This window comes from Streptococcus sp. SI1, assembly GCF_030439945.1.
Lineage (GTDB): Bacteria > Bacillota > Bacilli > Lactobacillales > Streptococcaceae > Streptococcus > Streptococcus intermedius.
In genome coordinates this window covers 1-57,671 of record NZ_JAQFJE010000002.1, presented here as the reverse complement: position 1 = coordinate 57,671, position 57,671 = coordinate 1, and the positions used below count along the sequence as shown (strand labels likewise).

At 37.6% G+C, this 57,671-nt stretch carries 55 protein-coding genes, 1 tRNA gene, 5 pseudogenes and 1 riboswitch (1 of these 62 running past the window's edge); of the genes and pseudogenes, 7 read left to right on the top strand and 54 right to left on the bottom strand.

Going from position 1 to position 57,671, the window contains the following annotated elements; genetic code table 11:
- The 3 genes in view from pulA to ligA are tightly spaced (at most 13 nt apart) and all read right to left on the bottom strand, a layout consistent with a single transcriptional unit that may run on beyond the window.
- Window positions 1-760 carry the start of a type I pullulanase gene (pulA, locus tag PCY10_RS02500; protein WP_021002696.1) on the bottom strand. Its footprint begins 1,541 nt before the window's first position, so only the first 760 of its 2,301 coding nucleotides appear in the window; it begins with the start codon at window positions 758-760; its stop codon lies off the left edge, out of view.
- A 13-nt stretch (window positions 761-773) separates the two neighbouring features.
- Complete coding sequence (locus PCY10_RS02495; RefSeq protein ID WP_003076850.1) at window positions 774-1,733, bottom strand: diacylglycerol kinase family lipid kinase; 960 nt, start codon at window positions 1,731-1,733, stop codon at window positions 774-776.
- An 8-nt stretch (window positions 1,734-1,741) separates the two neighbouring features.
- Complete coding sequence (ligA, locus tag PCY10_RS02490; protein WP_021002695.1) at window positions 1,742-3,700, bottom strand: NAD-dependent DNA ligase LigA; 1,959 nt, start codon at window positions 3,698-3,700, stop codon at window positions 1,742-1,744.
- A 304-nt stretch (window positions 3,701-4,004) separates the two neighbouring features.
- Here ligA and PCY10_RS02485 point away from each other — a divergent pair, with 304 nt between their 5' ends.
- Together PCY10_RS02485 and PCY10_RS02480 are read left to right on the top strand one after the other, a co-directional pair.
- Window positions 4,005-4,952 (top strand): 2-dehydropantoate 2-reductase, encoded by a 948-nt coding sequence (locus tag PCY10_RS02485; RefSeq protein WP_021002694.1) that lies wholly within the window; start codon window positions 4,005-4,007, stop codon window positions 4,950-4,952.
- Between the two features lie 24 nt (window positions 4,953-4,976).
- Window positions 4,977-6,026 carry a PTS sugar transporter subunit IIC gene (locus PCY10_RS02480; RefSeq protein ID WP_003072620.1) on the top strand — a complete coding sequence of 350 codons (1,050 nt, stop codon included), beginning with the start codon at window positions 4,977-4,979 and terminating at the stop codon, window positions 6,024-6,026.
- Window positions 6,027-6,082: 56 nt separating this feature from the next.
- Here PCY10_RS02480 and PCY10_RS02475 read toward each other — a convergent pair whose 3' ends face one another.
- Window positions 6,083-6,592 carry a QueT transporter family protein gene (locus PCY10_RS02475; RefSeq protein WP_003072618.1) on the bottom strand — a complete coding sequence of 170 codons (510 nt, stop codon included), beginning with the start codon at window positions 6,590-6,592 and terminating at the stop codon, window positions 6,083-6,085.
- Window positions 6,590-6,699, bottom strand: a riboswitch (PreQ1 riboswitch). It overlaps the preceding gene by 3 nt.
- Window positions 6,700-6,727: 28 nt before the next feature.
- On the opposite strand from PCY10_RS02475, the gene PCY10_RS02470 reads away from it, so the two are divergent.
- Complete coding sequence (locus tag PCY10_RS02470; RefSeq protein ID WP_021002693.1) at window positions 6,728-7,171, top strand: GtrA family protein; 444 nt, start codon at window positions 6,728-6,730, stop codon at window positions 7,169-7,171.
- A 730-nt stretch (window positions 7,172-7,901) separates the two neighbouring features.
- Here PCY10_RS02470 and PCY10_RS02465 read toward each other — a convergent pair.
- From PCY10_RS02465 to PCY10_RS02300, 34 genes and pseudogenes are all read right to left on the bottom strand, one after another.
- A protein-coding gene (locus PCY10_RS02465) for an IS3 family transposase (protein WP_164503716.1) occupies window positions 7,902-9,247 on the bottom strand; the annotation gives its coding sequence in 2 pieces (ribosomal slippage) (window positions 7,902-8,809 and window positions 8,809-9,247; 1,347 coding nt in all).
- A 99-nt stretch (window positions 9,248-9,346) separates the two neighbouring features.
- Window positions 9,347-10,054 (bottom strand): B3/4 domain-containing protein, encoded by a 708-nt coding sequence (locus PCY10_RS02460; RefSeq protein ID WP_021002690.1) that lies wholly within the window; start codon window positions 10,052-10,054, stop codon window positions 9,347-9,349.
- Window positions 10,055-10,064: 10 nt separating this feature from the next.
- Window positions 10,065-10,514 carry a MarR family winged helix-turn-helix transcriptional regulator gene (locus PCY10_RS02455; RefSeq protein ID WP_009568668.1) on the bottom strand — a complete coding sequence of 150 codons (450 nt, stop codon included), beginning with the start codon at window positions 10,512-10,514 and terminating at the stop codon, window positions 10,065-10,067.
- A 69-nt stretch (window positions 10,515-10,583) separates the two neighbouring features.
- The gene (locus PCY10_RS02450; protein WP_125455272.1) at window positions 10,584-11,492 is read right to left on the bottom strand and encodes a YihY/virulence factor BrkB family protein; all 909 of its coding nucleotides are present in this window, start codon (window positions 11,490-11,492) and stop codon (window positions 10,584-10,586) included.
- A gap of 50 nt (window positions 11,493-11,542) precedes the next feature.
- The gene (locus PCY10_RS02445) at window positions 11,543-12,400 is read right to left on the bottom strand and encodes a methionyl aminopeptidase (RefSeq protein ID WP_003072610.1); all 858 of its coding nucleotides are present in this window, start codon (window positions 12,398-12,400) and stop codon (window positions 11,543-11,545) included.
- A 24-nt stretch (window positions 12,401-12,424) separates the two neighbouring features.
- A complete protein-coding gene (gene spxR, locus PCY10_RS02440) occupies window positions 12,425-13,702 on the bottom strand; it encodes a CBS-HotDog domain-containing transcription factor SpxR (RefSeq protein ID WP_009568672.1) in 1,278 nt (425 codons plus the stop codon).
- Window positions 13,695-14,246, bottom strand: coding sequence for a GNAT family N-acetyltransferase (locus PCY10_RS02435; RefSeq protein ID WP_003072608.1), 552 nt, complete (start codon window positions 14,244-14,246; stop codon window positions 13,695-13,697). Before PCY10_RS02435 ends, spxR begins: the two co-directional genes overlap by 8 nt.
- 78 nt (window positions 14,247-14,324) lie before the next feature.
- Window positions 14,325-15,584 carry a UDP-N-acetylglucosamine 1-carboxyvinyltransferase gene (locus tag PCY10_RS02430; protein WP_021002688.1) on the bottom strand — a complete coding sequence of 420 codons (1,260 nt, stop codon included), beginning with the start codon at window positions 15,582-15,584 and terminating at the stop codon, window positions 14,325-14,327.
- Between the two features lie 335 nt (window positions 15,585-15,919).
- A complete protein-coding gene (gene metK / locus PCY10_RS02425; protein WP_021002687.1) occupies window positions 15,920-17,110 on the bottom strand; it encodes a methionine adenosyltransferase in 1,191 nt (396 codons plus the stop codon).
- A 265-nt stretch (window positions 17,111-17,375) separates the two neighbouring features.
- Window positions 17,376-18,650 carry a dihydroorotase gene (locus tag PCY10_RS02420; protein ID WP_021002686.1) on the bottom strand — a complete coding sequence of 425 codons (1,275 nt, stop codon included), beginning with the start codon at window positions 18,648-18,650 and terminating at the stop codon, window positions 17,376-17,378.
- 11 nt (window positions 18,651-18,661) lie between these two features.
- On the bottom strand, window positions 18,662-19,132 hold the full coding sequence (locus PCY10_RS02415; RefSeq protein ID WP_021002685.1) for an 8-oxo-dGTP diphosphatase: 471 nt from the start codon (window positions 19,130-19,132) through the stop codon (window positions 18,662-18,664).
- A gap of 26 nt (window positions 19,133-19,158) precedes the next feature.
- On the bottom strand, window positions 19,159-19,812 hold the full coding sequence (locus PCY10_RS02410) for a uracil-DNA glycosylase (RefSeq protein ID WP_021002684.1): 654 nt from the start codon (window positions 19,810-19,812) through the stop codon (window positions 19,159-19,161).
- A gap of 24 nt (window positions 19,813-19,836) precedes the next feature.
- Window positions 19,837-20,823 (bottom strand): Gfo/Idh/MocA family protein, encoded by a 987-nt coding sequence (locus tag PCY10_RS02405; protein WP_021002683.1) that lies wholly within the window; start codon window positions 20,821-20,823, stop codon window positions 19,837-19,839.
- Between the two features lie 439 nt (window positions 20,824-21,262).
- Window positions 21,263-21,976 (bottom strand): DUF805 domain-containing protein, encoded by a 714-nt coding sequence (locus PCY10_RS02400; RefSeq protein WP_003072599.1) that lies wholly within the window; start codon window positions 21,974-21,976, stop codon window positions 21,263-21,265.
- A gap of 77 nt (window positions 21,977-22,053) precedes the next feature.
- Window positions 22,054-24,288, bottom strand: a complete 2,235-nt coding sequence (locus PCY10_RS02395; protein WP_021002682.1) for a DNA internalization-related competence protein ComEC/Rec2 — start codon at window positions 24,286-24,288, stop codon at window positions 22,054-22,056.
- On the bottom strand, window positions 24,272-24,976 hold the full coding sequence (locus PCY10_RS02390; protein ID WP_021002681.1) for a helix-hairpin-helix domain-containing protein: 705 nt from the start codon (window positions 24,974-24,976) through the stop codon (window positions 24,272-24,274). The genes PCY10_RS02395 and PCY10_RS02390 overlap by 17 nt, the downstream gene beginning before the upstream one ends.
- 167 nt (window positions 24,977-25,143) lie before the next feature.
- Window positions 25,144-25,611 carry an SsrA-binding protein SmpB gene (smpB, locus tag PCY10_RS02385; protein ID WP_021002680.1) on the bottom strand — a complete coding sequence of 156 codons (468 nt, stop codon included), beginning with the start codon at window positions 25,609-25,611 and terminating at the stop codon, window positions 25,144-25,146.
- On the bottom strand, window positions 25,574-27,913 hold the full coding sequence (gene rnr, locus PCY10_RS02380; protein WP_112384704.1) for a ribonuclease R: 2,340 nt from the start codon (window positions 27,911-27,913) through the stop codon (window positions 25,574-25,576). The genes smpB and rnr overlap by 38 nt, the downstream gene beginning before the upstream one ends.
- Window positions 27,914-28,003: 90 nt before the next feature.
- On the bottom strand, window positions 28,004-28,237 hold the full coding sequence (gene secG, locus PCY10_RS02375; RefSeq protein ID WP_003024744.1) for a preprotein translocase subunit SecG: 234 nt from the start codon (window positions 28,235-28,237) through the stop codon (window positions 28,004-28,006).
- Between the two features lie 39 nt (window positions 28,238-28,276).
- Window positions 28,277-28,426: a 50S ribosomal protein L33 gene (gene rpmG / locus PCY10_RS02370; protein WP_003034401.1), complete on the bottom strand. Its 150-nt coding sequence runs from the start codon at window positions 28,424-28,426 to the stop codon at window positions 28,277-28,279.
- A complete protein-coding gene (locus PCY10_RS02365; RefSeq protein WP_277592649.1) occupies window positions 28,410-29,627 on the bottom strand; it encodes a multidrug efflux MFS transporter in 1,218 nt (405 codons plus the stop codon). The genes rpmG and PCY10_RS02365 overlap by 17 nt, the downstream gene beginning before the upstream one ends.
- Before the next feature lie 4 nt (window positions 29,628-29,631).
- Window positions 29,632-30,225: a dephospho-CoA kinase gene (coaE, locus tag PCY10_RS02360; protein WP_021002677.1), complete on the bottom strand. Its 594-nt coding sequence runs from the start codon at window positions 30,223-30,225 to the stop codon at window positions 29,632-29,634.
- Between the two features lie 3 nt (window positions 30,226-30,228).
- Window positions 30,229-31,053 (bottom strand): DNA-formamidopyrimidine glycosylase, encoded by an 825-nt coding sequence (mutM, locus tag PCY10_RS02355; RefSeq protein ID WP_021002676.1) that lies wholly within the window; start codon window positions 31,051-31,053, stop codon window positions 30,229-30,231.
- Between the two features lie 136 nt (window positions 31,054-31,189).
- Window positions 31,190-31,630, bottom strand: coding sequence for a hypothetical protein (locus tag PCY10_RS02350; RefSeq protein WP_041787420.1), 441 nt, complete (start codon window positions 31,628-31,630; stop codon window positions 31,190-31,192).
- Between the two features lie 43 nt (window positions 31,631-31,673).
- On the bottom strand, window positions 31,674-32,150 hold the full coding sequence (locus tag PCY10_RS02345) for an NUDIX hydrolase (protein ID WP_021002675.1): 477 nt from the start codon (window positions 32,148-32,150) through the stop codon (window positions 31,674-31,676).
- 60 nt (window positions 32,151-32,210) lie between these two features.
- The gene (locus PCY10_RS02340) at window positions 32,211-32,585 is read right to left on the bottom strand and encodes a ComEC/Rec2 family competence protein (RefSeq protein ID WP_041787418.1); all 375 of its coding nucleotides are present in this window, start codon (window positions 32,583-32,585) and stop codon (window positions 32,211-32,213) included.
- A gap of 48 nt (window positions 32,586-32,633) precedes the next feature.
- A complete protein-coding gene (era, locus tag PCY10_RS02335; RefSeq protein WP_021002674.1) occupies window positions 32,634-33,533 on the bottom strand; it encodes a GTPase Era in 900 nt (299 codons plus the stop codon).
- A 59-nt stretch (window positions 33,534-33,592) separates the two neighbouring features.
- A complete protein-coding gene (locus PCY10_RS02330) occupies window positions 33,593-33,997 on the bottom strand; it encodes a diacylglycerol kinase family protein (protein ID WP_003072570.1) in 405 nt (134 codons plus the stop codon).
- Window positions 33,978-34,475, bottom strand: a complete 498-nt coding sequence (gene ybeY / locus PCY10_RS02325) for an rRNA maturation RNase YbeY (protein ID WP_021002673.1) — start codon at window positions 34,473-34,475, stop codon at window positions 33,978-33,980. The genes PCY10_RS02330 and ybeY overlap by 20 nt, the downstream gene beginning before the upstream one ends.
- Window positions 34,476-34,593: 118 nt before the next feature.
- Complete coding sequence (locus tag PCY10_RS02320; RefSeq protein ID WP_021002672.1) at window positions 34,594-36,330, bottom strand: ABC transporter ATP-binding protein; 1,737 nt, start codon at window positions 36,328-36,330, stop codon at window positions 34,594-34,596.
- Window positions 36,327-38,057: an ABC transporter ATP-binding protein gene (locus tag PCY10_RS02315; RefSeq protein ID WP_021002671.1), complete on the bottom strand. Its 1,731-nt coding sequence runs from the start codon at window positions 38,055-38,057 to the stop codon at window positions 36,327-36,329. Before PCY10_RS02315 ends, PCY10_RS02320 begins: the two co-directional genes overlap by 4 nt.
- A gap of 285 nt (window positions 38,058-38,342) precedes the next feature.
- Window positions 38,343-39,067, bottom strand: a pseudogene (locus tag PCY10_RS02310) (FAD-binding protein); the annotation flags it as partial.
- Between the two features lie 32 nt (window positions 39,068-39,099).
- Window positions 39,100-39,172 (bottom strand) — tRNA-Thr (locus PCY10_RS02305).
- Window positions 39,173-39,308: 136 nt separating this feature from the next.
- Window positions 39,309-39,874: pseudogene (locus tag PCY10_RS02300) on the bottom strand (GNAT family N-acetyltransferase).
- A 130-nt stretch (window positions 39,875-40,004) separates the two neighbouring features.
- On the opposite strand from PCY10_RS02300, the gene ald reads away from it, so the two are divergent.
- Complete coding sequence (gene ald, locus PCY10_RS02295; RefSeq protein ID WP_020999336.1) at window positions 40,005-41,117, top strand: alanine dehydrogenase; 1,113 nt, start codon at window positions 40,005-40,007, stop codon at window positions 41,115-41,117.
- A 216-nt stretch (window positions 41,118-41,333) separates the two neighbouring features.
- On the opposite strand, the gene PCY10_RS02290 is transcribed toward ald, so the two are convergent.
- The 10 genes and pseudogenes from PCY10_RS02290 to PCY10_RS02245 all read right to left on the bottom strand — a co-directional run bounded on the left by PCY10_RS02290 (window position 41,334) and on the right by PCY10_RS02245 (window position 48,167).
- The gene (locus PCY10_RS02290) at window positions 41,334-41,654 is read right to left on the bottom strand and encodes a TfoX/Sxy family protein (protein WP_020997753.1); all 321 of its coding nucleotides are present in this window, start codon (window positions 41,652-41,654) and stop codon (window positions 41,334-41,336) included.
- A gap of 2 nt (window positions 41,655-41,656) precedes the next feature.
- Entirely contained in the window at window positions 41,657-42,157 is a 501-nt protein-coding gene (locus PCY10_RS02285) for a GNAT family N-acetyltransferase (RefSeq protein WP_021002670.1), read from the bottom strand.
- A gap of 12 nt (window positions 42,158-42,169) precedes the next feature.
- Entirely contained in the window at window positions 42,170-42,409 is a 240-nt protein-coding gene (locus PCY10_RS02280) for a DUF3781 domain-containing protein (RefSeq protein WP_021002669.1), read from the bottom strand.
- Entirely contained in the window at window positions 42,387-43,457 is a 1,071-nt protein-coding gene (locus tag PCY10_RS02275) for a PhoH family protein (RefSeq protein ID WP_021002668.1), read from the bottom strand. Before PCY10_RS02275 ends, PCY10_RS02280 begins: the two co-directional genes overlap by 23 nt.
- A gap of 75 nt (window positions 43,458-43,532) precedes the next feature.
- Window positions 43,533-43,748: a YozE family protein gene (locus PCY10_RS02270; RefSeq protein WP_003072551.1), complete on the bottom strand. Its 216-nt coding sequence runs from the start codon at window positions 43,746-43,748 to the stop codon at window positions 43,533-43,535.
- A gap of 780 nt (window positions 43,749-44,528) precedes the next feature.
- Entirely contained in the window at window positions 44,529-45,158 is a 630-nt protein-coding gene (gene pyrE / locus PCY10_RS02265) for an orotate phosphoribosyltransferase (protein WP_021002667.1), read from the bottom strand.
- Window positions 45,159-45,207: 49 nt separating this feature from the next.
- Window positions 45,208-45,354, bottom strand: a pseudogene (locus PCY10_RS02260) (inorganic pyrophosphatase); the annotation flags it as partial.
- Window positions 45,347-46,042, bottom strand: coding sequence for an orotidine-5'-phosphate decarboxylase (gene pyrF, locus PCY10_RS02255; RefSeq protein WP_021002666.1), 696 nt, complete (start codon window positions 46,040-46,042; stop codon window positions 45,347-45,349). The gene pyrF and the pseudogene PCY10_RS02260, both read right to left, overlap by 8 nt.
- Window positions 46,043-46,412: 370 nt before the next feature.
- Window positions 46,413-47,351, bottom strand: a complete 939-nt coding sequence (locus PCY10_RS02250; RefSeq protein WP_021002665.1) for a dihydroorotate dehydrogenase — start codon at window positions 47,349-47,351, stop codon at window positions 46,413-46,415.
- A gap of 9 nt (window positions 47,352-47,360) precedes the next feature.
- A complete protein-coding gene (locus PCY10_RS02245; protein ID WP_021002664.1) occupies window positions 47,361-48,167 on the bottom strand; it encodes a dihydroorotate dehydrogenase electron transfer subunit in 807 nt (268 codons plus the stop codon).
- 190 nt (window positions 48,168-48,357) lie between these two features.
- Between PCY10_RS02245 and PCY10_RS02240 the strand changes: the two genes are divergently transcribed.
- The gene (locus tag PCY10_RS02240; protein ID WP_021002663.1) at window positions 48,358-49,266 is read left to right on the top strand and encodes a LysR family transcriptional regulator; all 909 of its coding nucleotides are present in this window, start codon (window positions 48,358-48,360) and stop codon (window positions 49,264-49,266) included.
- Window positions 49,267-49,558: 292 nt separating this feature from the next.
- Here PCY10_RS02240 and PCY10_RS02235 read toward each other — a convergent pair whose 3' ends face one another.
- Entirely contained in the window at window positions 49,559-50,797 is a 1,239-nt protein-coding gene (locus tag PCY10_RS02235) for an MFS transporter (protein ID WP_021002662.1), read from the bottom strand.
- Between the two features lie 422 nt (window positions 50,798-51,219).
- Here PCY10_RS02235 and PCY10_RS02230 point away from each other — a divergent pair, with 422 nt between their 5' ends.
- The gene (locus PCY10_RS02230) at window positions 51,220-51,792 is read left to right on the top strand and encodes a LysR family transcriptional regulator (RefSeq protein ID WP_021002661.1); all 573 of its coding nucleotides are present in this window, start codon (window positions 51,220-51,222) and stop codon (window positions 51,790-51,792) included.
- Window positions 51,793-52,054: 262 nt separating this feature from the next.
- A complete protein-coding gene (locus PCY10_RS02225) occupies window positions 52,055-52,549 on the top strand; it encodes a restriction endonuclease subunit S (RefSeq protein WP_301558779.1) in 495 nt (164 codons plus the stop codon).
- A 21-nt stretch (window positions 52,550-52,570) separates the two neighbouring features.
- Here PCY10_RS02225 and PCY10_RS02220 read toward each other — a convergent pair.
- The 5 genes and pseudogenes from PCY10_RS02220 to PCY10_RS02200 all read right to left on the bottom strand — a co-directional run bounded on the left by PCY10_RS02220 (window position 52,571) and on the right by PCY10_RS02200 (window position 57,530).
- Window positions 52,571-53,493 (bottom strand): annotated as a pseudogene (locus PCY10_RS02220) (site-specific integrase).
- A gap of 25 nt (window positions 53,494-53,518) precedes the next feature.
- Window positions 53,519-54,016: pseudogene (locus PCY10_RS02215) on the bottom strand (restriction endonuclease subunit S); the annotation flags it as partial.
- A gap of 43 nt (window positions 54,017-54,059) precedes the next feature.
- The gene (locus PCY10_RS02210; protein ID WP_021002657.1) at window positions 54,060-55,655 is read right to left on the bottom strand and encodes a type I restriction-modification system subunit M; all 1,596 of its coding nucleotides are present in this window, start codon (window positions 55,653-55,655) and stop codon (window positions 54,060-54,062) included.
- Between the two features lies 1 nt (window position 55,656).
- Window positions 55,657-56,262, bottom strand: a complete 606-nt coding sequence (gene fic / locus PCY10_RS02205) for a protein adenylyltransferase Fic (protein ID WP_003036683.1) — start codon at window positions 56,260-56,262, stop codon at window positions 55,657-55,659.
- 14 nt (window positions 56,263-56,276) lie between these two features.
- Complete coding sequence (locus tag PCY10_RS02200; RefSeq protein ID WP_301558778.1) at window positions 56,277-57,530, bottom strand: restriction endonuclease subunit S; 1,254 nt, start codon at window positions 57,528-57,530, stop codon at window positions 56,277-56,279.
- Window positions 57,531-57,671: the final 141 nt, after the last annotated feature.

Genomic DNA, 57,671 nt, shown 5'->3' with positions numbered 1-57,671 from the left:
GCTTTACTTGAAAATGTTTAGGGTTTCGCTCTGTAGGTGATAAAACGACAGAACGAAATCCATCCTCAGTCGTTGCTTCTGCGTATGGATCGCGCGTCAATGTTTTGTGAGACTCAAACTCTAACTGATATTGATAAGCTCTACCTGACAAATCATCCAAAATCACCCTAGACCAAATCCCAATTGTATTTTCAGAATGATCTTTTGAAAACCTCTTCCCTCTTTGCAACTCATAAATTTTCCAAATTTCCGAATTATTACTGCTATTCTTATATACCACTAACTGCACTTTTTTAGCGGTTGGTGCCCAAAGTTTAAATTCAGCTGTTTGACCATCAAAACGGCAACCTAGCCAACCTTGGTAACCCCAATGCTGATCAAAATGCTTGCTATCTAAAGCCATATCAAAAGCATGAGAATCTCGCTTTGCATAATACGGACTAGCTATAGCAGCTTGCCTAGAATAATAAACTTGCTTATCTCCTTCAATAATCCAGATTTCCGTCACCAGATGAGGAGGTAATAACTGAATGGAATAGTCAACCGACTGGTGAGACCAATCAATTGTTTTTACAATGACATGCGCATAATCTAAAGCATGATGGCTCTTATACGACAAATTCCCTTGAATACCAAAATCATCTCTTTGAAAAAAAGAAGCTTCTTCTCCCCATTTATTCATTTGCCATTTCCACATATTATAAGCTGTATAATTACCTAATTGATTGTGGTAATGGATTAAGACACGATAGTCTAACATCATATTCTCCTGATTATTCCCTATTTTCTAATGACAAAGCACTATCACTAATCTCATCAATATTTGCAAAAAACTCTAAATGGTTATGAAGAACTTCTAACTCAACAGGAGTGTCTCCACCATATTCACCATCCAAATTTAACATGAATGGTGCCTTTTTATCTAAAACTTCTAATTTTAATTTACTCGTTTTTAAATATTCTACATTTGCATCAGTCACATGCTGACCACCATTGATTGCTTGAATCATCAATGCTAACATGTCAAATAACCTTGCTGTTTTCACCAAAATCAAGGTGAAATTACCATCATCCAATACTGTATCTGGTGCCAATTTTTCAAAACCGCCAATTGAATTGGTCAAGGCAGCAAAGATTAAAGAAACTTTACCTTCAAACACACCATGGTCATGTTCAATATGCACCTTACGTAATTTAGATTTTGGCAGCATTTCTGCTCCTTTTGCAACATAGGCAAGATAACCCAGACGCGATTTAACTTCGCTTGGAACACTATATGTTAATTCTGTCAAAGTCCCTGCTGCAGCAATATTGATAAAATATTTTTTTCCATAAGCTTGACCGATATCCATTTTTATGGTTTGATCTTTTTCAATAATCCGAGCAGCTGCTACTGGATCTCCCATTGGAATCTTGAGAGCACGCGCATAGTCATTGGTTGTACCAGTAGGAATAAACGCCAACTTGGGACGGTTTTCCAATGGTGCCACGCCATTAACCACTTCGTTAATCGTTCCATCGCCACCAGCTGCCACAATTAAATCAAATCCTGCTTTGGCTGCTCTCTCTGCTTCGTTTTGAGCTGATAAAGGAGCGGGTGTTGTTTGATAAGCACTTGTTTCATAACCCACATCTTCTAAAACGTCTAAAACTTCTGCGATATTTTTTTTAATAATTTCCTGACCAGAGGTCGGATTATAAATCAATCGTGCTCTTTTTCTAGCTGTTTCCATACAAACCTCTACAAGTTCTCAAGCCAAGATTCATCACGAATGTCAATTCCTAACTCTTGAGCTTTTGTTAATTTACTTCCTGCATCTGCTCCAGCAACGACGAAACTTGTTTTTTTAGAAACAGAGCTCGTTACCTTTGCACCTAAACTTTCTAATTTTGCTTTTGCTTCTGAGCGATTTAGTCGCTCTAATTTCCCTGTTAACACAACAATTAATCCAGAAAGAGCCGCATCCGCTGAAACCTTTTTACCTAGGTAAGCTAAATTAATTCCCACTTCTTTCAATTCTTCCAATAGAATCTGTGTGCCTTCCTGAGCAAAATAACTAGTTAAGCTTTCTGCAATTACCATTCCTAGGCTATCCAGTGCAGCAACTTCTTCTCTAGTTGCTTTTGCTAACTGCTCCAAGTCATGAAAATGCTCTAGTAAAATCTGACTAGCTTTACTTCCAACATGGCGAATACCTAAGCCGAATAATAATTTCTCAGCAGAATTTTCCTTAGAAGTTTGAATAGCAGTATATAATTTGTTAGCTGATTTTTCCTTAAAATTCTCCAACTGCAACAAATCATTTACAGTCAAACGGTAAATACCAGCCACATCTTTTACCAGTTGCTGATCAAATAACTTTTCAACAACAGCCGGACCAAGACCTGCGATATTCATGGCATCACGACTAGCAAAATGAATTAAACCTTCTTTGATTTGTGCAGGACATCGTGGATTGATACAACGCAAGGCAACCTCATCTTCAAAATGAATCAGTTCACTGCCACAACTCGGACAATACTTAGGAATTTCAATCCTATCCTCTGATTGACGTTTACCTTCAACAACTCTCAAAACAGCAGGGATAATATCACCCGCCTTATAAACGATAACTGTATCGTCTTTACGAATATCTTTTTCAGCAATGTAATCGACATTGTGCAGAGTTGCTCGACTGACTGTCGTACCTGCTAGTTGCACAGGTGTTAGATTAGCAGTCGGTGTAACCACTCCAGTTCGCCCAACCGTCCAATCAACTGATAAAAGTTGAGCTTCTTTTTCTTCGGCCGGGAACTTGTAAGCAATCGCCCATTTAGGTGCTTTTACAGTAAAACCTAACTCCTCCTGCATTGCCAAATCATTTACTTTAACTACAACTCCATCAATATCATAAGGTAATTGTTTCCGTTCTTGATTGATTTTTTCTATGAATTCCCATACTTCATCCATCGAATCAGCCAAAATATACTGCTCATTCACACTAAATCCATTTTTAGATAACTTCTTTAAAACAGCATCTTGGCTCGCCATGTCTGTTGGACTAACTTCTTGATAGAGAAAGGTTGCAAGATTACGTTTGGCCACAATTGCAGTATCTAACTGGCGTAACGTTCCTGCTGCAGCATTTCTTGGATTTGCAAATTCCGGCTCCCCGTTTTCTTGCCGCAATCGGTTCACCCTATCAAAGGAACTACGTGGCATATAACATTCACCACGAACTGTCAGATTTACAGCGGTTGGCAAGACTAATGGAATATCTTTGACTCTTTTTAAATTTTCTGTGATATTTTCTCCGACAGAGCCGTCTCCCCGAGTGGCTCCTGCAACCAAAATGCCATTTTCATACATAAGAGAAATGGAGAGACCGTCAATTTTTAACTCGCACAGATAACTCACCTTTGGAAAATCTTTGCGAATCCGTACATCAAATGCCTCTAACTCTTCACGTGAAAAAGCATCCTGCAAACTATATAGCGGATACTGATGTTGGTATTTTTCAAACCCTTCTAAAACCTTACCACCCACGCGATGAGTTGGGCTATCGGCCTGAACGAGCTCTGGGTATTGCTGTTCTAAATCTAACAATTCATGATATAACCTATCATATTCACTATCTGATACGCTTGGATTATCCGTTGTATAATATTCATGCGCATATTGATTTAGTAGTTTCACCAGTTCTAACATTCTGTCTTTCATATTTCTATTTTATCATAATTCATGCGTTTCTACAGCATTCTTACTAATATTCTTAACAAAAAAATTAGACACATAAAATGAAATAGCATAAAAACTAGAATATCTAAATTTTATAAGCATTCGTAAAATAAGATGTCCTAGAGATTTTATAAATAATTTAATAGAATTTTGCCCTTAGAACTTTATAGATATCTTAATCATTCAAAATTTAATTGAAAAAAAGATATAAAAGAAGTAAAATATATATAGTTCACTTTCTTTTAATAAAGAAAAAATTCGAACAATATACAGGAGGAAGCATATTGTGAATATTACAATTGCAGGTGCTGGTGCTATGGGAAGTCGCTTTGGTCTCATGTTGCATCTAGCAGGACATAAAGTGACTTTAATAGATGGCTGGGAAGAACATGTAAAAGCTATCCAGAAAAACGGCTTACAAGCTAACTTAAATGGTGAACAAATCATCGCTAAATTACCAATTTATCTTCAAAGCGAACTAAAGCCAGCTTTGTCCAGCGATTTAATCATTTTATTTACTAAAGCAATGCAGTTAGAAGCAATGTTAACAGACATTCAGCCATTGATAAAAGAACATACAAATGTTCTCTGTTTATTAAATGGGATAGGACACGAAGAAATCATTGAAAGATATGTGCCAAAAGATCATATCATGATTGGAAATACTATGTGGACAGCAGGTATGGAAGGACCAGGTCAAGTGAAGTTATTCGGAAATGGAACCGTTGCACTGAAAAATCTGGTTTCAGATTCAAAAGCCAAAGATACAGCTGATCACATTGTCGAAATCTTAAATTCTGCTGGATTGAATGCACAGTACTCAGAGGATATTTTACACGCCATTTATAAAAAGGCTTGCGTCAACGGAACAATGAATGGTTTATGTACCATTTTACTTTCTAATATGGCAGACTTCGGTGATACCACTCCCGCTCATACAATTGTTCAACAAATTGTCAATGAATTTGCGGCGGTTGCAAAATATGAAAATGTCGATTTGAATGTTGAGGAAACTGTCGATTACATCGAAAAAAATTGCTACAATCGAGATACAATCGGATTACATCACCCATCAATGTATCAAGATTTGAACGAGCATAATCGTTTAACAGAAATTGATTATATCAACGGAGCTGTCGTACGAAAAGGTCAAAAGCATGGTGTACAAACTCCATATTGCTCCTTCTTGACAGAATTGGTTCACTGCAAAGAACAAATATTAGGCGCTAAATAGTTTGGAAACAGAAAGGGAAATTAGATGGAAACACAAGTACAAGAAAAGATGACAGCAAAAATCTTTGTCAATAAAGTATTGGCAGGGACAGCATTAGGAGTTATTATTGGCTTAATTCCAAACGCTGTTTTATCAGCCATTTTGAAATATTTCAGTACTGTACCAATTGCACAGACTATTATTCATATCGCTGTTATTTTCCAACTAGCAACGCCGTTGATTATTGGTGGATTAATTGCTTTACAATTTGGATTTAAACCCATGCAAATGATGGTCACTGCCGGAGCTGCTTTTGTAGCTTCAGGTGTCGTTACTTTCAATACTGAACTCGGTAAATATGTTGGGGCTGGCACAGGTGATTTGATCAACACTATGTTGACCGCAGCCATCGCAGTTGGTATGCTTATGTTGATTAAAGATCGATTCGGTTCAACAGCTGTGGTAGCTATGCCGATTGTCGTCGGGGTAGGTGCAGCTTTTATCGGCTTACTGCTCTTGCCATTTGTTAAACAAATTACAACTGGCATTGGAGTGGTTATCAATGAATTTACACACTTCCAACCGCTATTGATGTCGATTTTAATTTGTTGTTCATTTGCCTTTATTATCATTTCTCCAATCTCAACCGTAGCTATCGGTTTAGCTATTCAATTAAACGGAATTTCAGCTGGTGCTTCAGCAATGGGAGTTGCTGCTACAGCTGTTGCTTTGGTTGTTCATTCTTGGAAAGTAAATAATTCAGGTGTGACCTTAGCTATTGCTTTAGGAGCTATGAAACTGATGATGCCAAATGTTTTTAAATATCCGATTATTTTAGTTCCGTGTTTGACCACAGCTGTTATATCTGCTATCCCAGTAGCTCTTTTCTCAGTCAGCGGAACTGCTCAGTCAGCAGGTTTTGGTCTCGTTGGTTTGGTTGGGCCATTAGCTTCTATTGATGCGGGACTAAATGTAGCTTTAGCAGTTATTGTATGGCTCATTGTTCCAATTCTTGCAGCTCTGGCAAGTAAAATTATTTTTGAAAAAATCTTGAAATTATATGATTCTTCTGTAGTATTTAAATTCCAAGACTAATAAAAAATCTGTCGAATTTTCGACAGATTTTTTATTAAGTCTGCTATTCAAAGCATTTATTTCCCCAAGTCAATCCGCTTATTTAGCTTGTCCATTAAAATTCCACCAATAATGAGTGAAGCGAACTCTCCTGCTGCAGTCGTAAACCAAGTCAAGAAAAATGGAGCTTTGGCAACAATATATAATTCTGCTGCAATAGTCACCATAGAAAGCGAAAAGAAAATTGCAAAATAAAAAAAGGCTTTACTGATCAATCCATTAAATAGATATTCATTCATATATTTTCTAAAGAAATATACACCCAAACTCAAAAATATCAAGGTCGAGCCACCACCGACAAAGACATCAATAAGCCCAAAACTAAATAAATTAGCAATCATGCAACCTAATGTGACTCCAATAATGTACTTAGGTTTATAAAAAGCCATAAAGTTCATCATTTCCGAAATACGAAATTGATAGGCTCCATAACTAATAGCATTCAGGGGCGGTGTCATTGTGAGTGCTACATAAATCGCAGCAACCAAAGCAATTTGAGCCATATCACGAACAGTAAATTTTTCCATTTTTTCTCCTTTGGCGGCTATAACCGCGTATAATATGCTTGGCGAAAGGAAACTAAGCGCCAAGGACTGTATTGATAACATTAATACAGCCTTTCAAGTATAGCACATTTTTTTTAAATATGATAGAGTAAATATATGAAAAAATATATTATACACTTTTTTGAGAATGAAATTTTGTCTTATTTGTTTTTTGGTGTTGCTACAACTGTTGTTGCTGTTCTTACTCGTATGCTTTGTTACGCTTATACAAGCAATGAATTGCTAGCTACAGCATTGGGAAATATCGCTGGTATCCTCTTTGCCTTTGTGACAAACGATACGATTGTTTTTAAACAAGAAAGAAAAAACTGGTTTTCTCGTTTTATCAAGTTTGTAATTGCACGGATTTCCACCTTTTTACTGGATATGGGACTTACACTTATTTTTGTTACTACTTTTCCAAATATCATCGGCCAGTTTGTTCACCATGATATGAAATTGATCAATACTATTGAAACACTGTTTGCTCAAATCGTTATTATTGTACTCAATTATGTTTTTAGCAAAATATTTGTATTTAAAAATAAATCAAAGAAATAAAAGAGCTTGAAATGAACAGTAAGAAAACTATAGTTGTTCGCAATGTGTGATTCTCCATACCCTTTAAAATTTCGTGTAGCCTCTCATCTTATATTTATCACTATAGTCTTTCGCTGCTGAATCAGTTTTTCTCCAATCTGTGAAGGGGATAATCTCAATGATTCACTCTTAAAATGTAAAAAGAAATTCTCACAAGAGCTAGTCTTATGACAAGCTTCTTTCCCAAAACATGAAATAGGCCTACAATAACTTTGTGACAAGTCAGTGTAAAACCATTTGTATAGTGATTTGCTATTAAGTAAGAAGAACTTAGAAAACTGAGATAAGCGGATAAACTGGACACAGAGTGACCACTTTGCAACCATTCCCTGCTTGATAAAAGGGGCTATTCTCAGAAAGTGAGGATAGCCCTTAAGATTTTAAAATATCATTCTCCATGCGTAGACAAGCATTTTATTCTTTGTTTATCTTAGGATTTACAAACTCTTAAATCCTGTTTGAGGAACTCGGGATTTTCATGATATTTTCTTGTTCAATTTCAAATTTGGCTATCTGCTTTTTAAGCTATATTCTTAACAATAGAGGACATCCTTTCGCTTTGATAACTAACTACCTGTAATTTAAATTTAGAGAAATATTTTGTAAATTTCCGTTCTTTTTAGCCACAAAAAAAAGAACCTCCTTATATAATTTTACACTGTGTACTGACCCCAAAAAGTTGGACAATTAATTATTGAAAGGATTTAGTCCTGTATTGCACAGGGCTAAGTCCTTTTAGTTTGACTTTAATCCGTTTGTTATTGTAATAATCTATATAATTAATAATGGCTTGTTTCAGCTCTTCAAGTGACTTAAAGGTTTTCTCAAAACCATAAAACAGTTCTGATTTTAAGATACCAAAGAAGGATTCCATCATGCCGTTGTCTGGGCTGTTGCCTTTACGGGACATAGATGGACGAATCCCTTTTTGACGAAGAAATTCATGATAAAACTGGTGTTGGTATTGCCAGCCTTGGTCACTATGAAGAATTGTATGTTCATAATAATCATCTGGAAAAGCTTGCGTTAACATCAGTTTGACTTGTTCTAAATTTGGTGAGGTCGATAGATGATAAGCAATAATCTCGCTATTATAACCATCTAAAATTGGTGATAGGTATAATTTTTGGGAACTGGCTGGTATGGCGAATTCCGTAATGTCTGTATAGCACTTTTCGTATGGTTTTGAAGCTTCAAACTGACGCTGGATGAGATTATCAGCCTTCTTGCCAACCTCGCCCTTATAAGATGAGTACTTACGTTTACGCCGAATGCGTGCAGTCAAATTCATGAGTTTCATTAAGCGTTGTACTTTTTTGTGGTTGGCCAAAAAGCCTTGGTTTCTTAGTTCCAAAGTAATCTGACGATAGCCATAATTGCCTTTGTGCTCATCATAAATCGCCTTGACTTTAGCTTTAAGTTCCTTGTCTTTGTCTACTTGTTTAAGTTGGTTGATATGATAATAATAACTCGAACGAGGTAAGTCTAAAATATCAAATAATAACGTTAAAGCAAACTCATCTTTTAATTCTTGGATGATTCTTGTTGCTTTTCGCGCTCTGCCTGGTCTCTCAATCGGTAATCTCTCAACCTTTTTAGCACGGCGTTCTCCGCTCTAAGGTATTCCAGTTCTTTTTGAAGTCGCTCTAGCTCTGTCATCTCTTCAGTCTTCTTTTTTGGCTTGCGTCCCATTGTTGGTCTCCCTCTTGTTTTCTCAACAATAGTATACCCGTTTTTCTTGTATTCCGCTATCCATCTTGAAAGCATACTAGGGGTTGGTAAGGCATAGTCTAAGGCAACTTGATTTCGTGATTGACCATCAATCAAAACCTTATCGATCATTTTCTGCTTTAACTCGGAAGAATAAGAGTTATTTTTAGTTCGTTTAATAATCTCTATTCCATACCTATCTATGAGTTTTATCATGTACTTGAGATTGGCTTTATCTAAACTGTATAGTTGACTGATTCGAGTCCATGACACACCACCCTTTTTCAGCTCATAGATAGTTACTTTATCTTTATAAGTTAATTTCATCAAAAAAACACCCCAATCGTTAGATTTTGTGTCTAACTTTTGGGGTGCAGTTCACTGTCCATTACATGATAGGTGGTTCTGTTTAAAAGCTTTTTATTTTTACATTTCTACGCTTGGTTGATTTATTGTCAGATTAGTAATTTCCCCTTTCACACCAAAATAATCTTCAACTAAACTTTTCAATTCATTCATAGCTACTTGCGCACGCTTTGCTTGATCTTCATTAATCGCTTCAATGACTAATACCGCATCCGTTGTCCCTTCCGTTAACATCGTTCGTTGTGCTTCCCTCCAGTTAAAACAACGACAAACAGCTCCTTCATCATCATAATAGATGATTTCTTCTGGAAGAGCCGGTGCATTCGTCTCTGCGCCAAGCGGAAAGAAAGCCTCTCCTCCCTCTGCTTTGCCAAGATGTAAATCGCCTTGAATTTTAGCCATATCTTCACCCCCACAAGGAACAGCATGGGAAAGTGATACGCTATTATAAAGATCCACCAACGGATTGATTGGATTGAACTCACGACCTTGACTTACCCTTTTTAAAAGAGCCTCAATAGAAGAACGAGCGCCTTTTTTAGTTCTAAACTTACTAAAAGCATTACGCCATTCTTGAATCACAATATTTTGAGTAAACGTGTCATCTTCAATAAAAGTTTCTGCTCGCTTACTTCCCTTATTTAATAAAGATTTAAAATAAGTATCCTTACTTTCATCAACACTATTATCCAATCCTTTAGCTACCATAATACTAATTTGTGCTTGAGGAAATAACTCCCAAAATTCCTTTTCAACTATGACTTTCATTTCACACCTCTCAATAATTTCTTTTTTGTCCTTTTTTTACCAATTCCCAATCATCAGTAATATTTTGTCGCACCTTTGATAACATTTTTTCTAACAATTGAGCTTCTTCTTTTGAAAATCCTGTCAAAGCCTGCTGCTCAGAATACATATGTTCTGCCAAGATAAACGGGTAGAGTCTTCTTCCTGCATCTGTCGCAAAAAGCTCTTTCGTTTTTAGATTTCCAGCTGCACCCCTTCTTTCAATCAAACCTTTACTTTCTAACTTTTTGACGGAGCGAGCAACAGTTGACCGGTCTACTTTCAAAAATTCAGATAGTTTCTCCTGAATAATTCCTGGGTTTTCTACGATACGAACCAAATACAAATATTGTCCTTTGGCCAAATCAACATGGCGAAATTCAATATTTGCCATTGAATCTAGCGCTCGCGCAATGATACCAATCTCTCGTAAAATCGTCATATTATCTCCTTCAGAAATATTATACCACATTTTGTTGCAAATGCAATAAAGAGAACGAAAAACAGAAGTTCATTTGAACTTCTGTTTATTTTTGATAAGCCGCGTTATTAATTGCTTGTGCCTAGTTTCAAATTCTTTTTCGTAACAACTTTGATAACTTGCATTTAGAATTGCACCAACAATGAGTATTTGGGCAATAAGAATAAACCAAATCATCACGACCACAACAAAAACAGAACTAAAAAAGCGAATATCCATTAAGTGATTTACATAAGTGTCCAAATAAACTGAAAATAAGTTTAACAAACCGCCAATTATAAAGACTACAAAAGCTGTTCCTGGTAAAACATATCGAACCTTTCTAATTTTGACATTAGGTAAAAAGTAATATAGCATCAATAAAGAAAGAAACAACAAAGTATAAATAGTTGGTTGAGTCATCTTTTGTAGACTGACATAAAGCTGATTATCAAATCTCCATAAGCTGTGAAGTAACCGAAGGAACATCCGTCCAAACATCGTTAGTAAAAGAGAGAACGCAAAAAGTAATTGTAAGCCTATACTCATCACTAAACTAAATAACCGATGTGAAATGATCCCTCTATCTTTTGCAACTCCATAAGCTTTATTAAAAGCTTTTTGTAAAAAAGACATTGATTGTGAAAAAGCCCATAAGGCTGAGAGAATGGAAAAACTCAACAAGCCAGAAGAAGGTTGTGTTAATACATTGCGAATGACCTTCGCGATCATTTCATAAAGTGACTCTGGCAAAACACCTTCTATCGCTTCTAAAAATTCTGCTATTGGAATTCGAAAATAAGGCAGTATATTTACAACGATTAAAAGCAATGGAAAAATTGAAATCAACAAATAATAAGCTACTGCAATGCTTGTCAAATCAATTTCAGACGCCTGATAAAATCTAAAAAAGGCTTGTAAAAATGGATTTTTCCCAATCTTAGTACCAAACTTTCTCATCCTATCTCCTATAGAATAAGGAGCAAAAAGCCCCTCTTCCACTCCTATTTTTAATACGTTCCTTCTTCCCCTTGGCTGGTCAAAATAACAGGACCATCTTTGGTAATCACAAACTGATGCTCATATTGACAAGAAAGTCCGCCATCTAACGTTTTGTGCGCCCAACCCGTCTCAAAATCTGTGTCAATTTCCCAAGTGCCCGTTGAAATCATTGGCTCAATGGTCAAGACCATGCCTTCACGGAGACGCAATCCGCGTCCAGCACGTCCGTAATGAGGTACCATTGGTTCTTCATGCATGGTTGGACCGACACCATGTCCTACCAAGTCACGAACAACACCATAACCATAACTTTCCGCGTATTCTTGGATCGCTGCACCGATATCACCAATCCGATTACCAACCCGAGCAACTTCAATTCCACGATATAGACATTCTTTCGTAACAGCCATTAACTGTCGTACTTCTTCGCTCACTTGCCCAACTGCATAAGCCCAGCATGAATCTGCAACACCACCACGAAAATTTTCTGTATAGTGCTTCATTTGTTCCACATTATTAAAATCCAGTTTAGAAACATCCAATTCTGCTTTATCAACCAAACCAACAACCATATCTACTTTGACTAAATCGCCCTCAACTAATTGGCGATGACGTGGAAAGGCATGCGCTACTTCGTCATTCAAAGAACAGCAGGTAGCGTAAGGGTAGTCCATAATGCTTCCTTCCACACCGATTTGAAGAGGAAGCGCATTATCTTCTTTACAGCGTCTACGAACATATTCTTCTATGTCCCACATATCAACACCTGGTTTAATCAAATCTCTTAAACCAATGTGGATACTGGCAAGAAATGCTCCGCTCTTATCCATTAAATCAATTTCACGTTGTGATTTTAAAGTTATCATTCTTTCTCCTTAATATCTGAAGTATTAGTTTATCTTTACTGTAATCGTCGCTTTTGCAACCAATTGAAGTTTTAAATAAATATCATAATCTAAAATGGCAGAATGCCTTGTTTGTCGAACTATTCTTGGACGGAGTATCAAGGTTTCATCAATTTGAACAGCTTGTAAGAAATAAATTGTCATTTGCTCAATGACAATATTTTTCTTGCCAGATGTCACATACTGATGCGTTGCTGTCGTTAAAATTTCTGTCAAAATACCATTAGATAAGACACCGTTATTTCCTAACATAAAAGGCTCTACAACAAAAGTAAATTCATCATTAATATGACTCAGTTTTTGAGAGACTTGATCGCTGAAAGTGGGCAGGCTAGAGACTTGGTCGCGACTCATTTTTTCCATGACATCACGACGCGTGATGACTCCAAGTAGAGTTTGATTGTTGCGAATAACTGGCACCATTTCAAAATCTTCTGTAATCATACGCTGACTAACATTGGCAATACTAGTATTTAAAGTGACGGCATAGATATTTTTCGTCATCACTTTATCCAAAATAGTGTGAGGTGATTTATCACTAGCATCACGCATTGTTACCACACCAACTACCATATTATGCTGATTCACTACAGGAAAACGACTGTTGCGATTTTTCCGAACCAAATCCATAAAATCACGAACGGTATCAGTATCTTTCAAGAATCCATATTCATGACTCCCTCGATACACTTGCTCCACTGTTAAAATATCTGTTTTAATCTGCATATTGGACAATGCCCGATTGATAATGGTTGCAACTGTAAAGGTATCATGCTGGGATCTTAAAACAGGAATACTTAAGTGATTTGCCAATTTTAAGACATCGTGGCTTACATCCAAACCACCTGTCACTAAAACAGCATTTTCATGCTTTAAAGCCAATAGTTGAATACGTGTGCGGTCTCCAATAATCAAGAGACCTCCTTCTGTTAAGTAGCGTAAGAGATTCTTCTCAGTCATTGCTCCAATTGAGAATTTGTTGAACTCTTTTTCAAGTCCATCCTGACCAGCCAGAACTTCAGACCTTGTAATGTCAGCGATTTCCTTGAATGTCAAATGCTCCAGCTCCACTTTGGAAGATTTTACGCGAATCGTTCCACTACGAGGACGTGTTTCTACCAATCCACGATTTTCCGCTTCTTTAATCGCTCGATAGGCAGTTCCTTCGCTCACTCCCAAAAAATTAGAAATGCTGCGTACACTCACACGTTTTCCTACTGGTAATTCTTCTAAATAAGCGATAATTTCTTGATGTTTACTCATGAAAGTCTCCTTTTTCATAGAAAAACTCTAAATAATCCCGCATTTTACGTGTATAACGATCACTTCCCCTAAATTGACGACCAAACCGAAAACCAGACTTTTGAGCAACTCGTTGACTAGCTTTATTTTCCAGATGAGTGACAATCCGTAACTTCTTAAACCCAAATTGTGTAAAAGAAAGATAAATAATATTTTTGACACATTCAGTCATCAAACCGCGTCCCCAATAATCTTTGTTAAGAAAATAGCCGAGTTCTGCCTCATTTTTTATCTCATCCACTTTTTCAAATTTGATAGAACCAATCATTTGCTTAGAAGATTTATCACAAATCGCCCAAATGCCAAGAGGATATTTCATAAAATAATTAGCCAATACATGTTGACTTTCTTGTAAATTAGCCTGCACAGGGAAAATGAAACGCAAATTTTCAGGATTGGAAGCAATTTTATAAAAATCTTCACTATCCATAAAGGAAAAGGGACGCAATACTAAATGTTCTGTTTCTATAAAGGCGAATTCTGCCAATTTTGTCCACAAATTCATATCTTACCTCTAAGATAAAGCTCAGCTGGCGCGTACCAACTGAGCTATTTCACTTCATCGTGCCAACACTATTCAGAGTTACTCTTCAACAAGTTGAATGTCTGCTCCTAAATTAGTCAACTTTTCAATAATATTTGAATAGCCACGCAAAATAAATTCTACATTTGTAATCTCAGTTTTTCCGTGAGCTAGCAATCCTGCGATTACAAGAGCTGCTCCTGCTCGCAAATCAGTTGCTTTGACGACTGCCCCTTGCAATTGATTAGGGCCTTCATAAGCAACGTGATTGGCGCTTGTTGAAATCTTACCTGCCATTTTAGCTAATTCAGCAACATGATTTACTCGTTTTTCATAAATCATATCAATAATCAAGCCACGTCCTTTAGACATCAATAAAAGCGGCGTAATGGGCTGTTGTAAGTCTGTCGCAAATCCTGGGTAGGGAGCAGTCTTAATATTGATTGCTTTCAAATCATGCTGTTTCTCAACATAAACACTATCTTCAGAAACAGTCATACGAACTCCCATTTCCTCTAATTTAGCGATAAAACCTTCCAAATGTTCATAAAGAACATTGTTGATTTGCACTCCTTCACCAATTGCAGCTGCCATTGAGATATAAGTTCCTGCTTCAATTCGATCTGGAATGACTTGATGACGAGTTCCATGAAGCGCGTCAACACCTTCAATAATAATAATATCAGTACCGGCTCCTCGAATATGTGCTCCCATATTATTCAAAAGTGTCGCTACATCAATGATTTCAGGCTCACGCGCTGCATTTTCAATGACAGTACGCCCTTTTGCCTTTACTGCCGCAAGCATGGTGTTAATAGTCGCTCCAACGCTTACTGTATCCATATAAATACTAGCCCCATGAAGTCGTTTGCCTCCTGTCGAAAGGTTCATGGAATTTCCTTCATAAGACACAGTAGCCCCCATGGCTTCAAAGGCTTTTAAATGCAAGTCAATAGGACGCGGACCTAAATCACAGCCTCCAGGTAAACCAACCGTCGCCTCACCATAACGGCCTAGCAGGCTACCATAAAAGTAATAAGAAGCACGCAAGCTATTGATTTTTCCATAAGGCATCGGCATATTTTTTATCCCACGAGGATCAATTTTAAGTGTATCATCTTGGCGCTCGATAGTTGCCCCCATGGCTTCCATGATATCAATCAAACTTACAACATCTGAAATATCTGGCACACAATCCAAAGTTACGATTTCATCAGATAAGATTGCTGCTGGAATTAAAGCGACTACACTATTTTTAGCACCACTAATGGTCACCTCTCCTTTTAAGGGGCGACCACCATTAATTACAATTTTTTTCATTTTTAGCTCTTTCAGGGAATTTTAAATCAAATATACTGCACTTTATTATAACACAGTTTTTCTGAAATGCCTATCCTTTTAAAGAAATCTAATCCACTTGTCATTCTTGTTATATAATGATGACAGAACTAGTTTGTTTTTGTTACATTCTAGAAGGCTCTAAAACAAAAGTCTATTTGTCATCTCATACCTGCACTACACTGTTAACGAAGCTAATCATCTTTTCTTATATAGTGGATTACAACGCTGTTTACTTCCAAAAATCAAAAACCACTTTTATCAAAAGCCTTGCTTTCCAACTCATCTCAATAGTATGAAAGACTGGGCTACTACGATTAGTTAAAAGCTACTTTCAACTCATCTACTTTATCAAGTCTTTCCCACGGAAGGTCGATATCTGTACGTCCCATATGGCCATAAGCAGCAGTCTGACGATAAATCGGTCGTTTCAGATCAAGCATTTGAATAATACCTGCTGGGCGAAGGTCAAAGATTTGTCGAACTGCTGTTTGAATCTTACTTTCTGAGACCTTACCTGTACCAAAAGTGTCAATGCGAACTGATACTGGATGTGCAACCCCGATAGCATAAGCCAACTGAACTTCTACTTTCTTAGCTAAACCTGCTGCAACAATATTTTTAGCAATATAACGCGCAGCATAAGACGCTGAACGATCGACTTTCGTAGCATCTTTCCCAGAGAAGGCTCCACCGCCATGACGTGCATACCCCCCATATGTATCAACAATAATCTTACGACCAGTTAAGCCTGAATCCCCTTGAGGTCCACCAATAACAAATCGACCAGTTGGATTGATAAAAAACTTACTTTCTCCATCTAAATATTCCATAGGAATCACTTCTTTAATGACTTTTTCAATCACATCTTGATGAATCTGTTCATTGCTTACTTCTGGATCATGTTGAGTGGAAATAACTACAGTATCAACACGGACAGGTTGATCGTTTTCATCGTATTCAACCGTTACTTGAGATTTTGAATCTGGACGAAGATAAGCAATTTCTCCAGATTTACGAAGTTCTGCTAAACGACGGACTAATTTATGACTCAGAGAAATGGGCAACGGCATCAACTCTGGTGTTTCATCTACAGCAAAGCCAAACATAAGACCTTGATCTCCAGCGCCAATCAAATCAAGTGGATCTTGATCAACATTCCCACGAATTTCTAAGGCCTCATTCACCCCTTGTGCAATATCTGGTGATTGCTCAACAAGCGACGGATGCACTCCCACCGTCTCTGCCGAAAAGCCATATTCAGCATTTGTGTAGCCAATCTCTGCAATCGTATCACGAACTATGCGGTTAATATCCACATAAGCAGTTGTAGAGATTTCTCCAAAAACATGGACAGAGCCTGTATAAACAACCGTCTCAGCAGCCACATGAGCTTCTGGATCCTGTTCCAAGATAGCATCTAAAATGGCATCTGAAATTTGATCCGCAATCTTATCTGGATGTCCTTCAGATACAGATTCAGATGTGAAAAGTTTACGTTCTGACATATTTATGTCCCCCTTTTAATGAAATATTGTCCCTAGAAATTCTATTATTGCTAGGAAGTTACTTGAAAATCTGTAAACAGACTTACGTTAAAAAGTTACAAAGCACTAGTCTCTACGGTCAATATTTAACCTTTGACTACCTTTTCGGGACTCTTTTAACGTCTCTATTGTATCATTTTTATATCTTAAGAAACAGAAAATGTTCTAAAAATTATAAGAAAATAATACAATAAGGCTGAAAAGCATTTCCAACCTTATACCATAATTATGATCTATCGCCATAGACGATTTTCCCATCACAGATAGTATAATGCACAATACCTTTCAATTTTTCGCCAATAAATGGTGAATTAATTGATTTTGAGGCGAAATCTTCTGTTATCATGCGTTCGGCATTTGCATCAAAAATCGTGAGATCGGCTGGACCGTTCTCAGCAAGATAACCCGCGTCAAAACCATAAAGCTGTGCGGGGTTAATCGTCATTTTTTCCAGCAACTGCATAAGTGTCAAATGACCTGCATCCACCAAATACGTCAAGCCAAGCGAAAGCGACGTCTCTAAACCTGTCATACCAGACGGTGCTTGGGTGATATCTTTTACATTTTTTTCATCGATATGGTGAGGTGCATGGTCTGTCGCAATAACCGAAATTACTCCTGATTTAAGCCCTTCAATGACTGCCAAACGGTCTGATTCCAAACGAAGGGGTGGATTCATTTTTGCATTGCTTCCCTTTAGTAACAATAGGTTCTCTGTTTTAGAAAAATGCTGAGGCGCTGCTTCTGCCGTTACGTTAGCTCCCAATTGCTGAGCAAATTCTACAACTTTTACACTCTCAGCCTTGGATAAATGCTGGATATGAATATGAGTATTGGTTGCGTGTGCAATCATGACATCACGCGCAATCATGCTATATTCAGCAACACCTGTCGCACCGCAAAAACCAAAATGTTCTTTGGCAATCTGCTCATTGAAACCGAGTATGCCATTCAGTTCTGGATCCTCTTCATGAAGACAAATAAATGTACCATTTTTGTCGGCTTCTTCCAAGGCCTGGCGAACTACTTTGGTACTTTTTAATGGAATCCCATCATCTGAAAAACCAATAGCTCCTGCTGCTAAAAGACCTTTGAAATCAGTTAAATGCTTTCCATCAAAGTTTTTTGTAATGGTTGCAACTGATTTAATGTGAATGTTTTCATGATCGGCTGTTTTCAAGACCTCTTGTAACGTTTCAACTGTTGAAATTGTTGGAGTAGTATTTGCCATCATGACAACCGTTGTAAATCCACCTGCTGCCGCTGCCAAAGCACCTGTGTGGATGTCTTCCTTATGTGTCTGACCAGGCTCACGAAAATGAACATGGATATCAATCAATCCTGGTGCTACCACCAATCCAGTTGCATCAATTACCTGAGCATTTTCTACTTTCAAATCTTGACCAATTTGAAGAATTCTTTTATCCTTCATTAAGATATCACAAATCTGATTTAAACCAGATTTAGGATCCATAAGCCGACCATTTTTAATTAACAACATAAATTTTCTCCTTAATCTTCATAAAAATCAACATGGCTCTCCACTAACGTCTCTCCTTTGTAAGAAAATTTGGCCGAGAAAAACGGTTTTTCTTCTAAAATCCAAGATATAAAAGTAAGATCTCCCTCCCAAGTTGGTTTAGATAGAACTTGTTCATAAGGTACCCATTCTAAAGTACCTTCATCGCAGTCAATCAGTTCTCCCTCAAACTCTGTCACTTTAAATACATAAGTGTACCAGTCATGGTTCGGTGTAAACTCTGGAAAAGTGATAATACCTTTTAATATCGGCTTTTTCACGCGCAATCCTGTCTCTTCAAAGATTTCTCGGACAGCACACTCCTGTGGTGTTTCGCCATTTTCTAATTTTCCACCAACACCAATCCACTTGCCAGCATGGACATCATTGGGCTTTTTATTTCGATATAACATCAGAAATTCTTTTCCATTGTCCACATAGCAAATCGTTGCTAATTTAACCATTCTTCTCCTTTCATAGCTCAAACCACTTATACCAACCAATTTATCGGTTCCATCCCTTGAGATGTCAGAAAAGCATTTGTCTTAGAAAAAGGTTTGCTTCCAAAAAAACCTCTATGAGCTGATAAAGGACTCGGATGAGGAGATTCCAAAACGAGATGTTTTGGATTGGTAATCAATGCCTTTTTCTTGCGTGCATAAGAACCCCAGAGAATAAAAACAACAGGTGTATCTTTTTCATTGACAACCTTAATAACGGCATCCGTAAACGGTTCCCAAATTTGACCAGCATGCCCATTTGCTTGCCCAGCAGGAACAGTCAAACTCGCATTTAGCAACAGTACTCCTTGACGCGCCCAAGATGTCAAATCATGAGATTCTTTCATGCCGATATCATCTGCCAATTCTTTCAAAATATTTTGAAGAGAGGGCGGCGCTGGAATATCATCTGGTACTGAAAAGCTCAACCCCTGCGCTTGACGCGGACCATGATAAGGATCTTGTCCTAAAATTACCACCTTTACATCTACTAAATCAGTCGTTTGTATCGCATTAAATACTTTTTCACGCGGCGGATAGATCGTGCCTGATGAATAAACCTGATTTAAAAAATAATTAATTTTACCAAAATAACCATCAGGTAATTGTTGCTTAATCAAACTATGCCAAGCTGAGTGTTCCATTGTTTTCTCCTCTTCTATACTCAATTACTTTTCTTCCTCAGGATAGGTCATTCCCCATTCTTTTCGTAAATCTGTCATGATTTTCATGACATCACGACTATAATGCAAGTACATCTCATCTTTGTCACCAGCTACTGCTTCTTCCATATCAAGAACCTCATACATTAAAGCTTCGCTCGTCTTTCCCATTTCTATAATTTCTCGATGTCCATCTTCAGTATAAGTAACAACTGCCTTTTGCCCTCGAGGATATTCATATATTTCAATATAGCCTTTATCATAAGCAATTGTTCCACGCTTAGGCTGTTTAGCGTGGAGACTCAAGGTCAAAGTTGCCATTTCTCCTTCAGCATTCGTCAAAAGAATCCCCGCCTGCTCATCAACGCCTGTTGGTGCAAACTTCACTTGTGAAAGAATTTGATTGGGCCGAGATGTCATAAACCAGCGAACAAATGATAAGGCATATACACCAATATCCAAAAGGGCTCCGCCTGCAAGCTGACGATTAAAGAAACGGTTTGTCATATCATATTCTTTATAACTACCAAAGTTCATTTGAATCACTTTTAAGTCGCCTAATCGCCCGCTAGAAATTACTTTATTTAATTGACGATAAATCGGCATATGATAAATGGTCATAGCTTCAGCTAAAACAACATGATGCTGTTCCGCTAGGAAGATAGCTTCTTCTAATTCTTCAGAATTAAGTGTAATAGACTTCTCGCATAGAACATGTTTTCCATTTTTTAATGCTTTTCGTAAAAAATCAATATGCGTATTGTGCGGTGTAGAAATATAGATAATGTCCACATTATCATCCCTAAATACGTCATCTATCTTGTCATAGACCTTTTCAATACCATATTTCTGTGCAAAATCTACACCTTTTGCATACGTTCGATTGGCAACAGAATAGAGTTTACCTCCCAATTTCTCCAAAGCCTGTGCTAATTCATTGGCGATTACACCTGTACCTAAAGTGGCCCAATTGTACCGTACTTTATTTTCCACGACCATTCTCCTAGCTATATGATTACCTTTATCATACCAAATTTCCCTTCATTTAGCTGACTTTTTATGTAGAGACATTGCCTGTGTCAAAAACTTCTAAAATCAAACTGTAAGGACACACATACTTTTCTATCTAAACAATCGAATAAAATCAGATCATTTCTTTATGTTATAATAAATTGAAAAGGAAGTAATTTTATGTGGTCTTGGTTTATTTTTACTCTTGTTTATCGCTTTATGTTACTTTTCAAATATGATGATAAAAATCATCCTCGGAATCATATTATTTATTTTTGCTATTGCAATAATTTGCCTCATAATTGATTTTCATAACGATCCTAATAAAAACTAGCTCCGCTCCTTATTTAATATTGTAAACTTAAAAAGCTCATTCACTGAGCTTTTCTTTATACCTAATTATTTAACTGTAAAATGTCCTCTATTGTCCGAGTCCATCTTTTTTTAATTGTTCATTTTCCGTAATAGCTGAGGTTAAATCTTTCTCTTCCGATTCAATAGCTTGATCTTGATCGGCCATTTCTGTCACTTTTGTTTCTTGTTGAACTGGTGTTACTTCTGTTTTCATCGCTTGAGGTTGTACTGATTCTTGCGATTGAGTAAATTGTTGCGTTTGAGATTGCATTTGTTGTGTCGTAAATTGTCCTTGGTAAACAGTAGATGTTTGCACTTCTTTAGTTGGCATACAAAGTAAGACAATAAGAGTAATAGAACATGGCAGCACAGCTAAAACAGCTAAGATATTTAAAAGTGGAACCCACATCAAAAGCGCAGGAGCTACATATAAAAATATGAATGCCCAATGATAGCCAGCATCACGCAAGCGACGCACAATAATTGCCAAATTTGGAACTAAAGTTGCTACCCAGAAAATACTCAATAAAATAATAATAATGAATGTAGAACCTAAGCTAGCTATAAAAACACTTGGATCAAATTCACCAAGTTCTTCCCGATAGTAAGCTGCTTGTTGCACAATGTTGAAAATTGCAGTTAAAATCGACCCAAAAGCTATCATACCAAATGGCAGTGTAATCAAAACATTGCACAAAACAGACCACCAATACTCAGATCTTGTTGATTTTCCTTCAAAATCAGCATAATGAGTCCAAAACTTTTTATAAGCTGTAAACATAATACATCTCCTAAACTTTTATTTTTAATTATCATATCACACTCTTCCTAATAAATCAACGTAATTCCATTTTAAAACTATGGTTGCTGAACAGTTTCTAATTGCCATGTTGTCCAACCCAAAAACTTAATAGCCCCCTGTTTATCTGTTCGATAGATCTTTGTATTTAACCGATCGAATCGCTCAATTGTTTCTTGACTTAGCGATTTGGATGAATTGTTTTTCCCAGTAGAGATGAGGGCAATCACTGGTCTTACTTGCTGTAAGAACTTAGAACTTGATGAATTTTGGGATCCATGTTGCCCAACCTTCAAGACATCTGTTTTTAGTTTTGGATAAAGTTGCATTAGCTTTACTTCATCCTCTTCTGTTAAATTGCTCATAAATAAAAACCTTGTACGAAAAAATTGACCATATAAAACTAGCGATTGATCATTCTTATTCGTACCAGAAAGAACTTGCAAATGATGATCAAAAATAGGAAGTTTGTCTCCTTGTTTTACGACATGAACAAACGCCCTTGTCTCCTTTAATTTATTTAAAAAGTCTGCATCATTCAAACTACTTCTGGAAATAAAAATTTTCTTTATCGAAAACTTTTTAGCAACTTCTAATACATCTCCTGCATAATCTGAATTTGGATTTGTTAAGACTAAAGTATCAATCGTATCTACACCACGACTTTTAAGATATGGAATCAGCGTTCTCTCTGCGTTTGAACTACTTATACGTTCTTGCCAACTTTCTTTTTTTCTAATTTCTTCACGTCCGCCAACATCAATCAATACAGTGCTCCCTCTCCAGTCTCGCATAAAAATACTATCTCCCTTCCCGACATCAATCATTGTGATTTCATTTTGTAAAGGAAATTTAGCTACAAAAAAGAGTAATGAAAGAAACAGACTAAGAAATATCAGCCATTTTTTATTTTGCCGAATATCATACAAGATAGCTAATACAAGCAACATAGCGATTAGCAAAAGTGGATTAGGTTTGCCAAGAACGACTGGTCTGCTAAACATACTTGCTAACCAGCGAATGCTACTTTCTAAGCATTCAAATAGAAAATTAACTTGAGTGAGTTTTATGAAAGGGGAAACAAGAAAAATTATCGTTAGCCCCGGTAACATCACTATATCGAAAATCAACGAAAAAACAAAAGTCAATAAAATAGACCAGGGCTGAAATTCTCCGAAATAAAAGATTAAAATTGGTAAAATGCCAAGCGAAATGACAATACTCTCTATAATAATCTTTTTATAAGGAGTCAGGCCTTTAAAATCTAAAACGCTAATGATAAAAGCATACGCACAAGAAAGTACTCCTCCTGCTGTTAAAAGAAAGGAGGGCATAATCAAGGACAACACCATTATTGTTAAAGCAAAATTATCTAACTTAGTAATGCCGTGTTGTGACAATAATTTCTGGATTAAACTCCGTACAACGGATACTGAAAAACCTGTCATTCCAGCATAAAAAAAAGAAAATGGATATTGACACTTATGAACTATTTCCTGCGTAAACCCCAATCTCAACAGTGACTTACGAAACCCTTCCATAAAAAAACCAACTTGCATACCAGACAATGCAAATAAATGAATAATTCCCAAGCTCGAATAAAGGTTATTCATTTCACCAAAATCTGTATCCAAAGCTCCGAACAAAAGCCCTGTCATATAATTGCTCATTGGATTTGGGAAATTTCTCTTAATGAAAACCAATGCTTTTCTTCGCCAGCTAGACAGCCGCTCAAACGGTTGGAAGCTAACCCTATCTTGGCTAGACAAAATTTGATCCACCTTTAAAATTCGATAAATCCCTTGTGTTTTTAGATAGGCTTGATAATCAAAACCAGAAAAATTGCGCTGCTTTTCAGGAGATTCAAATTCCCCCTCAACAGTTAATGTGACAAGACTGGATAGATTTTGAAAAGCCAACTTTTCTTCTTTTGATTTCAATTTGTAGTAAATTTGATATGTCTGTCCTTTTGCTTTACCACGAAAAGAAAGCGAATCACCATTTACCTTAATTGTATCAGGTAAAACCGCAACTTGTCTTACAGGAGGAGCTTCTACTTTTATCTTCCGATTCGCCAATTCCCTACGAACAAGGAAAAAAACAGCAAAACAAGCGAGAATCATGAAAGTTGTAAACCATTCTTTTAGCGAATATATGCGAGAAAGACGAATTAACAGAAAGATCAATCCCACTCCTGCCAACCAATTGCTTTGATAGATTGCAAAATATAACCAGACAAGTAAGAAAGCAATATAAATTGGTTTGATCGGAAATATCTTAATCCACTGTGACATATTCTTTCAATTTCTCTAATGTTTTAGCACCAACTCCTGATATATTTTTAAGATCATCAACAGAATTAAATTTTCCATTTGCCTCACGATAATCTAAAATATCTTGGGCGCGCTTTTGTCCGATACCAGAAATAGACTGTAAATCAGACAAATTAGCCTTATTTAGATTGACCTTATTCCCTTTTTGTGCCGCAGTTTCATTGGTATCTTTCGTTAAAGTTTGTCCATTATTACTTGTAGCATTTGTTACATTTTCACCTATAGCTGCCACATAAATCACAGCCTCATCTGTTAGTTTTTGAGCCAAATTGATAGATTTGCTGTCAGCGTCTGTTGTTAGTCCACCCGCTTTTTGGATAGCATCATTGATTCGGCTCGTTTTTTTTAATTGATAAATACCTGGATTTTTAACAGCACCTTTAACATCTACAGTTAAAAATTCCAATTCTTCACTCGCTAAATTCTTTTGAGATTCTGTTTCTTCTTTCTGTTGTTTTTTCTTCGTTTCAGTTGAAGTTTCTTTCCGTTCTAGTTTTGCATTTGTGGTCTCTTGTACAATATCTCCCACATTAGATTGTCTAGCAGATTTACTAGTCATCATAAAAAATCCTGCTATGATCAAACCAATCAGACTTAAAGCAACTAAAATTTTATACTCTTTGATTTTTGCGACGATTACCTCTAACATTTTTCCTCCTAAACTGAATGAAAATTTACTTTATCTGTTTATTCGTAAAATAAATAAAAAAGCTGAAAAATTTTTTCAGCTTTTGCAATATTAGAAAAAGAATTTTGATAAGGATTAACCAATGAAACACTCCACCCTATTAAAAAATGAGAGTAATATAATGGATATTATCGTATATTATAAGCCTTCATTGTCCGAGCAATATCTCTACTTTGCTCACGACGTTTAATAGATTCGCGCTTATCATAGTCATGTTTCCCTTTAGCCAATCCTAAAAGCAACTTAGCATAACCATCCTTAAGATAAACTTTGAGAGGAACTAAAGTCATCCCAGTTCCTTTGGTTTCCTGCTCTAATTTTTTAATTTGCTTTTTATGCAACAGCAATTTTCTCCTACGTTCAGGATCTTGATTCCAAATATTTCCTTCTTCATAAGGAGCTATGTGGACATTACTGAGCCAGACTTCTCCATTTTTGATTTGAGCAAAGCCATCTTTTAGGTTAATTCGTGCAGCTCGCACGCTTTTAATTTCAGTTCCAGTTAAAACCATGCCCACTTCAATCGTATCAACAATAGTATAGTCGTGACGTGCTTTCTTATTTTGAGCGACGACCTTTCCCTCTCCTTTTGCCATTCTTACTTCCTTTCTTAGTCACCTCTTTATAAAATGGTTTCTTCCCTTTGCCTTTCTTTGATTTCTTATCCCTAGAAATGATTCCTTTTGAAGGTTTGCTCTTTCGCTCTCCGTCACCACGATAAGACTGTTGACGTCTGTCTTGCTTGAACTTGGAGTGTTTTTTCTTTTCAATTACATCATATTCACTAGGTAGGTATTCAAAGTCAATCTCACCAGTCGCCTTATCCGATCGAACTAACTTAATGCGAATTCGTTGGCCGATTCGAAAAACAACACCGGATTTTTCACCCTGCAAAGTTAGATTACGTTCATTGTAGCGGAAAAATTCTGGCAAGTTGGCTACATGAATCAAACCTTCGACTGTATTTGAAAGTTCGACGAATAGACCGAATTTGACTACACTCGACACAATACCATCAAATTCTTCTCCCACAAACTCTTCCATAAACTCAGCCTTTTTCATAGCTTCTACTTCTCGCTCCGCTTCAATCGCTCGCCGTTCCCTGCTGGAAGACTGACTGGCAATATCTGGAATGACTTGCTCAAAATGCTCTGCTATTTCCTTAGAACGCCCGTAATCGCGCACCATACGGTGAACTAAAAGGTCTGGATAGCGGCGAATTGGACTAGTGAAGTGAGTGTAAAACTCTGCTGCCAAACCATAATGGCCGTGGTTGTATTCTGAGTAACGAGCCTGCTGCATGGAGCGCAAAAGCATCATAGATAGCACTTCTTCATAGGGCTGACCATGTACCGCCTTCATAATATCTTGAAGAGCAGATTGACTTATAGAATTAGCCGTTCCATATACTCGAACTCCAAAGGTAGATGCATAATCAATAAACTTCTGGACTTTCTCAGCCTTAGGTTCTTCGTGAATCCGATAGAGAAAGGGGAGGTTTAATCTGGCAAAATGCTCTGCCACTGTTTCATTTGCGACCAACATAAATGACTCGATCATACGTTCCGCAACTCCGCGCTGGCGTAAAATAATATCTACTGGGCGCCCCGTTTTATTAACTAAGATTTTAGCCTCTTTCGTATCAAAATTAAGGGCTCCTCGCTTGAAACGCATCGTTTCTAAAATAGCATGAAGCTCTGTCATTTGCTCTATACTTGGAACAATTGTTTTAAATGCTGCTCGTTTTTCCTTGTCTCCTGTAATTATATCATTCACATCGCTGTAGGTCATACGAAAAGTAGTCTTAATGACTGTTTGAGTAACAGTATGCTTAACAACTCGCCCTTTTTGATCAATCTCCATGATAGCCGATTGCGTCAGCCGATCTACATTAGGATTGAGTGAACAGATACCGTTGGATAGGCGTTCAGGCAGCATAGGTACTACTCGATCCGTCACATAAACAGATGTTGCTCGATTGAGCGCTTCCTTATCCAATTCAGAACCTTCTTGAACATAGTAAGAAACATCTGCAATATGAACTCCCAGTTCAAAATGTCCATTTGATAGTTTCTTGATATGAACTGCATCGTCCAAATCTTTAGCATCCGCCCCATCAATAGTAAAGGTAATTTCATTACGCAGATCTAAACGACCTTCAAAATCCTTTTTAGAGGGCATATCCGGAATTGCTGATGCTTCTTTCAGAACTCTCTCTGGAAACTCAGACACAATATCCATGGACTCCAAAACTTCCAGAACATCAATACCCGGATCATCCTTGTGACCCACTACATCCAAAATAGTAGCTACAAAAAAGTCATGTTTTTTAGTCGGGTACTTATCAATCTCTACTTTTAAAATCTCTGTCCCATCCAAAACCAAAGCCGGTTTCTTAATATAAATAGGTTGAGATATTTTCTGATTTTTTGACCGAATATAACCAGCATATTTAGGTTTCTCTTCATCCAAAATAAGCTGACCCACTGCTGTTTTTAAACTGTGTTCCAAAACATCGATAATTTTCGCTTCAGCAGATATTCCCCTGCTACGATCTGCAACCTTAGTAATTATAACTTCTACCCTATCACCATCAATCGCATAGTTGACATCATTACGTCCAATAAAAAGATCATCCTCTTCTTCATTTAAGGTTACAAAACCAAAGCCATTTTTATGGGCATGAAAGGTACCTTTCAAGGTAAGCTTTTGCTTTTCTTTACGAATCTGAATTTTCCCAGCATTGCTAAAGGTCAATTGACGTTTTCGCTCCATTTCAGAAATCGTCTGAACTAAATTTCTAAAGTCTTTTGCTTTTTCTTTTCCTAATCTTTGTGCCAGCTCATCCATACTAGCTTCTTTTTTTTCTCTTAAATAACTTAAAATTTCTTCTTTCATTCTTTCCTTTTTCTTATGTTTTCTAAACTTTCAGTTGTCTTTTCTTATCTAATACAGAAAAAATAGGCAAAGACAAAGTCAAAGCCCATTTTATTTACTAGATAAGATTGTCAGCATTAGTGCAATCAACAACCAAAAGAAAACCATCACTCCTGTCAAGCGCTGCATTACTGCTTCAAAACCTCTTGCTTTTGGTCTTTCAAACAAGTCTCCTGCGCTTGCGTCAAATACATTACTTGATTGATTTTTTGTAGGCTGCATAAAAATTGCGATTAAAATAAATACTGATAAAATCAATAAAATGGTTAATAATAAATTATACATATCAAACTCCTTAAAATCTTAACTATTTTATCATAAAACTTATTTTGATTCAAGATGTAAGGTCACTTTTCTTTCTTTTGGGCAATACTTCAGCACTTCAATCCTTTCTGGATGTGTTTTCATATTTTTGCTTGTTAAATAATTCTGACTGCCACAACTTGAACATTGTAAATTAATCTTTACCCGCACTGACTTCTCTCACTCCTAAATATTTTCTAAAACTAAACAATAAAAAGAAAAAGTTCAACAAAGCTAGGCCTGCCGTGCTATAAAAAACCCAATGATAACCCAAATGAACTGAAATAGTCGATCCCATTAATGGTCCAATAACACCACCGATATAAAAGAAGGTTTGATTGTAACTGAAAATCCGTGAAATACCTTCTTTAGGTGTGATTTTATTCAGTAAAGAACTTACTCCCGGCAAAAGGGCTCCTGTACCCAATCCAAATAAAAAACGATAAATTCCTAGCTCAAGTGGTGTTCCAGCTCTAGCACAAAAAATATAAATAACAAAACTATACAAGAGAGCCAGCAAGAGCAAACGGTGGTTCCCTATTTTATCCCCTAATTTTCCTAACCAACTAGAAGAAAATATACTTGAGACCCCCATTGCTGAAACAATTGCACCAGATACTAACAATAGATTTTCCTTTTGCCCTAAAGAACGGATATAAAGTGTCAAAATGGGGGAAATAGACTGCCCAATCATCTGAATCACCATGCTAGTAATGAATAAACCAAAAAGAATTGCTTTTTGAGGAATTCGTTGAAATAGCTGCTTGGTTGAAACTTCTTTTTCCTTAGGGACGGGATGAAAGTCTTCTTTTACCCCGAAAATGGTCCACACAGTAACAAGAGACAAGAAAAATCCCACCAAAAGAAAAACATTTCTCATCCCTAAACTTTGTGCAATTACGCCTCCCAAAAGAGGTCCCATCAGAGTTCCCGCCACTACACCTGTTGACAATGTTCCCAAAGCATATCCAGAATGTTTTTTGGGTGCTTGGCTAGCTATTAAAGCAGTACTATTAGGTACATAACCAGAAAACACACCATTTAACAGTCTCAAAACAATGAGCCAAAATACATTCGGCACAAAAGCCAAGCCTCCCATCGTAAAAGTCATTGCAAAAGCTGCCCGAATCATCATTGGTTTACGACCATACCTATCAGCTAAACTCCCCCAGACAGGTGATAAAAGTGCGGCTGTCAAAGCTGTACTCGAAACCGCTAAACCTGAATAAAATTCAACCATAGAGCCTCTGACTCCCAGTTCTTCCACATACAAGGACATAAATGGAACAACTAATGACATACTAGCTCCTACAAAAAAGTTTCCCAGCCAAGCAATCCATAGATTCCGTTTCCAATTTTCTTGATTCTTAATAACATCATCTTCTTTCTTTGTCTAAAAATGCCTGCACCTGCTTTAAAGTAGCCGAAAGCGCACCATTATTGTCAATCACAATCTCAGCTCTTTGTCTTTTTTCTGCCAAAGAAAGCTGAGCTGCTATGCGTCGTTGAGCCTCTTCTTGACTAAGATTATTTCGAGTCATCAAACGTTCTAATTGAGTATCTTTGCTCACATCTACTAGCCAAACTTGATCAAACCAATCTTCATACTCCTGCTCAAATAAGAGTGGGATATCCATAAAGAAAAGCTCTTCTGTGGCTGCCAATTGATTACGTTTTAAAGCTAATTCTTCTCGAATAATATCATTTTGTAAGCGACTGGACTTCTCTAGTAAATTGGGACGACTAAAGAGAAGAGCTCCTAGCTTTTTTCGATCCAATTGACCGTCTGCCAATAAAATTTCTGTTCCAAATTCTGACAACAGAACTTGATAAAGTTGACCTCCCGGTTTCTGCAATTCATGAACTACCTGATCCGCATCAATCACTTGATAACCTTGAGAGCGCAGGAAGTCTGTTACAACTGATTTTCCAGAGGCAATTCCGCCTGTAATTCCAATTATTTTTGCCATGTCCTACCTCATTTTTTGACAATGTGGACAAAGGTGAGTTCCGCGACCAGCTAGTTTGATTTTTTCAATTTCATGACCACATCTAGTGCAAGATTGCCCTGTTTTTCCATAGACTTGCAAGAAATCTTGCATTGTGCCATCTTCTCCCAAAGCATTGCGATAAGTGCGAATGGTCGAGCCTCCCTTTTCAATAGCCAGTTGCAGAATACGGATGGTTTCATCATGAATTCGTTTGATTTCTGATTTTTTCAGTTGATTGGCTAGCCGTTCTGGATCGACTTTTGCTGCCCAGAGCACTTCGTCCACATAAATATTGCCAAGTCCAGCCACTAAATGCTGATCCAAAAGTAGTGTTTTGATGGCCTTGTGTGATTTGGTCAATCCTTCTTCAAAAGGTTTTAGCTTAAAGTCTTTGCCATTTGGCTCAGGACCAATTTTTTTCTGAACAAAATAAGCTTCAACCTGACTTTTAGGCAATAATTCAAAGGTGCCAAATTTGCGGACATCCTGATAGACCAAGGTTGACCCATCATCCAGACCAAAGAAAAGATGAAAATGCTTATTGTCTGGTACCTCATCTTTAAAAAGCAAATACTTTCCTTCCATGCGCAGATGAGAAATAATGGTCTGCCTGTTGAAATTTAAAAGAAGATATTTGCCACGACGGCCAATACTTTCAAAGGTTTGTCCTAAAATGTTCAGCTGAAAATCTTCTACACCCGTTTTGACCATTTTGGGCACACAAACCTCTACCGATACAATTTTTTTGCCAACAATCAAATGCTCTAAGCCACGCCTGACTGTTTCAACCTCTGGTAATTCTGGCATACTTAAATCCTAAACCATTAAGTGACTTGCAGATAATATGATAACAGTAAATAAACTTAGCTAACAATATCTCTTTTACAATGTCTCAGACAAGTTCAATAAAAACTCAGATGGCTTTTCCTTTCTATATATTTAATTACTCCAGTTGTCGCCGCTGTTTATACGTCATCAAACAATACACCGCAGACATCGTTGCTACAACGAGAAAACTAATAAATGTCACTATGATAAAATAAGACATCTCCCTAGATAACGTTTCATAATGAGGTGCCTCATCTACCATACGTTTCAAAGGAAAGTTTTCCAATGATACTAGTAAACTAGGAACAACTGATAAACTGAAAAAGTAATTTAACAAAATAGACCACCATCTTTTTGCTTTAAACATGTAAAAACCAATAGCTGGTAAAATAGTAAAAAGTAGTGGCAAACCGAAAGTGAATAAGCTAAAAAAGATGATCCATTCTATGCTAATCCACGCAATGAAGCAATATATATCCAACATACAGGTGATAGTATACAACAAACCAAATGTACTAAATAATAAACGACTACGATCTTCTTTTCTTAAATTCAAAAGTAACTCCTATAAAAGAAACTGAACTATGGGCATTCAACACTCAATGCCCCATAGCAAAGTTATTTGTAAAGTATTCCTCTAACATCAGGCGATGTTTACGACTAACAGATTCGAGTTTCGTTATCTCGTCTCCAGAAAAGAAACGAAGGCGCAAGGTTTCTTTGTTGTGAAAATCAGAAATATCAAAGTCATTTAGCGCCTTAAATTCATAAATCATGACAACCGTCTGCACCTTGTCACCATTAGGATAGACTTCCTCAAAATTGCTATAAACATTGAGAAAACGTGTTGCTTGTACTTTAATTCCCGTTTCTTCAAAAAACTCACGCTTAGCGGTATCAAGCGTGGATTCCCCAAGCTCCATTGCACCACCAGGAATGGCCCAAGTTTTCTTATCCCTACGTAATTGCAAGAGTACGCGTCCATCCTTATCCGTCAAAATGCCCCCAGCAAAAGTCAGAATAATCTTGTCATGCCCAACTTTTGATCGGATATAGGAAATGTAATCTTGAGTCATGTTTAATACTCCCTCTCTTTCCACCCAAAAGCCACCAACTCTATTTTCTGATTGCTTTGTCTATTTCTTATTATTCATTTCTTCTATAATATGAGCATAATGGACTTTCATAGCTTTCCTTAATTGCTGGCTAAACATCCCAAACATAAAATAATAAGCCAGACCAAGACACAATAAAGCGAATATTGGCAACAAAAATAATTGTACTATGAGGAAAATTAAATTTGCTCTACCACTAAATATCGCCAGCAACGGCATTAGGGCAAGAATAACTACTAATGTCATGCCAGCTGTCTTGAATCCCTTGTGCCGTTGCTCTTTCAATTCTAAGTACTGATGGTAGATAGACCTTACTTCATCCTCTGTATAACGATTACAAAGCAAGTCGTCCTTTATTTCCTTATCTAAAGTAGTAAACCAAATTGAATAAACCATTTTCTTCTCCCTCTCTTACGTTAGATTCTCTGTCCCTAAAAGCCGTCCTCAATACTCCTTCTCATTATAGCCAAAGTCTGCCAAATCCAATTTCTTATCCCGCCAGTTTTTCTTGACTTTAACCCAAGTTTCGAGATAGACTTTGTCGCCTAGCATGATTTCAATATCACGGCGTGCCATTTTACCAATTTTCTTGAGCATAGCCCCTTGCTTACCAATGATAATACCCTTTTGACTATCACGCTCCACCATGATAGTGGCACGAATATGTACCTTGTCCGTCTCCTTATCGCGTTTCATAGATTCGATAACTACCGCCACTGAATGCGGTACTTCTTGCTCTGTTAATTTCAAAATTTTCTCTCGAATCATCTCAGAAACCAAAAAGCGTTCCGGATGGTCAGTAATTTGATCCTCTGGAAAATATTGAAAGCCTTCTTCCAAGTTTTCTGTCAGTAATTCCATCAGCCGAGATACATTATTGCCTTGCAGGGCAGAAATGGGCACAATTTCCTTAAATTCCATTTGTGTCCGAAAATCATCAATCTGCTCCAGCAGCTGGTCTGGGTGTACTTTGTCAATTTTATTGATAACGAGAATGACAGGAATTTTTGCTGCTTTGAGACGTTCCATAATCATATCATCACCCTTACCACGCTTTTCATCGGCAGGAACCATAAACAGGACTGTCTCTACCTCCCGTAACGTTGAATAAGCAGATTCTACCATAAAATCGCCGAGCGCTGTTTTAGGCTTATGAATTCCCGGCGTATCAATAAAGACAATTTGCTCCGTGTCTGTCGTATAAATCCCCATAATCTTGTTACGAGTTGTCTGAGCCTTATCACTCATAATAGCAATTTTCTGCCCCATGACATAATTTAAAAAAGTTGACTTCCCGACATTAGGGCGTCCTAAAATGGCTACAAAACCAGATTTAAAAGTCATTATTTCACCTCTATTCAATGAACAGTAGAAAATCGGCGTTTCCCCCGATTTCCAAATCTTTAAAACATTAAATTCCAAATTTTAGGAATAAAAATAATTAATCCTGTCACAACTGCAAATCCAGAAACTACTAGAACTGCACCAGCTGCCATATCCTTGGCATTTTTAGCCAGCATGGAAAAGTGATAATCACTAGCTAAATCTACCACATTTTCAATCGCCGAATTAACAATCTCAAAAGCAATGACCAAAAAGATGCTCAGAAAAAGGAAAAGCCACTCTATCGCAGTTACCTGAAAAAGTAATCCTGCAAAGACCACCACAATTGCTGAAATAGCATGACTACGCATATTACGTTCTTCTTTAATTGCAGTAAAAATTCCTGTTAGAGCAAATTCTAAACTCGAAATCACGTCGCGATTTTTCCATTTGCGTTTGTTTGTATTATTGTCTTGTAAGTCCATAAGCAGTCAAAATTTCTTCCTGTAAGCCAAACATCTCCGCCTCTTCTTCTGGCGTATAGTGATCATATCCATTGATATGCAGAAAACCATGTACTGCAAGAAAACCCATTTCCCGCTCAAAACTGTGACCATATTCTTCTGCTTGTTCATGCGCCTTATCTATGGAAATAAAAAGTTCTCCGATATAAGAATCAAAATCCTCTAACATTTCCGCCAACTCAGGATTTTCTAATAAGTCCTCCTCATCAATGGCAATGTCCAACTCAGGCTTGTACTCCAAACTAATAACATCTGTCGGACGATCCGTATCTCGATATTCTAAATTCAGCTCATGACTACGCTCATTTGTGACAAACGTTACAGCCATTTCCTTATTTTCTTTCCCAATCTTCTTCGCAGCAAACTGCAAAATTTCCTGCGTTTGCTTTATCATTTTTTCCGAAACTTGATTTGTTTCATCTATGATTTCAATATACATCATGCACCCACTTTATTAGTATCATTTTCATTATATCATATTTCAGATAGGGATGGCTGATTTATAAATCATTTACTATTTAGTTCTGCTCTTTATTGCGCATTTTTTCTTTCAAAACTTATACTTGTTGCTGGAGACGGCTCATTTGAGCATAGATCCCATTTTGTTTTACCAATGTGTCGTGTTGCCCTCGCTCTACAATCTTTCCTTCAGAAATAACCAGGATTTGATCTGCCTCTTGAATGGTTGATAAACGATGAGCAATGATAAAAGTTGTTCTCCCTTCCTTTACAACAGCCATTGCTTTTTGAATCAGTTCTTCGGTTTCTGTATCAATATGAGAAGTTGCTTCATCCAATATTAAAATTTGAGGATTAGCATAGAGAGCTCGAGCAAATGAAATCAGTTGACGTTCACCGCTTGAAAATGCTGCCCCTTTATCCTTTACAGGCTCATCAATTCCTTCTTTACAACGAGCCAGCAAGTCCCCTGCACCGACTTTTTCTAAAGATTCCAAAACTTTTTCACGATTGATGCCTGAATGGCTCATAGCTACATTAGTTGCTAGTGTTCCTGTGAATAGATAAGGATCTTGCAAAACAATCCCCATGTGACTACGAAGACTTTCACGAGAATATTGTTGAATATCTTGTTGATCAACATAGATTTTCCCTTTTTTAGGATCGTAGAAACGATAAAGTAGGTTCATGATAGAAGATTTTCCAGAGCCGGTATGTCCTACCAAAGCAACCGTCTCTCCTTTCTTTGCTTTAAAACTAATATTGTGCAGAACTGTCTTGCCTTTCTCATATGCAAAGCTCACATGTTCAAATGTAACTTGTCCTTTAACAACTGCCAACTGTGATTTTACATCCTCTTCCTGAGGTTGATCTAACAATTCTAAAACTCGTTTTCCTGTTTCCAATGATCGTTGTACATTTGGGAAAAGCCGAACCAGAAAACCCATCATCTCAAATAAATTGATAATATAATTGAGATAGATAAACAGTACACCAGCGGTAATGACATTGCGACCGCCTAAAAATTGCTGGCCAACTATCGTCAAAATGACAGCAAGCACTGTATTTTTTAAAAATTCCGTTAATGGCCAAGACGAAAGAGCACTTACCCATACAATTTGTTTATCAGCTTGGCTCATTTTTCGAGCAGTTGCATTAAATTCTGAAAGAACTGTTTTTTCCTGATGATATAACTGTATCAAGCTGGCTCCATGCATCAATTCATTCACTTGATTATTGATATCACTCCGTGAATCATAAAAGTCTTTCATCGGCTTGTCTGTTAGTTTTTTATAAAATACTTGTATCCCATAAAAAGCAGGAAGCAATAGCAAAAGTACCGAGGCAGCAAGCGGACTAAGGTAAAACAATAGAGCGTAGGTAAAAACAATCCGAAGAACTTGAATCAAAACACTAACCAAACTAGCATAAAATTGTCTTCGTAAGGTTTCCGTATCATTTACAATTCTGGTTGCAATCTTACCTGCCGGTTTATCATCAAAGTAAGAAATCGGCAAATTTTGCATAACCTGATAAGCTTCATTCCTCAGATGTTCTGCTACTTTGTTTCCACAATGCGCTAAAAGGCGATCACCTAAGTAAGTCAGGACGCTCCCCAAAACTACAACAATTATGTATAATCCAGCTAATTGCAAAAGCTGAACCTGACGATCTTTTCCGCTTCCAATCTGTGTAAGCGGTCCGTCTATCATATTTCTCAAACAGAGAGGAGACAGTTGGCTAGTCACCGTTGCTAAAACAGCAATTCCAACCGCAAAAAAGAATGCAGTTCGAACAACTCTTAGTTCTTTTAATAAACGACTAATGATACTCATTTGCTCCCTCCTTTCTGATGTTGCTGCCGCTGATATTGTTCGGCATACCAGCCTCCTTTATTTAGCAACTGGTTCGGCGTCCCTTCTTCAACAATTTGTCCATCTTCTAAGACAAGAACCCAGTCTGCCTGCTGGATAGCTGACAAACGGTGTGTCACAATGATCGTTGTCTGATTAGCTCGCATATTCTGAAGATTTTTGATAATTCGACGCTCTGTTTGAGCGTCAACTGCTGACAAAGAATCATCCAAAATGAGGACTTCTGGTTGTCTAATAAAGGCGCGTGCTAAAGAAATTCTTTGTTTTTGACCGCCAGATATTGACACTCCTCTCTCACCAATAAGAGTTTCCAGTCCGTCTGGCATTCGTTTTAAATCTTCTGAAAATGCTGCTGTTTTAATAGCTTTCTCAATATCGCTTAATGTCGCATTTCTCTTACCAAAGGCAATATTGTCTTTGACAGATTTTGAGAACAAAATATGCTCCTGAGGGACATAGCCAATCATTGCTTCAATCGATGGACGTGAATAGTGACTGGCGGATTTTCCATTTATCTGAAATGTACCTCGTCCAACAGGATATTGCTGAAGAAGCTGACGAACTAAGGTTGTTTTACCAGATCCTGTTTTTCCAACAATACCATACGTCTTTCCGGCTTCAATTTGCCAAGCTATGTTACGCAAGCTAGGTCTTTTTGTTTGTGGATAAGTGAAATGATAATTCTGAAAACGAATAGAGATAAGATGTCTTAACTCCTCTTTGCCACTCATTTTCATATCATCTGTCGTTTCAATCAATTCTGCGACCTTTTTAAAAGACGTTTTCCCTGTTTGATAGACCAAGATAAAGTCCGACAACATCCAAAAAGGTTCAATAAGGCTAATCATATACAATTGAAGAGCGATCACTTGCCCAATTGTTAACTGTCCCATTTTTATAAAAATAGCCCCAATAAGAAGCACAATAATCGTTGATAAAGCGATAAAGACAGAGGAGAGAGGCGCGTAAAGATATTGAATGCTGGCAATTTGATCACCAACCTTAGATAAAGCTTTTGTGCGCAATTGGAACTGTTCTTTCTGACTTGTCTTCTTGCTATAAGCACGCGAAACTCGGACTCCCTCTATTGTTTCCAGCACCTCATCATTCAAAGATGCCACTGCTTCACGATTATTTTCGACTAGTTTATCTTGTTTTTTACCAAGAAAATAAATCCAGATCATCAATGTCATAAGCGGAATCATAGCCAGTAAGCTAATTTCCCATGAGATAAAAAACATGGTCGGAATGACAAAGACAATCATACCTCCAGCATATAAGAGAATTACAATTCCATAACCAGCCATCTCCATCATTCCTTCAACATCTGTTGAAAAACGCGTTAGAATATCACCAGAACGAAATTTTTCATAGAAAGGCATTCTCATAGCTACCAATTTTTCAAAAGCTCTTCTTTGAATGAGAAATTTATAATCAATGGACGATTGAAATATCTTTAAATGCCAATAGTAAGCTGAAAGATAGTTACAAATCGTCACCAGAGCCAACAAACTAACATCTCTAATTAAATTCTGCTGTGTCAAACTATAATGCGAAAGATAATCTACTAAACGCTGAATTACCTGTGTTGGAATCAACATTGTAAAATCATACAATAGTAAAACCAGAGCAATGGACAAATATAACCATTTATGCTCTTTTATATATCCAAATAAACTTTTAATCATCCTAATCCTTTCCTAAACACACAAAAAAGCTCAAGACAGAATAAACCTGTCCTGAGCTTACTTGTTTTTATTTATTTTTTCATCAAAAATAAATTACAGTGCTGTGCTAGAAAGGAGTTCTGTCGTATGATATACCTGAGTACTGTTTTGTTTTACATTATTCATGATACATTCTCCTTTCTACTTTTAATTAGTTAATACTTTAACATTAAAAGAAATGCTTGTCAAGAATATTTACAAAAAATCCTCCCAAAACTGAATGAATTTTCTGCCTTAAAATCAAGATTAACAATTCTTTGTAATAGCAATTTCGGCTGCAATACGTCCAAAAATAAAAATATCAGTAAGGAAATTACCACCCAAACGGTTTCCAACATGCAATCCACCAGCTACTTTCAAGCTGCGTAGAAACTTCGGATAACTTGTCCTTGCTTATTGATAACATACGTTTTCGTATCAATCTTAGGACCGCTCATAGTATGGTGAACGACTGGTTTTCAAGGAGTGGCATAAAATGGTGAATTTTCAACCTTGAGGTCGAAAGCTCTTTTTTCAAATTCAAGATCATAGCCTACATCAACATAAATATTATAAGCTGTGATCGTCTTGGTAAAGAGCTGTGGATCCATTTGTAGCTGTTAAGCCAACTCTTCCAAATTATCTGATCGGTAAATCATTCCATGTGCTACCTGTGCATCAATCTTTTCTTGACTGTATTATAAGCTGTTTCTTTCATATTATCGTCTACAATCAGATAGAAAAAACCACCATTGTCAATTGCTGCCTGAACTCATTTATCCCGACTACCGTACTCATCTACAAAACGTTTTCCTTAAGTATTGACCATGATGAAGTTAGCCGGAGGCGCCTGTAATCGGGTCAGATACCAGCATTATTTGATAGAAGTCCAAACCGACTAGGTCTGTACCAACCGCTTTGACCTAAGATAATACCATCACCTATAATAGCTGGTGAATTTGATGTCTTAATATCGTCACCAATGCAAAAAAGCCCAATAAACTGGACTTTTTCCTGTTATTCATGCTAATTGCCGGGATCGAACCGGCGACCTCATCCTTACCATGGATGCGCTCTGCCAACTGAGCTAAATCAGCAGTACTTATTTACTATATCATGCAGAAAGATTCTTGTCAATAGATTTGAAAAATGTTTTCACCAAATAAAAAAGAAGCTCTTAGCAACCTGCATCACGGAATCATTGCAATTTCTATAGATGACACTTTCACACCTTTATCTCCCAAAATAATCTTCCTTTGTTAGATGATAATGAATCCTCTGAGATATTCGCCCTTCTTCATGTTTATCTAAGGCAGCATAAGAATCTATGTGAGAAAACTTCATACCAGCTTTTTCCATAACCCGTCCTGAAGCTGGATTTTCTACATCATGGAGAGCAACTAACATATTCATAGCTAAACTTTCAAAAGCTATTGAAGTATGGCTTTTAATGCTTCCGTTGCCAAACCTTGATTCCAGTAATCCTTATGAACCACATAGCCAATCGCAGCCTTCTTGAGAACGGGATCCAATTTGTGCAGGTCAATGCTACCAATCAGTTTGCCACTCTCCTTCAGTTCAATTCCCCAATTTCCGAGCGGTCGACCAATAAATAAACGAGCAATAATATTTTTTGTTTCTTCCAAATCTTTATTAGGTAAAAAAGTATAGCGAGTATTCTCTTCATCAGAGGAATATTCAAACATGTCCTCAGCATCATCCAATGTCACAGGTCTCAAAAGTAAGCGCTTTGTTTCTACAACTCGGTTTTCAACTAATTTTAGATAAATACTTTCCATCTTGAATGAACCTCCTTTTTTGTCTCATAGCATACCATAAATACTGAAGCAAATCAATACTTCTGATTTTATCTTGATTTTTAAAACGTTTTCATATACAATTAAAACATCTCAATAAAGGAGGACAACTATGTTAATCGGTATCCCAAAAGAAATTAAAAACAATGAAAATCGTGTTGCTTTAACCCCTGCTGGCGTTCACAGTTTGGTTGGACATGGCCACCAAGTTTTAGTGGAAACTCAAGCTGGACTGGGGTCCGGCTTCATGGATGAAGACTATAAAAAACAAGGGGCTACTATTGTCCCTACAGCTGACGAAGTTTGGAAAGCAGAGTTGGTCGTTAAGGTCAAAGAGCCACTTGTTGCGGAGTACCCATACCTGCGCGAAGATCTCCTGCTCTTCACTTACTTGCACATGGCTGCTGCACCTGAATTAGCTGATGCTATGACGATTAGCAAGACAATAGGAATTGCTTACGAAACCGTTCGTGACCAAGAGGGGAATCTCCCCTTACTTGTGCCCATGAGTGAAGTGGCAGGACGTATGGCTGTACAGATTGGTGCTCACTTTCTAACCAAACAAGAAGGTGGTTCTGGTGTATTACTGGGTGGTGTTCCAGGTGTTCCAAAAGGAAAGGTCACTATCATTGGAGGTGGTGCGGTCGGAACCCATGCCGCTCGAATCGCTCTCGGCTTAGGGGCTCAAGTCACTATTCTAGATATCAGCGCTAAACGCCTATCCGAACTAGAAAATCTTTTTGGTCATCAAATTCAGACCCTTATGTCTAATTCTTTCAATATTGCTGAAAGTGTCAAAGAGGCCGATGTAGTGATTGGAGCAGTGTTAATCCCTGGTGCCAAAGCTCCTAAGCTCGTTACTGATGAAATGGTCAGTAAAATGCGTCCAGGTTCTGTCATCGTTGACGTAGCCGTTGACCAAGGTGGAGTAGTTACAACTGCTGATCGTGTAACTACTCACGATGAACCTGTCTATGAAAAACATGGTGTACTTCACTATGCCGTTGCCAACATACCTGGTGCTGTTGCTCGCACATCAACTCTTGCTTTGACAAATGTAACACTTCCTTACATTGAAGCTTTGGCGGACAAAGGGTTTGAACAAGCTATTGCAAATGATTCGGGACTCCAACAAGGAGTGACTACTTATAAAGGATATATTACTAACCGACCAGTTGCAGAAGGGCTCAATCGCGACTACACTGATATCGCTGATTTAGTATAAGTTTTAAAAATAAAAGGATATGCCAACTTGCTTCGCAGGTCCTATACACCACCTTTTAAGCAGTTTTTTGAACAATCACCTACTTACACTACTCATTTATTATAAAAATAATTTGAGTCTGAGACGCTATTGTCCCAGACTCTTTTTTACTTATCATTTTAAGTCGTATAACTATAAGAAAAGAGCTTTTAAATCCACCTCTTTGCTTCATTCCATTTATTTTTTCTTTTTAGGTTTAGGTAGCGGCAATTGATCATACATGGCTAAAATTAAATCTTCTAGAAACACCTGATTTTCAAGGTCTTCCACTAAAATCATTTCTTTGGCGCCTTCGTATGGAAACTCATACGAGGGTTGGGCAATCTTATCTAAGACTGCTTGAACTGGCTTAACTAAAAAGCGATTATCATAAATACCACCAATAATCTTACCACGGAAGTAAAGAATATACTCTCCCATCATAGAACGGTAAGTCACATCATCTAATCCTGATAATTGTTCCAAAACAAATTCCAAATAGTTTTTACTTGATGCCATTTCTAACCTCTTAAGCTCTGTTCAACGATAACAACTGTATAGAGTTCTTGCTTGACCTCACTTCCAATTGGTTTGAAGCCCTGCTTTTCCCAAAAATACTGAGATTGCGGATTCCCCTTGACATAAGCCAAACGTGCTTTTCGAAAGTTTTTAGCAAAATAGGCTAGCGCTTCTGTCACAATCTGGCTGCCAATACCTTTCCCTTGATAGATCCGATCAACCATAAATAGACCAATAAAAACTGTCTCCTCATCAGGATAGGCATAGACAAAATCCATAACAGCTACAAGGTTAGAGCTATCCCAAAAGCCAACATAAAATTTATCAACCTTAGCCTTACCTTCAGGTAGACGAGCCATGTCTTCTTTTACACTTTCCAAATTTGGCGCTGGTGGACAATGCTGAAAATACAGAGGATTGCTTTCATATAAAGATAAAATACTTGGAATATCCTTTTCTGCTAGTATCCTACAGCTATAATGCCTAGATAGTTGTTCAATCATCTTTTAAAATCCCTACTCTTTGTGTCCTGTAATGATGGTATAGGACGATGTATTGATGGCCAACACAATATAATTATCAGACACATAGAAGTTCTTTTCTTTATGACTAATCTTTGTCTCAGATCTTTGGATAAAACCCTTAGCCCATAAAACTGGATTTTCCTCTCTCAAAAGCAGATTCTTTTGCAGACGGACTTTCCCAAGATCAGTCGTGTGAAACTTGTCCAGACTAGCTAAGAGAATTTCCTTCATTATCTTCTGATTCCTTCTCTTTGATTACCTTATTGACAGTTTCATAACTGGTTAAATTTAAATGTTCTTCTTTAGAAAAATGTCTATGTGTCACTTCAGTAGAATGTTCATAAGCCTTGATAATTTCAGCTACTACAGGATGGCGGACAACATCTTTTACAGATAAATAAACAAAATCAATCTGCTTGATATGTTTCAATTTCTCTGTCGCATCAATGAGACCTGATTTACTATTCTTCGGCAAATCAATCTGGCTAATGTCCCCATTGACAATCATCTTAGAATTAAAACCAAGTCGTGTCAGAAACATCTTCATCTGCATAATAGTCGTATTTTGCGCTTCATCTAAGATGACAAAAGCGTCATCTAATGTTCGTCCACGCATGTAAGCCAAGGGGGCTATCTCTATGATTTCTCGCTCCATAAGGCGCGTTGTTTGATCCTTGCCTAAAATCTGATACAATGCATCGTAAACTGGTCGTAGATAAGGGTCTACTTTTTCTTTTAGATCCCCTGGTAAAAATCCTAGACTCTCACCAGCTTCAACCGCCGGACGAGTCAATATAATCCGTTTGACCTGCCCTCGCTTCAGCGCTGTCACAGCTAAAGTTACAGCAAGAAAGGTCTTACCTGTTCCTGCTGGTCCAATTCCAAAGACAACATCATGGTTCTTAATGCTATCAACATAAATTTTCTGCCCTAAAGTCTTAACTCGAATGGGTTTACCATAAGAATCTTTAATAATCTCTTCTTCGTATAGAGCCACAAACTTATCAATTTCACCATTTTTGACCATTGTAATAGCTGTCACTACATCTGGTGTTCCAATCGTCATTCCACGGTTAACTAAGACTAGCAGAGCCTGAATAACCTGACGGGCTTCTTCACAGGCCATCTCCTCACCAATAATCTGGACAATTTCTGTCCGCGCATGAATCGTCACCCGCAACTCCTGTTCCATTAAACGCAAATGACGTTCATTAGAACCAAAAAGATGAAATGTATCATCTGGATGCTGTAGGATGATTTCTACTGAATGTTCTTGCAAACAAAGAACCTCTTTCTTCACATTATTTACTTTATTATAGCAAAGTAACTCGGAAAATTCTATCTTTTTCCCGAACTAATGTGCTTGATATTCTTCCCAGATCGCATCAAAATCACTAAGATTAAAGGAAAAATCAGCATGTTCTTCTAAATAGCGGCTAATTTCATCAAAATCATCCGTATGCTTAGGAAAAGTTGATTCATGAAAAACTAAATCGGCTAGTATTGCCTTCGGCGCTGTACTTTTGGGATTGCGCTCTGTCATCAACCAAGTATAAAATGATTTTCGCATCTATTTTTCTCCTTTCTTAATTTTTAGCTAATCTAGTGAATATTCTATCAACCTGAATATAGATTACACAATGATTTGTTGTAGAAATTGTATCAAATAGCGTATCTTCTTATTTTCAAAAATTAGTAAAAATAATAAGCCACTAAAAACTGCAAGACTGACCATATTCAATTTATCATCTGGATGACCTTTTATGACGCAAAAAACTGATACTCGTTCTTATCCACATTCAGAAAATAGTTTCTGATAAATTGTGCTACAGCGTTCTTTTTTGTATAAGTATAGAGAAGTAAACATAAGGCGTTTTTTCATATTCCATATCTCACTACAACTGACCTAAAACCCCAATCCAAATAAGACTAAAAATCCTCCCCAGACGAATAATGGCTGTGAGACACTGTGCAAGTACACAAGTAACATGATTTTTGATAATATTCCAAAGAAAAAGGGTACATTTTTAGCATAGGACTATTATATCAAAATCTAATTGGTTATGTTATTTCAAAAAGAAGCTGGGGAATAGGTCTCAGCTTCTTATGCTTTTATGTCGTTATAATGTACAAAAAGTCTATCATACATTGATAAATCAACTATTGCAATTTGGGACTTACGAAAAGTAAGCATCATTCTTTTGGCAGTATTTTACGCCAAACGTTATCAATAGCCTACTAAATGCTTAAACTGTAATTAGTTTCCATTTCTAATATACCAAATTCCTTGAGTAAATCCAAACCTCTACCTGCTGATTGTTCCTATTTAGCTCCATCTGATTCAATCCCTTTATTCATGCCAGTTTTCTTGATCATGTTTAAATTTCTCAAGTAAAGCTAAGCCTTCTGTCGAAACATAGCCTTCTTGTTCCGCCAGCTTGATTAATTCAGTGTAGTTCGATAACGTTACCAATCGAACACCTGCATCTGAGAAATTCTTTTCTGATCTAGGCAATTCATAAGTAAAAATAGCTACCACTCCAAGGACGTCAGCCCCCTCACGCTTAGCAGCAGACACCGCATCCAGAACCGACCCTCCAGTTGAAACCAAATCCTCAATCACGACCATTTTCTGACCTGTTTTTACTCGACCTTCAATTTGATTTCCAGCACCATGATCTTTTGGTTTGCTACGAATATAAGCAAATGGTAAAGTCATCTTGTCAGCAATGATGGCACCATGAGGAATACCTGCTGTTGCTGTTCCAGCGATTACTTCTACTTCTGGAAATTCAGCCCTAATTGTCTCTACAAAGCCATTTTCAATCAACGTCCGCGTTTCTGGATAAGCTAAAGTCACACGATTATCTGTATAGATTGGTGACTTGATGCCACTAGCCCAAGTGAAAGGCTCTTCCGGCTTCAAGTAAACAGCCTTAATTTTCAGTAAGTCACGCGCAATATCTTTTGCTAAAGTCATGATTTCTCCTTTATAATAATTCAATAGTGGAATCAAAATATGGTTCCAATTCCGACGCAATGTAAACATCCTGCTCTTCGCCATCCTCAGCAAATAAATTCGGAATATAACCATAATTGATAGGATAACGATTTCCAAAACTATCTTGATAACCGATAGGTATGTCAATGATTGCTTGATATACTTTTCTAGCCATCTATCCATTCCGTCTTAATAGCGCGATAAGCAGCTACTGGATCTCCAGCTCGTGTGATGGGACGTCCAACCACAATATAGTCACTACCAATTTGATGTGCTTCTTGCGGTGTCATGACCCGTTTTTGATCCCCAATTTCAGAACCAGCTGGTCGAATACCTGGAGTTACACACAGAAAATCTTCTGACGTCGCCGCTTTAATCAGCTTAACTTCCTGAGCTGAACACACAACTCCGTCTAAGCCGGCCTCTTTAGCTTTGCAAGCATAATTGACAACCGATTCTGAAACAGTTGTTTGGATATTTTGGCAATTCCGCATATCCTCTTCGCTGGTAGAAGTCAGCTGAGTCACTGCAACAAGTTTTGCTTGGTCACCTAAAACGTTTTTAGCTTCTCGCATCATTTCTACACCACCTGCTGCATGAACCGTCACCATATCAATTTCAAAAGTTTTCAAAACAGACATAGCAGAGCGCACCGTATTAGGAATATCATGTAATTTCAGATCTAAGAAAATACTGTGTCCCAAGCTTTTCAAATAGTGAACAATTTCCGGGCCAATAGCATAAAAAAATTCCATTCCAATCTTCACATAGAGTTTTTCACCTTTCGGAAAATGTTCTAAAAAGATTTTAACATCATCAAAAGATGAGAAATCAAGAGCAATAATAGGACGTTCTTCTCGCATGTGTTCGTCTCCTTATTTATTTTATAGGCGTTTTGCCATTTTAACCTTTGGACACAGCCTCTTAATGACTTGAAATACTGTCTGTACTACGGGTTCGTTTGCTAATCCTGACCACTTGATTTCAATAGAATCACTTCCTAACAAAAACTTTACCCATCATCTTAAATCCCTGCCGAAACTTTTAAGCATACTTCGCACAAACTTCTCAAGAGCTATAGAAAAACCTTGCCTGAGGCAAGGTTACACGAAAATTGACAGTTTACTGCCATTTTAAACCGTATCAGCCTTAGTAGCCTCTCTGGACTTCTTTAAAGGTTTCATTTCAATTATTTTATAATTTACTCTGTCTATTGTCAAGCAAAAAATGAGGTTACCATAAATTTTCTCTAATTTCTGTTCGTAAGCTTTCCAAACTTTCAATACCGTATTTATCCATGACTTTAGGTAGATCCTCAATAATATTAGGACACACATAAGGGTTTGTGAAATTTGCTGTCCCAACACCAATCGCTGAAGCTCCTGCGATAAACATTTCAATGGCTGCTTCTGCTGAGTTTACCCCACCCATACCAATGATTGGTAAACTACTAGATTGCGCTACCTGACGAATCAACTTCAAGGCAACTGGAAAAATTGCCGGCCCCGACATGCCACCTGTTCCATTTGCAATAATCGGCTTTCTGCTCTTTGAATCAAATCGCATTCCAACTAAAGTGTTAATCATGGTTAAACCAGAAACTCCTGCATCTTCAACTGCTTTCGCTATTTGCGCAATATCTGCTACACTAGGTGTCAATTTTACATAGACTGGCACTTCCGACACGTCTACCGCTGCCTTAGCAGCCCGATATGCTAAATCCGGCACCTGACCAATTAGCAAGCCCCCATTACCATGATCAACATTGGGGCAGGAAATATTAAGTTCAATAGCCTTGACGTTTGGAGCTTTAGATATTTTTTCTGCAACAAAAGCATATTCTTCGTTAGAGAATCCCGCAACATTAGCAATAATCGGAAGATTAGGATAATGGTGAGCCAGCCAAGGAAGTTTTTCTGTCAACACCACATCTACCCCAGGGTTTTGTAGTCCAATAGCATTGAGCATACCAGCTGGTGTTTCTGCCACTCGTGGCGTCGGATTGCCAAAACGAGGGTACTGCGTGGTCGCCTTAATCATTATGGAGCCAAGTACATTGAGGTCATAATATTTGGCATATTCCTGCCCAAAACCAAAACACCCCGAAGCTGGAATAATTGGATTTTTCAGTTCCAAGCCAGGAAGAGAAATTGCTAAACGACTGTTAGACATATCAACCTCCTACATCACGATTGTACCAGTCTCAAAAACTGGACCGTCTTCACAAACCCGCTTATTGACTTCTTGGTCCTCACCAACAACATGAAGTACACAAGCATAACAAGCCCCCATTCCACACGCCATTCGTGATTCCATAGAAATGTAAGCTCGCGGATGACTGCAAAATGTTTCATTCACATATCTGAGCATACCAGGAGCTCCGCAAGCATATACCGCAGTAAAATCTTCTGATAGCTCATTCACAATGGAAGAAACATAGCCTTTGCGGCCATAAGAACCATCATCTGTTGTTATCAGGACACGACTATATTTTTTCAGTTCTTCTTCCAGAATGACAACTGCTTTTGTTGCGAATCCAAGAACTGAAGTGACCTTCACTCCCTTGCTATGTAATTCTTTTGCAACTTGTAGCAAGGGGGGAACACCAATTCCACCTCCTATAATTAGAGCTGTATCTGCAATACCTAAACCAGATAAATCAAAACCATTTCCCTGAGGCCCCATGACGTCTAACTGAAAACCTTTTTCCAACCGAGAGAAGAGTTCTGTACCTGCTCCCTCTATCCTGTAAATAATCCGACAGATTTTCCGTTCTCTGTTAATCTCTGAAATTGAAATAGGACGACGTAGAAGCTTTGTATCATCTGGAACTCGGATATGCAGAAATTGTCCAACCTGCATCTGGCCAACCATTTCTCCTCGTAAATCCATAGCAAAAATTCGTGGAGCAATTTTCTCTTGGTGCACAATGGTCATCTTTTCCAACATGATTTTTCCGAGTCTCTTCTCGCATGAGCTGCTTGTCATTTCTACCTCATTTCTTTATTAAAAAAGACCTTGCATATACACAAGGCCTCACGAAAATAAAGAGTCGGTTTTCTCACTCTTCCTTCACCCGAAACCTTGGAAGCCTCGCTGGACTTTCTTAAAGGTTAAATTTAATCTATTTTACAACTTCAAATGTGTTTTGTCAATTCCAATATGATAAAATAAGCTTATGAGAATTCAACAATTGCACTATATTATTAAAATCGTCGAAACTGGCAGCATGAACGAGGCTGCCAAGCAACTCTTTATTACCCAGCCTAGTCTGTCCAATGCAGTGCGCGATTTGGAAAATGAAATGGGCATTGAGATTTTCATCCGCAATCCCAAAGGTATTACTCTGACCAAGGACGGCATGGAATTTCTCTCCTATGCTCGTCAAGTGGTAGAACAGACTCAGTTATTAGAAGAACGTTACAAAAATCCAGTTGCCAATCGAGAGCTTTTCAGCGTCTCTTCTCAACACTACGCCTTTGTAGTCAATGCTTTCGTTTCTCTGCTCAAAAAAAGTGATATGGAAAAGTATGAGCTTTTCTTGCGCGAAACACGAACTTGGGAAATCATTGATGACGTCAAAAATTTCCGCAGCGAGATCGGTGTTCTCTTTCTCAACAGCTACAACCGCGATGTCCTCTCTAAAATGCTAGATGATAATCACTTGATTGCCACACATCTCTTTACTGCCCAGCCACATATTTTTGTTAGCAAGAGCAATCCTCTAGCAAAGAAGAAATTGGTCCAATTATCAGACTTAGAAGAGTTTCCTTACCTCAGCTACGATCAAGGAACCCATAATTCCTTTTACTTTTCAGAAGAAATTCTATCGCAAGAACACCATAAAAAGTCCATCGTCGTCAGCGACCGAGCAACTCTTTTTAATCTTTTGATTGGTCTTGATGGCTACACTATTGCAACTGGTATTCTAAATAGCAATCTCAATGGTGACAATATTGTTTCTATTCCGCTAGATATTGATGACCCTATTGAGCTGGTTTATATTAAACATGAAAAAGCTAGCTTATCTAAAATGGGGGATAAATTCATTGAGTATCTGTTGGATGAAGTTCAATTTGATAAATGAATTATCAAAATCAGTTCCATAATTCCTAAAGTAGTTTTACCCACTACAGAAATTACAGAGCCAAATAAGATAGCTGCTTAAAATTCATTCCATTTCCTCCTGTACTTACTTGATTTTATTATATCGTGAAATAGCAATAGCAGGAAAAAACGTTGAAAGGCTGTAATGTGTAGACATTGCAGCCTTTCTTAAAAAATGAGCAAAATACTACTCAATGACTACTTCCACATATTTTGCTTGCCCTAAAAAAGAGACCGGATCTGAGTTCAGTCTCTTTTTTATGCTAATATGATTATATTTCTTCTGCGACCAATCCTTCTCCTAATAGTGAGTAACGTTCTGCTTTTAAATTCTTAATCGTCCACAAGGCAGCAAAACTAATCAAATAAAGGGCAGCTAAGAAAATCATGACCATTGAAACGCTCGAGATATCTAAAATTTTCCCAATAATCACAGATGAAAATCCTCCAATTGCTCGGCCAACATTTAATATGACATTATTAGCCGTGGAGCGAATATGAACTGGATACAATCTCGTAATCATCGCGCCATAACCCGCAAACATACCATTTACAAAGAAGCCGACAATCGCACCGCCGATAATCATGGCAGGCATTGAATTGGCAAATTGGAAGAAGTAAACACACATGGAAGAAGATAGAAGAAAGATTGAATAAACAAATCTCGGGCCCCATTTATCAAGGATTTGACCAAAGGTGAGCATTCCCAGACACATCCCTAAAATCGTTGAAACCATCCAAAGTGAGGAATCTTTTACAGAAATATGCAAACTTGTTTGGATAATGGTTGGAAGCCAGTTCATCATACCAAAGTAACCCGCAATTTGTACTGTTGTCATGACCATAAGCGCTACTGTCTGAGCCGTTAGAGATGGTGTTTTAAACAATTCACTCATTTTAACAGACTGGCGCCCTTCTGCTTTTAATGTCACATTGCCATTATCTCGGATATGATCATCATCAATCGCTAACATCATCCACAAAACCAAGGCAATAGGCGCAAGTCCAAAGAGGAACAGCCCCTTCCAACCAAGTGCGGGAGCTAACCAACCTGCTAAAAGTGCTGAAGTAATAGAACCGACTTGCCCTGCAATTCCATTCAAAGATGAAATGCGCCCCATTTTTCCAATAGGAACAATACCTGCCATAATCGCGATGGCAACTCCATACTCTCCACCAACACCTATCCCAGCAATGAAACGCATGAGATATAGATAATAAATATTTTGTGTAAAGTAAATCAACCCTGTTGCTAATGAAAAAATAACAATCGTCCATTTGAAGACCTTGAACTTGTGATAGCGGTCAGCCAATAAGCCAAAAAGCAAACCTCCAACCAACATTCCCAGATTGGTAATTGTTGCAATCCAGCCTCCTTGCGCTCCAGTAACACCTAATTCTGAAATAATAGATGACATCGAAAAAGCTAAGAACATGACGTTTAAATCGTCCGTTCCTGATGCAACAATCGCAGCAACTAATGCTCGCTTATTATTTTTGTCTAAAGACATGCACATTCTCCTTAATCGTAGCTCACAGACTACATTTATTAATTGAATACAGCCTAAAAATCAAAGAGCTCAGGAAATCCCGAGCCACAAGTTTACAGTAAAATAGCAGATTAGCGCGCTAATCCATTTTAATGATTACTTTTATGCCTCACAGGACATGATTAAAGTTGTATTTAATTGCATTAAGTATAAAATAGATTGAAAGATTTGTCAAGAGATTTTAAAAAAATAGTTTTGAACGATTTGTGCTGCTCTCTGCTTTCATTTTACAAGACAAATAAAAAATTGTACAATAACGATGGATGATACTAGTATTCATTTTACCTATAGTTAAAACTGTCCAACTCATTGATCAAAAAGAAGACATCGTGCTGAATTTATAACACTTGGAGCAACTCATTGTTTTCTGATAGGAGGGAACCTTGTCTAAAGCAGCCAAAGTCCTACTCATCTCTCAGCCATCCTTAACTCGAAATATGCAAATGCTGGAAGATGAATTGGGGGTTATTCTTTTTGAGCGAAGAAAAAATAAATTAAGTTTCACGAAAACCGGTCATCAAACAGTTAAACTAGCCAAAAAATTTCTGAAACAAAAACAAAAATTTCTCAATGATGTACAACATTTTGCATTAAAAGAAAGTACTATTTTTGGTGGTGTTAATGCGCCGGGAGCCATCTTTGAACTGGAAAGTCGTATAAAAGAAAAAGGCTTGGAGCAACACATTCAAATTGAGCAAAAGACGAATGACGAATTGGAAAAATCTCTGGATGACGAAAACGTTCACTTCATTGTAACAGACCATCCTATCAAAAAAGAGCATATTCTTTCTATGGGGCTTTTCATGGAGCAACTTTACTTATCCGTTCCCTTGACTCACCCGTATGCCACACGAAAAGAGATAAAACTTGCAGAATTGGCTAATCTGACTATGCTGCTACGCTCGGATGACGCAAACAAAGTTTATTGTTCAAAAAAATCGGGCAGCCTTTGTTGATTTAGTAAATGCTTCTGCATTACCAACTTTTTCTACCAATATTACTCAACAAAACACTGAAGAATCTACTGCTAATAGCCAACGTATCCAGATTCCTATCTCGGACAAAGAAGCTATCAAGACTTTCTACATTTCCGTTTTGAAGAAGAACAAAGCTATTTTACAGGAGTTGGTGAAATGAAGAAAAAGACCTAAGCCTTTGGTTACGAGACTTAGATCTTTTTATCAATTCTAAAATTAAAATCTATAAATTATTAAAAAGATGAAAATTACTAACCACTGGGAACAGCGGAAGTTGGGGGAGGTGGCGGAAATTACAATGGGACAATCTCCAAATTCAGCAAATTACACAAATAATCCGAGCGACCATATTTTAGTTCAGGGTAATGCTGATATGAGGAATGGATATGTACACCCAAGAGTATGGACTACACAAGTTACTAAAACAGCTAAAAAAGGGGCCCTAATAATAAGTGTTAGGGCCCCAGTAGGAGATGTTGGTAAGACCGAATATAATGTTGTTTTAGGTAGAGGAGTAGCAGCTATACAAGGAAATGAGTTTATCTTTCAATTACTTTCTAAAATGAAAATAAATGGATATTGGGAAAAATTAAGCACTGGTTCTACTTTTGAATCCATCAATTCTAATGATTTAAAAGATGCTTCGATTTCACTCCCCTCCCTCCCTGAACAAACTGCCATCGGCGATTTCTTTTCCACTCTGGACCGTTCCATTGCCCTTCATCAGCGTGAGTAAATTGTACTGTTCCAAATTATCTTATACTAGTCCAGATAAGTATCTCATAACTAGATCGTTATCTTGATTTTCTAATTCTTGAATGATGTGCATATAAACTTTTTGTGTTGTGGTCATTGACGAATGGCCCAATCTTCTTGAAACACTGGCGATAGAAACTCCCGCAAACATTAGAAGAGATGCATGAGTATGACGGAGGCCGTGAATACTGATAATTGGAATTCCTATCTTTTTACAGTGACGCTCCAGCCATTTGTTGGGGGTTGAATTGCAAATTGTATCAGTTGCAAATATCGGTTCATCGTGTTCAATAGATTTTACAAGTTGTTGAAACTGCATGCCAATCTGCCAATCAATTTGAACTTTTCGAATGGAGGAGCGATTTTTTGTTGGTTGAAAACCGGTATGAGTTTTGTAATCCCAAGTTTTATTTACGGAAATAGTTTGGTGAATAAAGTCAAAATCATCAGGCGTTAGACCTAGTGCTTCTGAAAATCTCAAGCCGGTTTTTGCTATCAGTAAAATCAACCAATCCCAATTAATTTCATTTGTCAATTTCAAATCAGATAATAAATTATGTAGTTCATATTGATTCAGATATTTTGCTTTTTTAAGTCTTGGTGGTTTCCCTTTGAAAATTACTTTTCGTGTTGGGTCACGCTGAATATATCCCTCATCATCAAGTCAAGGATAGCTCCCTTGACTTGATGATGAAAGTCTATCACAGTTTGTTTTTCATGAGTTAAAGCATATGCATTTAGCAACTGCTGATAGACTGTTCGGTCTATTTGTCCCAATGTCAGATGGCTAGCTAACTTTTCTATTTCCTTTTGATTATGGTAGTATTTTTCTAATGTGACAGTTCTGACTGCGCCCTCTTTAAAAAGCTTAATCCATTCTTTGAAATATTCATGAAAAAGAGTCTCTGATGTAAATGTCATCATAATTCCACCTCCAAAATCTGTTAAATTACTCACGCTGATGAAGGGCAATGGAGCGGTCTAGGGTCTGGAAAAAGTCGCCGATGGCTTTTTGTTCGGGGAGGGAGGGGAAAGGAATAAGCAATTTTTTTACAATAGCAGCAGATAAATTTCCTTGCCCTCCCTGTAAATATTTATCAATGATATTTTTCTTTTGATTTTTCAACCATTGCTCAATGAATTTAGAATTATAGGCATCGTAAGGTTTAATTGCTAAAATAGCCTGATTAATTGCCCCGTTTATTTTTGATATACCAACTTCACCACTTGTTGCACCATAAAGTGCATAAAGTATATCACCAACATTTACCATTTTTGCTGATGAATTTTTTAATCCTTCTTCTGTTAGATACAGCTCAGTAATTGCTGAATTGATTTCAGCAGAACGAATAAAAGGAATTTCACCATTATAATATTTGGAATTCCCAACAGAAGGGGTACCACCAGAAAAAGACACCGCCACTTCCCCCAACTTCCGCTGTTCCCAAGCGAAAAGAAAAAAGCAAGAAATTTTCCCTGCTTTTTCTATGTTACATCTCCACTCCCAACTGACGTAATTGGTCTGCGATAAGGGCTTCTAATTCTGCTATTTCCGCTTCATCTTGAGCGATAAGGCGGGTTATCTCATCCAGATCTATCTCCTCTTCCTCTTCGAAAGTATCAACATATCGAGGAATGTTTAGATTAAAATCATTCTCTTTAATCTCTTCAAATGAAACTAGTCGAGCATATTTGTTCACATCTTGACGATTTCGGAAAGTTTCAATAATTTTTTCAATGTGAGTATTGTTTAAGGTGTTTTGATTCTTTCCCTTATCAAAATCTTTACTGGCATCAATGAAAAGAATGTCTCGATTTTCTTTATTTTTTCTGAAAACAAGAACAGTTGTGGGAATGCTTGTTCCATAAAAGAGATTGGCTGGCAGACCAATAACGGTATCCAAGTAATTCTTTTCAACCAGCGTCTGACGGATTTTTAATTCAGCAGATCCCCGAAAGAGCACGCCGTGCGGCAAAACAATGGCCATGGTACCTGTATCATTCAGATGGTAGACACTGTGGAGAATAAAGGCAAAATCCGCCTTAGAAGCAGGAGCTAATTTCCCATATTCTGAAAAGCGCGGGTCTTTTAGCTTGTTGTCAGCATTGTCCCATTTAGCAGAATAGGGGGGGTTGGCTACTACTGCATCGAAGCTGCGGGGATGGTCAACCCCTTTTTCGTCCGGTCCGTCCGGCCAATCACTTTCCAAGGTGTCAGCATTGCTCAGATTCATGTTACTATAAGTAACACCGTGCATCATCAGATTCATCCTAGCCAAGTTATAGGTCGTTGTATTAAGCTCCTGCCCAAAATACTTAATTGCTCCAGGCTTTTGACCATTTGGCAATTCATTCCCAACTGTCAGCAAAAGAGAACCCGAACCCATGGTTGGGTCATATACAGAAAAGGTACGCTCGGTTTGTTCAACCTTATCCGTGACAATCTTAGCTAGAATTTGACTAACTTCATGCGGTGTGTAAAATTCTCCGCCTTTTTTCCCTGCTGAAGCCGCAAACTTCTTGATTAATTCTTCATAGATAAACCCTAAAATATCTCTACCGTCATCGCTCTTATAGTTAATATCATCCACTAATTTGACAATCCGATTGAGCGATTTTGCCCGATCATTGGTAGAAGAACCAAGACGCGTATCTCCCAGATTGATATCATTAAAAACTCCACGGAAATCCTGCACCGCTTCTTTGTTCAGTTCCGCATTAGCATTGAAATGATCAAAAATCGTCTGATAATCGCTTGGGATAACCTCATTGTTTTCAATGCGAGCCAATAGAGAGAGCCATGTATCTTCAGGAGCAATCGCATACCCTAAACTAAACGCAATATCTTCCAAATAATCTGCCAATTCCTCACCCGTTGCCTGCTCTGTATACAGTTGGTTGATTGTCTTACTATCTTCTAGATCTAAAATAGCATTGTTAATCAGGTATTGCTCCTGATGCTCGGACAAATAGCGATAAAACATAAAAGCCAAGATATAATTTTTATACTCAGAAGCATCCATGTTCCCGCGCAGTTCATTGGCCATTGCCCATATTTTATTTGTAATTTCTTGTGTTTGTGACATATTATAAATCCTCAGTCCTGTATAAACTGTATCCCTCATAGTAATAACTATGATCAATCCCTTTCATGTAAAGTTCTCGGTTAGTTGTATCTCGCGTGAGAGCTTTTCTCAAGATATGTTTTATTTCAATATCCCTGATTGGACTTCGCTCCATCGCAAGCAGATAATCGTCCTTGTCCACCTTAGACCAATCAACAACCTGTCCTAACTCTTTTTTCAAGATTACATCCAACCAAATCCGCATGCTTCTACCATTCCCTTCTCGAAAGGGATGGGCAATATTCATCTCAACATATTTTTCAACGATTTCCTCAAACGTATTCTGAGGCATGGCAGACACATTTTCCAAGGAAGCCTCAAGATACATAACTGGTGCAAAGCGAAAACTTCCTTTGGCAATATTGACTGTACGAACCTTGCCCGCAAAATCATAAATTTCTGAGAACAAATAAGCATGAATGGCAGCTAGACTGTCATAAGAGCCAACTTCCAAGGTGTCTAAGAAGCCTGTTTCGAACATTTCAGCTGCTTTTTGCTTGCTGATTTTTTCCTCTTGCCGGGCTAATTCCGTTGAGTCTGTTAAATGCAGTTTATTTTCTAAAACCATACAGTTCTCCTTTCTTAAGGAAATATTTTTTGCAAAAGCGCCTTCTTACGAAGTTTCAAATGCTCAAGCTTACGCTGATGAAGGGCAATGGAGCGGTCCAGGGTGGAAAAGAAATCGCCGATAGCGGTTTGTTCGGGGAGGGAGGGGAGGAAGATTGTTTCATTCTCCAAATCTTTTTTACTTAAATTTCCAATTGCACCATTCCCGCCAGAAACATTACGGTTAATGAAATTAAAATACCAAGTTGAACTCATAGAGGCGTTTATAAACTCCGACTGCGAAGATGTAATAAGCAACATGAAGCCACCATGGACTGTGTATTTATCAATTCCTTTAATCAACGCATGTTTACCTACTAAACGATTAGAACCGTTTGCTGCTGTTATCAAAATGTCATTTTCCTGCACAAATTCAATATTAATAGACTTTTCATCAACAAATATATCATCTTCGTGTAACACAAAAGTATCCTCATCAATATTTGATGAACGTAGAACTCTTACTCCTGAATCTCTTATATCTGATGGTTTATAAGTCAAGCCTCTACGAATCTCCGCCACTTCCCCCAACTTCCGCTGTTCCCAAGCAGGGGCATTTTTGAACTCAGGAAAACGAATTTTAGGTACGCTTTCACCATTTTTTGGAAACATTTTCTGTAAGAGGGATTTTTTACGATTTTTTAAATTTTCTAACTCACGCTGATGAAGGGCAATGGAACGGTCCAGGGTGGAAAAGAAATCGCCGATGGCTTTTTGTTCGGGGAGGGATGGGAGTGAAATCGGGCATTTTGCCATTTGCTTCCCCGAAACCTCAACAAAGGTTGATCCTGCACCGGTAACCTCTCCATAATGCTTTAAATAGCCTGTCATAGAATAAATAAAATAGGAATATAGAAGATTTTCTTTGGGAACAATAGATTGAAATCCTTGGTTTGTAGTAGCCGACTTAGCTAAAATTGCAGTATTACCAATACCTGCTCGAGAAGTAAATAACACAGTACCTACTGGTAAAAGTTTTGCAGAACTTTTTTCCAAGCCAAGTTTTGAAATTTTTCTTTTACTTTCAGATACAAAGGTCTTTTCTCCAATTTCTGCTGGAGCATACCAATCAATATCTCCGTCCCAATATCCAGGATTAGATGTACTTGGAGTGCCTCCACCGACAATCTCCGCAACCTCCCCCAACTTCCGCTGTTCCCAAGCAGGGGCATTTTTGAATTCTGGGAAGCGTAATTGTGGGATTCGCCCCTTGTTTTTCTCTTTTTCCACGTTCTTTCCTCTTTTTTCTTAATTTGACTTTGTTAAAATTTTCATCATATCTGTAAAAAGACACCGGTGTTTTACGTCCAGTGCCCTTAAATAAGTTCCGAAAAACGTTACCGCTATTAATAATTTAATTATAACAGCTTT

Coding starts and splice junctions, on each gene's coding strand:
- PCY10_RS02495 (WP_003076850.1), bottom strand. CDS start 1,733: ATGGAAACAGCTAGAAAAAGAGCACGATTGATTTATAATCCGACCTCT.
- ligA (WP_021002695.1), bottom strand. CDS start 3,700: ATGAAAGACAGAATGTTAGAACTGGTGAAACTACTAAATCAATATGCG.
- PCY10_RS02480 (WP_003072620.1), top strand. CDS start 4,977: ATGGAAACACAAGTACAAGAAAAGATGACAGCAAAAATCTTTGTCAAT.
- PCY10_RS02475 (WP_003072618.1), bottom strand. CDS start 6,592: ATGGAAAAATTTACTGTTCGTGATATGGCTCAAATTGCTTTGGTTGCT.
- PCY10_RS02470 (WP_021002693.1), top strand. CDS start 6,728: ATGAAAAAATATATTATACACTTTTTTGAGAATGAAATTTTGTCTTAT.
- PCY10_RS02460 (WP_021002690.1), bottom strand. CDS start 10,054: ATGAAAGTCATAGTTGAAAAGGAATTTTGGGAGTTATTTCCTCAAGCA.
- PCY10_RS02455 (WP_009568668.1), bottom strand. CDS start 10,514: ATGACGATTTTACGAGAGATTGGTATCATTGCGCGAGCGCTAGATTCA.
- PCY10_RS02450 (WP_125455272.1), bottom strand. CDS start 11,492: ATGAGAAAGTTTGGTACTAAGATTGGGAAAAATCCATTTTTACAAGCC.
- PCY10_RS02445 (WP_003072610.1), bottom strand. CDS start 12,400: ATGATAACTTTAAAATCACAACGTGAAATTGATTTAATGGATAAGAGC.
- spxR (WP_009568672.1), bottom strand. CDS start 13,702: ATGAGTAAACATCAAGAAATTATCGCTTATTTAGAAGAATTACCAGTA.
- PCY10_RS02435 (WP_003072608.1), bottom strand. CDS start 14,246: ATGAATTTGTGGACAAAATTGGCAGAATTCGCCTTTATAGAAACAGAA.
- PCY10_RS02430 (WP_021002688.1), bottom strand. CDS start 15,584: ATGAAAAAAATTGTAATTAATGGTGGTCGCCCCTTAAAAGGAGAGGTG.
- metK (WP_021002687.1), bottom strand. CDS start 17,110: ATGTCAGAACGTAAACTTTTCACATCTGAATCTGTATCTGAAGGACAT.
- PCY10_RS02420 (WP_021002686.1), bottom strand. CDS start 18,650: ATGTTGTTAATTAAAAATGGTCGGCTTATGGATCCTAAATCTGGTTTA.
- PCY10_RS02415 (WP_021002685.1), bottom strand. CDS start 19,132: ATGGTTAAATTAGCAACGATTTGCTATGTGGACAATGGAAAAGAATTT.
- PCY10_RS02410 (WP_021002684.1), bottom strand. CDS start 19,812: ATGGAACACTCAGCTTGGCATAGTTTGATTAAGCAACAATTACCTGAT.
- PCY10_RS02400 (WP_003072599.1), bottom strand. CDS start 21,976: ATGTTTACAGCTTATAAAAAGTTTTGGACTCATTATGCTGATTTTGAA.
- PCY10_RS02395 (WP_021002682.1), bottom strand. CDS start 24,288: ATGTCACAGTGGATTAAGATATTTCCGATCAAACCAATTTATATTGCT.
- PCY10_RS02390 (WP_021002681.1), bottom strand. CDS start 24,976: ATGTTAGAGGTAATCGTCGCAAAAATCAAAGAGTATAAAATTTTAGTT.
- smpB (WP_021002680.1), bottom strand. CDS start 25,611: ATGGCAAAAGGAGAGGGAAAGGTCGTCGCTCAAAATAAGAAAGCACGT.
- rnr (WP_112384704.1), bottom strand. CDS start 27,913: ATGAAAGAAGAAATTTTAAGTTATTTAAGAGAAAAAAAAGAAGCTAGT.
- secG (WP_003024744.1), bottom strand. CDS start 28,237: ATGTATAATTTATTATTAACCATTTTATTGATTTTATCAGTATTTATT.
- coaE (WP_021002677.1), bottom strand. CDS start 30,225: ATGGCAAAAATAATTGGAATTACAGGCGGAATTGCCTCTGGAAAATCA.
- mutM (WP_021002676.1), bottom strand. CDS start 31,053: ATGCCAGAATTACCAGAGGTTGAAACAGTCAGGCGTGGCTTAGAGCAT.
- PCY10_RS02345 (WP_021002675.1), bottom strand. CDS start 32,150: ATGACTCAAGATTACATTTCCTATATCCGATCAAAAGTTGGGCATGAC.
- PCY10_RS02340 (WP_041787418.1), bottom strand. CDS start 32,585: ATGGTTTATTCAATTTGGTTTACTACTTTAGATAAGGAAATAAAGGAC.
- era (WP_021002674.1), bottom strand. CDS start 33,533: ATGACTTTTAAATCTGGTTTTGTAGCCATTTTAGGACGCCCTAATGTC.
- PCY10_RS02330 (WP_003072570.1), bottom strand. CDS start 33,997: ATGGACTTACAAGACAATAATACAAACAAACGCAAATGGAAAAATCGC.
- ybeY (WP_021002673.1), bottom strand. CDS start 34,475: ATGTATATTGAAATCATAGATGAAACAAATCAAGTTTCGGAAAAAATG.
- PCY10_RS02320 (WP_021002672.1), bottom strand. CDS start 36,330: ATGAGTATCATTAGTCGTTTATTAAAAGAACTAAGAGTTGTTCGAACT.
- PCY10_RS02315 (WP_021002671.1), bottom strand. CDS start 38,057: ATGATTAAAAGTTTATTTGGATATATAAAAGAGCATAAATGGTTATAT.
- ald (WP_020999336.1), top strand. CDS start 40,005: ATGTTAATCGGTATCCCAAAAGAAATTAAAAACAATGAAAATCGTGTT.
- PCY10_RS02290 (WP_020997753.1), bottom strand. CDS start 41,654: ATGGCATCAAGTAAAAACTATTTGGAATTTGTTTTGGAACAATTATCA.
- PCY10_RS02285 (WP_021002670.1), bottom strand. CDS start 42,157: ATGATTGAACAACTATCTAGGCATTATAGCTGTAGGATACTAGCAGAA.
- PCY10_RS02280 (WP_021002669.1), bottom strand. CDS start 42,409: ATGAAGGAAATTCTCTTAGCTAGTCTGGACAAGTTTCACACGACTGAT.
- PCY10_RS02270 (WP_003072551.1), bottom strand. CDS start 43,748: ATGCGAAAATCATTTTATACTTGGTTGATGACAGAGCGCAATCCCAAA.
- pyrE (WP_021002667.1), bottom strand. CDS start 45,158: ATGACTTTAGCAAAAGATATTGCGCGTGACTTACTGAAAATTAAGGCT.
- pyrF (WP_021002666.1), bottom strand. CDS start 46,042: ATGCGAGAAGAACGTCCTATTATTGCTCTTGATTTCTCATCTTTTGAT.
- PCY10_RS02250 (WP_021002665.1), bottom strand. CDS start 47,351: ATGTCTAACAGTCGTTTAGCAATTTCTCTTCCTGGCTTGGAACTGAAA.
- PCY10_RS02245 (WP_021002664.1), bottom strand. CDS start 48,167: ATGACAAGCAGCTCATGCGAGAAGAGACTCGGAAAAATCATGTTGGAA.
- PCY10_RS02240 (WP_021002663.1), top strand. CDS start 48,358: ATGAGAATTCAACAATTGCACTATATTATTAAAATCGTCGAAACTGGC.
- PCY10_RS02235 (WP_021002662.1), bottom strand. CDS start 50,797: ATGTCTTTAGACAAAAATAATAAGCGAGCATTAGTTGCTGCGATTGTT.
- PCY10_RS02225 (WP_301558779.1), top strand. CDS start 52,055: ATGAAAATTACTAACCACTGGGAACAGCGGAAGTTGGGGGAGGTGGCG.
- PCY10_RS02210 (WP_021002657.1), bottom strand. CDS start 55,655: ATGTCACAAACACAAGAAATTACAAATAAAATATGGGCAATGGCCAAT.
- fic (WP_003036683.1), bottom strand. CDS start 56,262: ATGGTTTTAGAAAATAAACTGCATTTAACAGACTCAACGGAATTAGCC.